Origin of the sequence: Microbispora sp. CL1-1 (genome assembly GCF_012034195.1) — a bacterium.
Classification (GTDB): domain Bacteria; phylum Actinomycetota; class Actinomycetes; order Streptosporangiales; family Streptosporangiaceae; genus Microbispora.
Map to the genome: position 1 here is coordinate 115344 of NZ_JAATEK010000015.1, position 57233 is coordinate 172576.

At 72.3% G+C, this 57233-nt stretch carries 47 protein-coding genes (2 of these 47 cut by a window edge); 16 read left to right on the forward strand and 31 right to left on the reverse strand.

Annotated features, from left to right (window positions below; translation table 11 throughout):
* Nucleotides 1-616 carry the 3' end of a DUF222 domain-containing protein gene (locus tag HCK04_RS19565; protein WP_142648806.1) on the forward strand. The gene continues 2180 nt to the left of window position 1, outside the view, so only the last 616 of its 2796 coding nucleotides appear in the window; its start codon lies beyond the left edge, outside the window; the stop codon is at nucleotides 614-616.
* On the opposite strand, the gene HCK04_RS19570 is transcribed toward HCK04_RS19565, so the two are convergent.
* Together HCK04_RS19570 and HCK04_RS19575 are read right to left on the reverse strand one after the other, a co-directional pair.
* Nucleotides 613-912, reverse strand: a complete 300-nt coding sequence (locus HCK04_RS19570; protein ID WP_142648807.1) for a helix-turn-helix transcriptional regulator — start codon at nucleotides 910-912, stop codon at nucleotides 613-615. The two genes, HCK04_RS19565 and HCK04_RS19570, sit on opposite strands and share 4 nt — an antisense overlap.
* Nucleotides 913-1240: 328 nt before the next feature.
* The gene (locus HCK04_RS19575; protein ID WP_142648808.1) at nucleotides 1241-2086 is read right to left on the reverse strand and encodes an SDR family NAD(P)-dependent oxidoreductase; all 846 of its coding nucleotides are present in this window, start codon (nucleotides 2084-2086) and stop codon (nucleotides 1241-1243) included.
* A gap of 124 nt (nucleotides 2087-2210) precedes the next feature.
* Between HCK04_RS19575 and HCK04_RS19580 the strand changes: the two genes are divergently transcribed.
* Entirely contained in the window at nucleotides 2211-3146 is a 936-nt protein-coding gene (locus HCK04_RS19580; protein ID WP_205830453.1) for an RNA polymerase sigma-70 factor, read from the forward strand.
* Nucleotides 3147-3304: 158 nt separating this feature from the next.
* On the opposite strand, the gene HCK04_RS19585 is transcribed toward HCK04_RS19580, so the two are convergent.
* Entirely contained in the window at nucleotides 3305-4261 is a 957-nt protein-coding gene (locus HCK04_RS19585) for an SDR family NAD(P)-dependent oxidoreductase (protein WP_142648809.1), read from the reverse strand.
* On the opposite strand from HCK04_RS19585, the gene HCK04_RS19590 reads away from it, so the two are divergent.
* Nucleotides 4260-4706, forward strand: a complete 447-nt coding sequence (locus tag HCK04_RS19590; RefSeq protein ID WP_205830454.1) for a hypothetical protein — start codon at nucleotides 4260-4262, stop codon at nucleotides 4704-4706. The two genes, HCK04_RS19585 and HCK04_RS19590, sit on opposite strands and share 2 nt — an antisense overlap.
* A gap of 18 nt (nucleotides 4707-4724) precedes the next feature.
* On the opposite strand, the gene HCK04_RS19595 is transcribed toward HCK04_RS19590, so the two are convergent.
* From HCK04_RS19595 to murQ, 3 genes are all read right to left on the reverse strand, one after another.
* Nucleotides 4725-5537: a DUF1206 domain-containing protein gene (locus HCK04_RS19595; protein ID WP_142648810.1), complete on the reverse strand. Its 813-nt coding sequence runs from the start codon at nucleotides 5535-5537 to the stop codon at nucleotides 4725-4727.
* A gap of 78 nt (nucleotides 5538-5615) precedes the next feature.
* Complete coding sequence (locus HCK04_RS19600; protein WP_142648811.1) at nucleotides 5616-6644, reverse strand: serine hydrolase domain-containing protein; 1029 nt, start codon at nucleotides 6642-6644, stop codon at nucleotides 5616-5618.
* A 61-nt stretch (nucleotides 6645-6705) separates the two neighbouring features.
* Nucleotides 6706-7611 (reverse strand): N-acetylmuramic acid 6-phosphate etherase, encoded by a 906-nt coding sequence (murQ, locus tag HCK04_RS19605; RefSeq protein WP_142648812.1) that lies wholly within the window; start codon nucleotides 7609-7611, stop codon nucleotides 6706-6708.
* Nucleotides 7612-7640: 29 nt separating this feature from the next.
* On the opposite strand from murQ, the gene HCK04_RS19610 reads away from it, so the two are divergent.
* Entirely contained in the window at nucleotides 7641-8747 is a 1107-nt protein-coding gene (locus HCK04_RS19610) for a DUF1343 domain-containing protein (protein WP_142648813.1), read from the forward strand.
* A 2-nt stretch (nucleotides 8748-8749) separates the two neighbouring features.
* Here HCK04_RS19610 and HCK04_RS19615 read toward each other — a convergent pair whose 3' ends face one another.
* The 10 genes from HCK04_RS19615 to HCK04_RS19660 form a co-directional block, all read right to left on the reverse strand.
* On the reverse strand, nucleotides 8750-9631 hold the full coding sequence (locus HCK04_RS19615; protein WP_142648814.1) for a GNAT family N-acetyltransferase: 882 nt from the start codon (nucleotides 9629-9631) through the stop codon (nucleotides 8750-8752).
* On the reverse strand, nucleotides 9628-10635 hold the full coding sequence (locus HCK04_RS19620) for an ABC transporter ATP-binding protein (protein ID WP_142648815.1): 1008 nt from the start codon (nucleotides 10633-10635) through the stop codon (nucleotides 9628-9630). The genes HCK04_RS19615 and HCK04_RS19620 overlap by 4 nt, the downstream gene beginning before the upstream one ends.
* Entirely contained in the window at nucleotides 10632-11645 is a 1014-nt protein-coding gene (locus tag HCK04_RS19625; RefSeq protein ID WP_142648816.1) for an ABC transporter ATP-binding protein, read from the reverse strand. Before HCK04_RS19625 ends, HCK04_RS19620 begins: the two co-directional genes overlap by 4 nt.
* Before the next feature lie 5 nt (nucleotides 11646-11650).
* Entirely contained in the window at nucleotides 11651-12583 is a 933-nt protein-coding gene (locus HCK04_RS19630) for an ABC transporter permease (protein WP_142648817.1), read from the reverse strand.
* Entirely contained in the window at nucleotides 12580-13614 is a 1035-nt protein-coding gene (locus HCK04_RS19635; RefSeq protein WP_142648818.1) for an ABC transporter permease, read from the reverse strand. Before HCK04_RS19635 ends, HCK04_RS19630 begins: the two co-directional genes overlap by 4 nt.
* On the reverse strand, nucleotides 13611-15431 hold the full coding sequence (locus tag HCK04_RS19640; RefSeq protein ID WP_142648819.1) for an ABC transporter substrate-binding protein: 1821 nt from the start codon (nucleotides 15429-15431) through the stop codon (nucleotides 13611-13613). The genes HCK04_RS19635 and HCK04_RS19640 overlap by 4 nt, the downstream gene beginning before the upstream one ends.
* Nucleotides 15432-15569: 138 nt before the next feature.
* Nucleotides 15570-17126, reverse strand: coding sequence for a glycoside hydrolase family 3 N-terminal domain-containing protein (locus HCK04_RS19645; RefSeq protein WP_142648820.1), 1557 nt, complete (start codon nucleotides 17124-17126; stop codon nucleotides 15570-15572).
* Nucleotides 17123-18142, reverse strand: coding sequence for a BadF/BadG/BcrA/BcrD ATPase family protein (locus HCK04_RS19650; RefSeq protein WP_142648821.1), 1020 nt, complete (start codon nucleotides 18140-18142; stop codon nucleotides 17123-17125). The genes HCK04_RS19645 and HCK04_RS19650 overlap by 4 nt, the downstream gene beginning before the upstream one ends.
* 74 nt (nucleotides 18143-18216) lie before the next feature.
* On the reverse strand, nucleotides 18217-18441 hold the full coding sequence (locus HCK04_RS19655) for a hypothetical protein (RefSeq protein ID WP_142648822.1): 225 nt from the start codon (nucleotides 18439-18441) through the stop codon (nucleotides 18217-18219).
* A 59-nt stretch (nucleotides 18442-18500) separates the two neighbouring features.
* Complete coding sequence (locus HCK04_RS19660; protein ID WP_142648823.1) at nucleotides 18501-19457, reverse strand: SDR family NAD(P)-dependent oxidoreductase; 957 nt, start codon at nucleotides 19455-19457, stop codon at nucleotides 18501-18503.
* Between the two features lie 99 nt (nucleotides 19458-19556).
* Between HCK04_RS19660 and HCK04_RS19665 the strand changes: the two genes are divergently transcribed.
* The 4 genes from HCK04_RS19665 (at nucleotide 19557) to HCK04_RS19680 (ending at nucleotide 23383) form a co-directional block, all read left to right on the forward strand.
* Nucleotides 19557-20516 carry an AraC family transcriptional regulator gene (locus HCK04_RS19665; protein WP_142648824.1) on the forward strand — a complete coding sequence of 320 codons (960 nt, stop codon included), beginning with the start codon at nucleotides 19557-19559 and terminating at the stop codon, nucleotides 20514-20516.
* Nucleotides 20517-20670: 154 nt separating this feature from the next.
* Nucleotides 20671-21255: an MFS transporter gene (locus HCK04_RS19670; protein ID WP_142648825.1), complete on the forward strand. Its 585-nt coding sequence runs from the start codon at nucleotides 20671-20673 to the stop codon at nucleotides 21253-21255.
* A 315-nt stretch (nucleotides 21256-21570) separates the two neighbouring features.
* Nucleotides 21571-22173 (forward strand): copper chaperone PCu(A)C, encoded by a 603-nt coding sequence (locus HCK04_RS19675; protein ID WP_142648826.1) that lies wholly within the window; start codon nucleotides 21571-21573, stop codon nucleotides 22171-22173.
* Nucleotides 22166-23383, forward strand: a complete 1218-nt coding sequence (locus HCK04_RS19680) for a Dyp-type peroxidase (RefSeq protein WP_142648827.1) — start codon at nucleotides 22166-22168, stop codon at nucleotides 23381-23383. Before HCK04_RS19675 ends, HCK04_RS19680 begins: the two co-directional genes overlap by 8 nt.
* 339 nt (nucleotides 23384-23722) lie before the next feature.
* Here HCK04_RS19680 and HCK04_RS19685 read toward each other — a convergent pair whose 3' ends face one another.
* Nucleotides 23723-24448: a YcnI family protein gene (locus HCK04_RS19685; RefSeq protein ID WP_142648828.1), complete on the reverse strand. Its 726-nt coding sequence runs from the start codon at nucleotides 24446-24448 to the stop codon at nucleotides 23723-23725.
* Between the two features lie 102 nt (nucleotides 24449-24550).
* Nucleotides 24551-25141, reverse strand: a complete 591-nt coding sequence (locus HCK04_RS19690; RefSeq protein WP_142648829.1) for an MFS transporter — start codon at nucleotides 25139-25141, stop codon at nucleotides 24551-24553.
* A 478-nt stretch (nucleotides 25142-25619) separates the two neighbouring features.
* Between HCK04_RS19690 and HCK04_RS19695 the strand changes: the two genes are divergently transcribed.
* Nucleotides 25620-27482 carry a cytochrome c oxidase assembly protein gene (locus HCK04_RS19695; RefSeq protein ID WP_142648830.1) on the forward strand — a complete coding sequence of 621 codons (1863 nt, stop codon included), beginning with the start codon at nucleotides 25620-25622 and terminating at the stop codon, nucleotides 27480-27482.
* 67 nt (nucleotides 27483-27549) lie between these two features.
* On the opposite strand, the gene HCK04_RS19700 is transcribed toward HCK04_RS19695, so the two are convergent.
* From HCK04_RS19700 to HCK04_RS42565, 3 genes are all read right to left on the reverse strand, one after another.
* Nucleotides 27550-29271 (reverse strand): DEAD/DEAH box helicase, encoded by a 1722-nt coding sequence (locus tag HCK04_RS19700; protein ID WP_142648860.1) that lies wholly within the window; start codon nucleotides 29269-29271, stop codon nucleotides 27550-27552.
* 183 nt (nucleotides 29272-29454) lie between these two features.
* Nucleotides 29455-30126 carry a YfbK domain-containing protein gene (locus HCK04_RS42560; RefSeq protein ID WP_260617334.1) on the reverse strand — a complete coding sequence of 224 codons (672 nt, stop codon included), beginning with the start codon at nucleotides 30124-30126 and terminating at the stop codon, nucleotides 29455-29457.
* 117 nt (nucleotides 30127-30243) lie between these two features.
* Entirely contained in the window at nucleotides 30244-30954 is a 711-nt protein-coding gene (locus HCK04_RS42565) for a von Willebrand factor type A domain-containing protein (RefSeq protein ID WP_260617335.1), read from the reverse strand.
* A 174-nt stretch (nucleotides 30955-31128) separates the two neighbouring features.
* On the opposite strand from HCK04_RS42565, the gene HCK04_RS19710 reads away from it, so the two are divergent.
* On the forward strand, nucleotides 31129-32292 hold the full coding sequence (locus HCK04_RS19710; protein ID WP_260617336.1) for an MFS transporter: 1164 nt from the start codon (nucleotides 31129-31131) through the stop codon (nucleotides 32290-32292).
* Here the strand turns inward: HCK04_RS19710 and HCK04_RS19715 are convergent.
* Together HCK04_RS19715 and HCK04_RS19720 are read right to left on the reverse strand one after the other, a co-directional pair.
* Entirely contained in the window at nucleotides 32213-33679 is a 1467-nt protein-coding gene (locus tag HCK04_RS19715) for an acyltransferase (RefSeq protein ID WP_142648831.1), read from the reverse strand. The two genes, HCK04_RS19710 and HCK04_RS19715, sit on opposite strands and share 80 nt — an antisense overlap.
* A gap of 174 nt (nucleotides 33680-33853) precedes the next feature.
* Nucleotides 33854-34531, reverse strand: coding sequence for a helix-turn-helix domain-containing protein (locus HCK04_RS19720; RefSeq protein WP_142648832.1), 678 nt, complete (start codon nucleotides 34529-34531; stop codon nucleotides 33854-33856).
* A gap of 289 nt (nucleotides 34532-34820) precedes the next feature.
* On the opposite strand from HCK04_RS19720, the gene HCK04_RS19725 reads away from it, so the two are divergent.
* Nucleotides 34821-36488, forward strand: a complete 1668-nt coding sequence (locus HCK04_RS19725; protein ID WP_142648833.1) for an MBL fold metallo-hydrolase — start codon at nucleotides 34821-34823, stop codon at nucleotides 36486-36488.
* A 254-nt stretch (nucleotides 36489-36742) separates the two neighbouring features.
* The gene (locus HCK04_RS42570; protein WP_142648834.1) at nucleotides 36743-38137 is read left to right on the forward strand and encodes a lectin; all 1395 of its coding nucleotides are present in this window, start codon (nucleotides 36743-36745) and stop codon (nucleotides 38135-38137) included.
* 128 nt (nucleotides 38138-38265) lie between these two features.
* On the opposite strand, the gene HCK04_RS19735 is transcribed toward HCK04_RS42570, so the two are convergent.
* The 5 genes from HCK04_RS19735 to HCK04_RS19755 are packed head-to-tail and all read right to left on the reverse strand — an operon-like array spanning nucleotide 38266 to nucleotide 43696.
* Nucleotides 38266-39084 (reverse strand): sugar phosphate isomerase/epimerase family protein, encoded by an 819-nt coding sequence (locus HCK04_RS19735; RefSeq protein ID WP_260617337.1) that lies wholly within the window; start codon nucleotides 39082-39084, stop codon nucleotides 38266-38268.
* Between the two features lie 17 nt (nucleotides 39085-39101).
* A complete protein-coding gene (locus tag HCK04_RS19740; RefSeq protein ID WP_142648836.1) occupies nucleotides 39102-40331 on the reverse strand; it encodes an ABC transporter substrate-binding protein in 1230 nt (409 codons plus the stop codon).
* On the reverse strand, nucleotides 40318-41259 hold the full coding sequence (locus HCK04_RS19745; protein WP_142648837.1) for an ABC transporter permease: 942 nt from the start codon (nucleotides 41257-41259) through the stop codon (nucleotides 40318-40320). The genes HCK04_RS19740 and HCK04_RS19745 overlap by 14 nt, the downstream gene beginning before the upstream one ends.
* The gene (locus HCK04_RS19750) at nucleotides 41256-42254 is read right to left on the reverse strand and encodes an ABC transporter permease (protein WP_142648838.1); all 999 of its coding nucleotides are present in this window, start codon (nucleotides 42252-42254) and stop codon (nucleotides 41256-41258) included. The genes HCK04_RS19745 and HCK04_RS19750 overlap by 4 nt, the downstream gene beginning before the upstream one ends.
* Entirely contained in the window at nucleotides 42251-43696 is a 1446-nt protein-coding gene (locus HCK04_RS19755) for a sugar ABC transporter ATP-binding protein (RefSeq protein WP_142648839.1), read from the reverse strand. Before HCK04_RS19755 ends, HCK04_RS19750 begins: the two co-directional genes overlap by 4 nt.
* Nucleotides 43697-44122: 426 nt before the next feature.
* Between HCK04_RS19755 and HCK04_RS19760 the strand changes: the two genes are divergently transcribed.
* The gene (locus tag HCK04_RS19760; RefSeq protein ID WP_260617338.1) at nucleotides 44123-45181 is read left to right on the forward strand and encodes an ROK family protein; all 1059 of its coding nucleotides are present in this window, start codon (nucleotides 44123-44125) and stop codon (nucleotides 45179-45181) included.
* 116 nt (nucleotides 45182-45297) lie between these two features.
* Here the strand turns inward: HCK04_RS19760 and HCK04_RS19765 are convergent, their stop codons facing one another.
* Nucleotides 45298-45939: a hypothetical protein gene (locus HCK04_RS19765; RefSeq protein WP_142648840.1), complete on the reverse strand. Its 642-nt coding sequence runs from the start codon at nucleotides 45937-45939 to the stop codon at nucleotides 45298-45300.
* A gap of 131 nt (nucleotides 45940-46070) precedes the next feature.
* On the reverse strand, nucleotides 46071-50099 hold the full coding sequence (locus HCK04_RS19770) for a ThuA domain-containing protein (protein WP_142648841.1): 4029 nt from the start codon (nucleotides 50097-50099) through the stop codon (nucleotides 46071-46073).
* Nucleotides 50100-50319: 220 nt separating this feature from the next.
* On the opposite strand from HCK04_RS19770, the gene HCK04_RS19775 reads away from it, so the two are divergent.
* Both HCK04_RS19775 and HCK04_RS19780 read left to right on the forward strand, forming a co-directional pair.
* Nucleotides 50320-50724 carry a hypothetical protein gene (locus HCK04_RS19775; protein ID WP_142648842.1) on the forward strand — a complete coding sequence of 135 codons (405 nt, stop codon included), beginning with the start codon at nucleotides 50320-50322 and terminating at the stop codon, nucleotides 50722-50724.
* On the forward strand, nucleotides 50714-53008 hold the full coding sequence (locus HCK04_RS19780) for an MMPL family transporter (protein ID WP_142648843.1): 2295 nt from the start codon (nucleotides 50714-50716) through the stop codon (nucleotides 53006-53008). Before HCK04_RS19775 ends, HCK04_RS19780 begins: the two co-directional genes overlap by 11 nt.
* Before the next feature lie 57 nt (nucleotides 53009-53065).
* Here the strand turns inward: HCK04_RS19780 and HCK04_RS19785 are convergent, their stop codons facing one another.
* Entirely contained in the window at nucleotides 53066-54496 is a 1431-nt protein-coding gene (locus HCK04_RS19785) for a carboxyl transferase domain-containing protein (protein WP_142648844.1), read from the reverse strand.
* A gap of 487 nt (nucleotides 54497-54983) precedes the next feature.
* Between HCK04_RS19785 and HCK04_RS19790 the strand changes: the two genes are divergently transcribed.
* The coding region annotated (locus HCK04_RS19790) for a type I polyketide synthase (protein WP_205830455.1) crosses the window boundary (this coding region is incomplete at its 3' end): on the forward strand, nucleotides 54984-57233 show 2250 of its 4543 nt. The annotated region continues 2293 nt past the right edge of the window.

Consider the following 57233-nt stretch of genomic DNA (forward strand, 5'->3'; position numbering starts at 1 on the left):
GACGGCGCAAGCAGCGGCGCAGGGGGCGTCATCGGGAGCAGCTCCGGGAGGGGCGGCAGGCACGCTCCCCGGGACGGCGCAGGAGGCTGCGCAGGGAGCGGCTCCGAGTGCGTCGGCGGGCACGATGCCCGGGGCGATCCTGGGGTCGGCGCTGGGAGCGTCGGCAGGCGCGCTGCTGGGGGCGTCGTTGGGAATGGCACCGGGGACAGCGCCGGGGTTGCTGCTGGCGACCGGGCAGGTGCTGCCCGTCTCCAGCGTGCACCGCCTCGCCCGCACCTCGACTCTGGTGCGGATCGTCATGAACGCCGACGGGCAGGTGCTCGACATGGGCCGAAAAGTCCGCCTGGCCACCCCCGCCCAACGCAGGGCCATCTACGCCCGCTACGCCACCTGCTGGATCGACGGCTGCCCGCTCCCAGCGACCATGTGCCAGATCGACCACGCCGACAACTGGAGCACCGGCGGGCTCACCGACCTGAAGCTGCTGGGCCCGGCCTGCCAGTTCCACAACCGCGACCGCTACCAGCACCCCGACCGCTACACCCGCCGCAACGTAGGCGAAGACCGCTGGGCCTTCACCTACCACCGGATCGGGAGCAGACGGCCGCGCGTCTAACTCGCTTGGTGAAGGGGCTGGAACTGGACACTGAGCCGGACCTCAAGGGCTTCGGCGAGACGCTCCAGCATGGGAAGGATGGGCATGGTGCCGCCGGCCTCGAAGCGGGCGACAGCAGGTTGCTTGAGACCCGCGCGCTCGGCCAGCTCCGTCTGCGTCAGGCCGAGCTCCTCCCGACGTCGCCGCACCGCGTCACCGAGTTCGAAGCGGAGGCGAGCGGCCTCATAAGCGGCTCCGGTGCCTGGACGACTCATGATCTCGGCGCGTTTGTCCGACCATGCCTTGCGCTCGCCCATGTCGATCACTCCCCGTCCGCCGTGTGCGCCTCCGCGATACATCGCCGCATCGCCCGCACAGCTCGCTCGATCTCGGCCATCTCCCGCATCCGCTGTTTGTACAGTCCCTTTGCGGAAGGCCGTAAGCAGAATGATGCGTCTTCCCGGCGCGATCCAGTAGCTGATGGGAACCGCGTCCCGGAAGAGATGGAACCAAAGGTTCGAGCAGCGGGCAGCCCACGCCGCTTCTAAGACGTGGGCTGCTGCGATCTTGTCTCAGTCGAGCAGCATGGTGCCGGTCCGGCCTGCGACGGTGATCGGGCTCTGGGGCTGCGGCCTTCCGCCTGTGTCAGCGGGCTTCGAGGTTGCCGTGCGCCTCGATGGAGAGGTCCTGCCAGTCGGACCAGGTCTTGAGGCGGGCGGCGTATGCCTGCTCGATCAGCGGGTGGAAGCCCTTGCCGAACAGCACCCGCAGCGGCGGGTTGTCGGAGTCCACGAGCTTCAGCAGTGCCTGCGCCGCGGCGGCCGGGTCGCCCGCGGGCAACTTCCCGGTCAGCGCCCCGAGGCGCTGACGGAGACCGTCGTACGCCGGGTCGGGCGTGGCCATGTGGCCGTTGGCCAGCGGGTCGGGGTTGTTGCCGTTCCGGGTGGCGAAGCCGCCGGGCTCGATGATGGTCAGCTTGACGCCGAACTCGGCGACCTCGCCGGCGAGCGCCTCGTTGAGGCCCTCCAGGGCCCATTTGGAGGCGTGGTACGCGCCGCCGAGCGGCATCGCGATCACCCCGGCGGCCGAGGACAGCTGGATGATGTGCGCCGAGCGCTGCTCGCGCAGGTGGGGCAGCGCGGCCTGGACCACCCAAACCGCGCCGAACAGGTTGGTTTCGAGCTGGTCGCGCAGTTCCTGTTCGGTGAGCTCCTCGATCGCGCCGACCTGGGCGTAGCCCGCGTTGTTGACGATGACGTCGAGCCGCCCGAAGTGCTCCTTGGCGCGCCGCACGCTCTCGAAGACGGCGGCCCTGTCGGTCACGTCCATCTCCAGGAGGAGCACCGCGTCCCCATAGGTGTCGGCCAGCGCCTTCAGGCTCGCGGTGTCGCGGGCGGTGGCGGCGACCTTGTCGCCGCGCGACAGGGCGGCCTCCACGAAGTTGCGGCCCAGGCCGCGGGACGAGCCGGTGACGAACCAGACCTTCTGCATGGCGTGCTCCTTGTTGCTGCGTTCAGCCGTTACAACCCCCTGGACGAGACGGCCGGCGCAGACATGAGATCGCCCGAGTGTGACCTGCGGCACAATGTCACCTTTGTCCGGCATGGTGATATCAATGGTCGGCGTGACCCGCGTCGAGGAGTTCCAGGAACTGAGGCCGCTGCTGTTCGCGATCGCCTATCGCATCCTGGGCAGCGTGAGCGAGGCCGAGGACGCGGTGCAGGAGGCCTGGCTGCGCTACGAAGGCTCCGCGACCCAGGCCGAGTCGCCCAAGGCGTTCCTGTCGGCGACGGTGACGCGGATCTCGATCGACGTGCTGCGCTCGGCCCGCGTGCGGCGCGAGGCGTACGTCGGGCCGTGGTTCCCCGAGCCACTGCTGACCGACCCCTACCAGGACCCTGAGCGGTCGGCGGAGCTGTCCGACTCGTTGTCGATGGCGGCGCTGATCCTGCTGGAGCGGCTCAGCCCGCTCGAACGCGCCGTCTTCGTGCTCCGTGAGGTGTTCGCCTTCAGCTACCGGGAGATCGCCGACGCGGTGGAGCGGTCGGAGGCGGCCTGCCGCCAGCTCGCGCTGCAGGCGCGCCGTCACATGGACGCGGGCAGGCCCCGCTTCGAGGCGGATCGCCAGGCGCGCGACCGGCTCGCCGGGCGGTTCCTCCACGCGATGCGGGAGGGGGACGTCGCGGGGCTGCGGGAACTGCTGGCCGCCGACGTCCAGCTCGTCAACGACGGCGCCGGCAAGATCGGGAGCACGATCCCCCTCTTCGGCGCCGCGAGGGTCGCCCGGGTGCTGTCGGTCACCATCCCGCCGTTCGCCCGGATCGGCGCGGTGCTGGAGGCGCACGAGGTGAACGGCCAGCCTGGCTTGATCATCCGCGACCGCGAGGGCCGCGTCTTCAACGTCTGGACGTTCGACATCCTCGACGGACGCATCCAGACCATCCGCTCGATCGTCAATCCCGACAAGCTCGCCCACCTCGGCCCCGTCGCCGACGCCCACGCGGTCATCCGCGAGAAGAAGCAGACCCGGCGCGACCAGCGGACCTCTTGATCGGCGGGCGACCACAGCGGCGATCCTGGCGTTGTCGGCCGCGCTGCGGCACCGCCGTCCGACGCGGCCCCCGCACGCGCCGGACGGCGAGAGGCGCTCCGGCCGGCGCGGTGACGCGGGCGCCGGAAACGGCGAGCCCGGCCGGAGTGCTCAAGGATCTACAGGTCGAGCAGGTCCGCCGACACCTGCCAGAGGAGGGTGGCGGCCTCCGGGTCGACCGCGTACGCCGCGACGCCCCGGCCCTCGCCCGACTCGACGACCTCCGCCTCCTGGTTGTCCTCGAAGTAGCGTCCGCTGACGCCCTCGACCAGCGGCGAGGCGGCGAGCAGCACGGAGGTGGCCGCGCCCTGCTCGGTGTTCTTCCACGTCACGCCGGTCGAGCTGCCCAGCGCGCGGCGACGCTCGATGTAGTCGGGCTCCAGGTGCCGCTGCAGGCCGGTGGGGATGCCGCCGGGCATGAGCGCGTTGACCGCGATGCCGTCGCCGGCCCACCGCCGGGCGGCCTCGACCGCGAACAGCACGTTGGCCGTCTTCGACTGCCCGTACGCGAGCCACGGGTCGTACGGGCGCTCGTTGAAGTGGATGTCGTCGAAAACGACCGGCGAGCGCAGGTGGGCGCTGGAGCTGACCGACACGACGCGGGCGCCGCCGGCCGCGGCGAGCGCCGGGCGCAGGCCCGTGGCCAGCGCGAAGTGACCGAGGTGGTTGGTCGCGAACTGCAGCTCCCAGCCCTCCGGCGTCCGCGTCTCCGGGCAGGCCATCACGCCGGCGTTGTTGACCAGGATGTGCAGCGGCCCTTCCCACGCCGCGACGAACGCCGCGACGGAGGCCCGGTCGGCGAGGTCCAGCGGCGCGACGACGACGGACGCTCCTGAGGTCGTGGCGGCGATGTCGTCGGCGGTCCGCTTGCCCGCGTCGAGGTCGCGGACCGCGATCGTCACCTCCGCGCCCGCCGCGGCAAGCGCCCGCGCGGTCTCGACGCCGATGCCCGACGCGCCGCCGGTCACGATCGCCCGCCGCCCGCGCAGGTCGATCCCCTCCATGACCTCGGCCGCGGTGGACTGCCCATTGAACGGCGTGGTGAACGGCGTGGTGATGCGGGTGGTCTGAGTCATGTTCGTCCCCGTCCCCTACGGCGGCGGCCCTTCTGGGGCGCCGGCCGCGGCCTACCGCAACGAGCTGGCGAAGCTGTGCGACGCGGCGGCCGAGCTCGTGGCCGAGATGCCGCCCGACGAGGCGATGCGCACCTGGATGGACCGTTTCATCGACTACCTGGCGACCAAGCGGGGCATGGCCGACGCCCTGCGGGCAGTGATCGCCTCCGGCTCGAACCCGTACGCGCAGAGCCGCGACCGGCTGCTCGGCGCGATCGGCACGCTGCTCGACGCGGGCGCGGCGACCGGGGTCCTGCGGCGGGACGTGCCACCCGAGGACGTGCTCACCGGCGTGAACGGCATCTGCCTCGCCGCCGGGGAGGCCGCCCAGCGCGAGCAGGCCGGGCGCCTGCTCGACCTGCTGATGGACGGCCTGCGCCGCGGGGCGCCGGGCGCGCCGGCCTGAGCAGAGGGCCTGCGGCACTCACACCCGGTGCCAGCGGGCCTCCGCGAAGCAGTAGACGGCGAACAGCACCAGGCCCACGGCGACCACGACGAGCAGCCAGGGACCGGCCGGGGTGTCGGCGAGCGCCTTCACCGCGCCGTCGACGCCGGCCGCCTTGCCGGGGTCGTACGTGAGGGCGGCCCGGCCGATCAGGACGCCGGCGGCCAGCGCGATGACGCCGCGGGCGATGTAACCGGCCTTGCCGAGCTTGACGACGACACCACGGGCCCGGGGCTCGGTCACGTTCATGTCCTTCATGAACTTCGCGGTCCAGCCCGCGTAGATCCAGAAGGCACCGAGGGCGAGCACGCCGAGCGCCATCAGGCCGACCAGGAACTGCCCGCCCGGCAACTCGAACAGCGTCTTGGTGACGTCCTGCGACTTGCTGTCGGACGAGGAGGCCGGCTGGTTGCGCGTGAGCAGCGCCACGATCGAGAACACCAGGGCGGCGTAGACGACGGCCTTGGCCGCGGCCTGCACGCGTTCCTTGACCCCGGGAGTGCCCCAGACGGCCTCGGAGACCTGCCAGATCGTCAAAGCGGCCAGGCCGGCCGCCATGACCCACAGCAGGGGGTCGCCCAGGGGCGCGTCGCGGACGATCTGCAGCGCGCTGCTCTTGTCGGCCTGCCCGCCGCCGCCGAAGGCGATGTGCAGCGCGACCAGGCCGATGATCGCGTAAAGGACGCCCCGGGCGGCGAACCCGGCCTTGGCGAGCCTCTCCAGCACGGGGTGATCGGCCGCTCTGCGGGCCGCCCCCTCGAGACGGCGGCCGGCCTGATGCGCGGTCGTCATCGCGGCTCCTCTCCTCACGATCGGTCCGGGTGACCGGTCACCCACTGGGCGGTCACCTACTGACCAGGGAGAGGAGGATCAAACATCGGCCAGACGCAGGGCCTCCGCCGCGACGGCGTGCCGGAGGTCGCGGATGCCGGGGCGGCCCCGCAGCGGGTGGACGTTGTTGGTGAGCAGCACGACGGTCAGCCGGCGGACGGGATCGACGACCAGCGACGTGCCGGTGAAGCCCGAGTGGCCGAACGCGCCCGCGAGGGGCCCCACGGTGGCCGGGTCGTCGATGCGCACGCCGAGCCCCTGCCGGAAGGCGGCGCCGGGCACGCCCTGGTCGCGCAGCATCTCGGCGGTCCAGGAGGGCGACAGGACCGGCCCGCCGCCGGTGCGCAGCGCCTCGCCGAAGCGGGCGAGGTCGGCGGCGGTGGAGAACAGCCCGGCGTGCCCGGCCACGCCGCCCAGCGCGTGGGCCGTCTCGTCGTGCACCTCACCCCGCACGCACGTGCCACGTTTGAACTCGGTGGCGACGGCCAGGCCCGGCTCGACCGGCCCGTACGTCGTGGTGCCGAGCCCGAGCGGCCCGGTGACCCGTTCGCGCACGAGCACGTCCAGCGGCGCGCCGCCGGCGGCCTCCGCCACCCGCCCGGCCGTGATCATGCCGACGTCGGAGTACCGGTGCGTCCCCGGCGGCCCCTGCACGGGCGTGGACAGCACCAGATCCCAGCGGGCGTCCTCCGGCTCCTTCTCCACCCGGCGGCTCGCGGGCAGGCCCGCCGAATGCGTCAGCAGGTGCCGCACGGTGATCTCGGGGCGGTGCCCGTAGAACCGGGGCAGCCGTACGGCCACCGGCTCGTCGAGGTCGAGCACGCCCTCCTGGGCCAGCGAGACCAGCACCGTGGCCGTGAACAGCTTGGTCACGGAGGCGAGGTCGAACAGCGCGTCCATGGTCACGGCCGGTCGTTCTGGCAGCAGTTCCCCGGACGGGTCGGCGTATCGCACGGCCTCGCCCACGGCGGCCTCGGCGACCGTGCGCCCGTCAAGGGCGATCACGGCGACCGCCGCCGAGGCGACCTCGGGCACGGCCGCCCGCAGGACGTCTTCGAGCGCGGACATCCCGTCAAGAGCTGCGTTATCGGGCACTGTGTTATCAGGCACTGTGTTATCAGGCACTGTGTTATCGGGCACTGCGCAGCGCCGGGCCGAGCCGGTTGCCGTGCGCCGCGAGCAGCTTCCGCGCCTCGTCGGCGCCCACCCCACGCTCGATCATCACGACGGCCGTCTTCACGTCGCGTCCGGCGCTCTCCAGGACCTCCCGGGCCCGCAGCACCTGCGCGCCGGTGATCTCGGAGACGATGCGGGCCGCCCGGTCGACGAGCTTGGAGTTGCTGGCCACGACGTCGACCATGAAGTTCCCGTACGTGCGGCCCGACCTGATCATGGTGATCGTGGAGATCATGTTGAGGACCAGCTTCTGGGCGGTGCCGGCCTTCAGCCGGGTCGAGCCGGTGACCACCTCGGGCCCCACGATGACCTCGATGCCGTGATCGGCGGCCAGCGTGAGCGGGGTGCCGGTGTTGCAGGCCAGGCCCACGGTCAGCGCGCCGAGCCGCCGGGCCTGCTCGACCGCCGCGACGACGTACGGCGCGCGCCCGCTGGCGGAGATGCCGACGACGGAGTCGAGCGGGCCGACGTGCTTGTCGCGGATCACGGCGGCGCCCGCCTCGGCGTCGTCCTCGGCGCCCTCGACGGAGCGCACGAGCGCGGCCTCGCCGCCCGCGATGATGCCCTGCACCAGGTCGGGGTGTGTGCCGAAGGTCGGCGGGCACTCGGACGCGTCGAGCACCGCGAGCCGCCCGGAGGTGCCCGCGCCCACGTAGAGGAGCCTGCCCCCGTCGCCCATCCGCGCGGCGATCGCGTCGATGGCCGCGGAGATCGCCGGGATTGCCCGGCCCACCGCGGCCGGGACGGCGGCGTCGGCCGTGTTCATGAGCCGCGCGATCTCCTCCGTCGGGAGCGTGTCGATCCCGCTGTAGCGGGGATCGCTCTGTTCGGTGGCGAGAGCGGCGAGTGAGTGCGTCATGGTCGTGGTTCCTCGGCTTCGGAGACTTCATGGATCGCGTGCGTACGGGTCTTGAGCTGCTGGTGAGCGCGCCGAAGGCCGGGCGGCGACGGGTGGGCCTCGTCACCAACCCCACCGGAGTCCTGCCCGATCTGACCGCCGCCGCACCGGCACTGCTGGCCGCCGGAGTGCCCGTGACCACGGTGTTCGGCCCCGAGCACGGCCTGCGCGGCACGGCCCAGGCAGGCGGTGGCGAGGGCGACACCGTCGACCCGGTCACCGGCCTGCCCGTGCTGGACACCTACCAGAGGACCGGCGGCGAGCTCGACGCGCTGGTCGCCTCGTCCGGGGTGGACGCGCTCGTCTTCGACGTGTGCGATGTGGGCGCGCGCTTCTACACCTACGTCTGGACGATGTACGACCTCATGGGCTCGGCGGCCCGGCTCGGCCTGCCGTTCACCGTGCTCGACCGGCCCAATCCGATCGGCGGCGCGGTGGCCGAGGGCCCGGTGCTCGACCCGGCGTTCGCGAGCTTCGTCGGCCGTGCCCCCCTGCCCGTACGGCACGGCCTGACGCCGGGCGAGATCGCGTTGTCGGTCAACCGGTCGCTCGGGTGCGAGCTGGAGGTCGTGCCGATGGAGGGCTGGCGCAGGGAGTGGCACTTCGACCGCACCGGGCTGCCCTGGGTGATGCCGTCGGCCAACATGCCGACCCCCGACACCGCCCTGGTCTATCCCGGCACCGGGCTGCTGGAGGGCGTGAACGCCGCCGAGGGCCGGGGCACGACCCGGCCGTTCGAGCTGGTCGGCGCGCCGTACGCGAACGGGCGGTTCGCCGCCGCGCTGAACGACCTCGGCCTGCCCGGCGTGCGCTTCCGCGACACGTGGTTCACGCCGACGTTCGGCAGGCACGCGGGCGTCGTGGTGCGCGGCGCGCAGCTCCACGTGACCGACAGGGCTGCCTTCCTGCCGGTGCTCACGGGCGTGTCCGTCCTGCACGTGCTGCGCGCCCTCTATCCGGACGACTTCGCCTGCGAGCCGTTCCTCGACCTGCTGTGGGGCTCGGCGTCGCTGCGCGAGCACCTTGAAGCGGGCCGCGACCCCCGGGGGCTGTGTCCTCCGCCGGGCCCGCCCCGAGGCGAACTGCTGTACGACTGACATCAGCCCAGCGCGCGGCGGTAGAGCCAGAACACCCGCTCGGCGCGGGCGCCCACCGCCCGGGAGTAGAAGCGGAGCGGGCCCACCCAGCCGATCTGCGCGGACGTCTGCCCGGCGGCGGCCTGCTCGTCGAGGCAGCGGCGCAGCAGCACCCGGCCCACGCCGAGACCGCGGGCGGCAGGCGCCGTGCCCATCGGCCCGAACCACAGCGGCCTGGCGCCCCAGGCGGCGAAGCCGAGGATCTCCCCGTCGCGATAGGCCCGGTCGCGGTAGGCATAGTGGAGGCCGGTGGCGTTCTCGGCCTCCCAGGCCCACTTGTCGTTCCACTGCTCGCGGACGAACGCCGCGACCGCCGCGCGCTCCCCCACGGGGGCCGCGGTGACGGTGACCCCGGCGGCGGCGAGCTTCGCCAGGTCGGCCTCGTGCTCGGCCTCGTCGTAGCGGGCGGGCAGGTCGGCCGTCATGTTCCAGGCCACGCGATACTGCTCGTATCCCAGGCGCTCGGCCAGGCAGGCGGCCGGGGTGTAGCGCACGTCGATGCCGGGCCAGGCGTAGCAGGGCGGATTGCCGGCGAACCTCGCCTCGGCCGCGCCGTGCCCCCGCATCCACTCCTCGGCCGCGCCGACGAGCGCCCGCCCGATGCCCCGGCCCCGGGCGGCGGGGTCCACGGCGATCAGGTCGATGTGACCGGCGCCGTCCGCGCCGATCGACGCGAACACGGCGCCGTCCCGGTCGCGGGTGGCCAGGACGGTCCACACCCGGTCCTCCGGCGGGCCCGCCAGGTGCCGTACGACCAGGGGGGCCTCCTCGGCGTCGGCCCACAGCGCGGCAGCGGCCAGGCGCTCCAGCGACTCGTCGGCCTCGGCCGGGAGGATGTCCGTCACTCGCCCACCCCCACCGGGATCACGCTGCGCCGCCTCGGGTGGAAGCAGGCGTACTCCTGCTCGATGTCCTGGTCGCGGGCCAGCACGGGCATCTCGTTCGCGCAGCGTTCGGTGCTGAACGGGCAGCGCCGGGCGAACAGGCAGCCGGCGTCGGGCTCGCCCTCCCGCTGCATCTCCTTCGGCACGACCCGCTCGGCGCCCGGCCGTTCGAGGCCGTGCAGCACCGGGATGGCCGACAGCAGCGACTGCGTGTACGGATGGACCGGGTCCGCGATGATCTTCTCGGTGGCGCCCCGCTCGACGACCTGGCCGCGGTAGAGCACGTACAGCTCGCCGTCGTCGCCGATGTAGCGGGCGGTGGCGATGTCGTGGGTGATGAACAGCACGCCGACGTTCAGCCGCTCGCGCAGGTCCTTCAGCAGGGCGAGGATGCCCAGGCGCAGCGACACGTCGATCATCGAGACGGCCTCGTCGGCGACGAGCACCTCGGGGTCCATGGTGAGCGCGCGGGCGATCACGACACGCTGCCGCATGCCGCCCGAGAGCTGGTGGGGATAGCGCGGGAGCACGTAGCCGGGGTCGATGCCGACCATCGCCAGCAGCTCCGCGGCCCGCCCGTCGACCCACGACCTCGGGCGGCCCGTCTGCTTGGCGCGCAGTTTCAGCGGCGCCTCCAGCGTCTGGTGGATCGTCCGGGTGGGGTTGAGCGCCGAGTAGGGGTCCTGGTGGATGAGCTGGACGCGGCGGAAGTACGGCTGCCGCCTGCGGTGGCTGAGCGACGACATCGGCACGTCGTCGATGACGATCTCGCCGGCGTCGTGGCTCTCCAGCCCGGCGATGATGCGGCCGAGGGTGGTCTTGCCGCTGCCGGACTCGCCGATGAACGAGACCGCGCCGCCCTTGGCGATGGCGAAGTCCACGCCGCGCAGCGCGGGCACCTCGCGGGCGCCGAGCACGCCGCCGCGCTGCTTGAAGACCTTGGTGATCCCGGTTCCCGTGATCACACGAACTCCTTCCGCTTGATCAGCGTGAGGTGGCGGTCGGCGGCGTGGCAGGCGACGGTGCGGCCGTCCCGGTTGACGGCCACGGGCTCGTCGGTCTCGCACACCTCCATGCGCCGCTCGCAGCGGGCGCGGAACACGCAGCCCTGCGTGGGCAGCGTCCCGAGCGTCGGTGGGCGGCCGGGCAGCGCCCGGGCCAGCGACAGGTCGCCCGTCAGGCGCGGGATTGCCCTGATCAGGCCCTGCGTGTACGGGTGCCGGGCCTCGCCGAGCACCTCGGTCACCGGGCCGTGCTCGACCACCCGGCCGCCGTACATGACGGCGAGGCTGTCGGCGACCTCGGCGACCGCGCCGACGTCGTGGGTGATGACGAGCGTGGTGAGCGCCCGCTCCTCGTGGACCTCGCGGATGATCCGCAGGATCGTGGCCTGGGTGATCATGTCGAGGGCGGTGGTCGGCTCGTCCAGAACGACGACCTTGGCGTTCAGGACGAGCGCGAGCATGATGCCGACCCGCTGGCGCATGCCGCCGGACAGCTCGTGCTGGTAGGAGTCGAGCACCCGGGCGCCGTCCATGCCCATGCGGGCCAGCAGGTCCTTGGCGTCGCGCACCAGCCCCCGCAGGTCCTCCACCTCGTGGGACCGGCCGAGGTCGAGCAGCTGCTTGCCGATGGTCTTCAGCGGGTTCAGCGAGTTCTGCGCGGCCTGGAAGACGTATCCGACCTGGCGACCGCGGGCGCGGCGCAGGTCCTCGCCGCGCAGCGTCAGGACGTCGCCGAGGCCGTCGATCTCGACACTGCCGGCCGCGATCCTGCCGGGCGGCTGGACGGCGTTGAGCAGGGAGAGCGCGAGGGTCGACTTGCCCGAGCCCGACTCGCCGACGACGCCGGTGATCGTGCCGGGGGCGAGGGTGAGGTCGACGCCGCGTACGGCGGGCAGCTCGCCCGCGGGCGTCTTGTAGACGACCGTGAGGTCCCGGATCCGGACCCCGGGGGCGGCCGTTTCATTAGACATCAGGGCTACTCCTCCCGCAGGCGGGGATTGAAGATCTCGTCCATCGCGTCCACGATCAGCACGATGCCCAGCGTGAGCAACAGGATCGCGATCAGCGGGGCCAGCAGGTACGGCAGCGCGGCGGGGGTGGTGAGCGCCCCGCCGTTGAACACGGCGAGGTTCAGCATCACGCCCCAGTTGTTCGACTCGAACGGCAGCACGCCGAGGAAGAACAGGCCCACCTGGGCGTACACCGCGCCGGTGACGGCGATGAGCATGTTCATCGCGATGTACGGCGCCATGCTCGGCAGCAGTTCGCGGCCGATGATGTGCCGGGTGGGCAGGCCGAGCCCGCGGGCGGCCTCGATGAAGCCGCGCTCGCGCAGCGACAGCGTCTGGGACCGCACGGCGCGGGCGATGCCGCCCCAGCCGAGCACGCCGAGCACCAGGCCCATCTCCAGAGGGCTCTCGAACTTCCACACCGTGGACAGCACGAGCAGCAGCGGCAGGCCGGGGATCGCGAGGTTCATGTCGGTCAGCCGCATCAGCAGCGAGTCCCACCGGCCGCGGTGGAAGCCCGCGACCAGGCCGATGAGCGTGCCGAGGGCGACCGTGATGACGGCCGTGGCCAGGCCGGTGAGCAGCACGTAGCGCGCGCCGGTGACGACCAGCGCGAGCACGTCGGTGCCCTCGAAGTCGGTGCCGAAGGGGTGGGCCAGGCTCGGCGGCGCGTACAGCGCGTTGTCGTCGCGCGGCAGCTGGGCGGGGTAGAGCAGCGGCCCGGCCACGCCCATGAGCGCGAACAGGGCCACGATGACCACCCCGGCCATGCGGCTGGGCTTGCGCCGCAGCACCCGCCACACCCCGCGCCAGAAGTTGCGCCGCAGCGTCGCCCGGGTGGTGCCGGCGGGCAGGGCGCCGGGGCTGATCGTCCCTTCCGGGTTGACGATGACGGTCATGCCGCGCCTCCGCTCCTGACCCGGGGGTCGATCACCGTGTACAGCAGGTCGGCGACGATGTTGGCGACGACGATGCCGACCGTGATCACCAGGAACGTGCCGCCCATGAGCGCGTAGTCGCGGCTGCTGATGCTGTTGACGAGCAGCAGGCCGAGGCCCGGGTAGTTGAAGATCTCCTCGATGAAGATCGAGCCGCCGAACAGCATGCCGATCGACAGGGCGAGGATCGTGAACAGCGGCAGGATCGCGTTGCGCGCGAGGTACCGGAACACGAAGCCCCGCTTCAGGCCGCGCAGCTCGGCCGCGAGGATGAAGTCGTCGCCGAGCACGGCGACCACGTTCGACTTCATCGCGAGGATCCACCCGCCATAGCTGGCCAGCGTGTACGTGACGACCGGCAGCACCGCGTGATGGATCAGCGAGCCGATGTATCCGGCGTTGAAGCCGGGGACGAACTCGACGTCCACCGGGCCGCCGGACGGCATGATCGGCCACAGCGTGGCGAAGATCGCGGTGAGCAGCAGGCCGATGACGTACACCGGCACGCCGTGCAGCAGCGAGCCGGACAGCGCGAGCATGTCGCCGAGCTTGCCCGACCGCTTGATCGCGGCGTAGACGCCCATGGTGACGCCGAGCAGGAAGCTCAGCAGCGTGCCGGCGAGGACCGGCAGCACGGTCCACCGGGCGGCGTGCCCGATGAGCGTGGTGACCTCCACGCCGGGCGTGCTGAGCGAACGCCCGAGGTCGAGGTGGAGCAGCGAGCCCATGTAGCCGACGTACTGCTGCCACAGGTTGCCGGTGGGCAGGAAGCCGTACAGGACGGCGGTGGCCCGCTCGGCCTGCTCGGGCGACATGCCCTTCTGGATCAGGCTCTCGTACTGCCCGAGCACGGGGTTGCCGGGGATCTCCCGGATGATGACGAAGCTGATCGTGGCGACAACCCAGATCATGGCCAGGCCGCGGACCATGTGGCCGCCGATCTTCCTGGCGATGGCGCCCAGCCGGGGACGCCCCGGAACGGCGTGCGTCATGCCTGCCCCTTCTCCGCTTTCCTGATCATCCCGAGCTGCATCCACACGCCGGACGACAGCCGCAGGGACTGGTCGTCGTCGGGCGGGAACGCGGTGTAGCGGGAGGTGTTCACGAACTGGGTGTTCACGTAGTCCCAGAGCTGGACGACCGGAAGCTGCTCGTTGGCGACCTTGGCCAGGACGCCGACGATGCGCTTCTGCTCGTCGTGGGACGCGTAGTTGAGCCTGCTGGTCAGCTCGCCGGGGTCGACCATGCCGGCGGTGCCCGCGTCGACCTTCTCCGGGCCGCCCATCCAGTTGCCCTCGGTGCCCGGCGCGACGTGGCGCAGCCTGCCGCCGAACATCTGCCAGCCGTTCGCCTGGCCGAACAGCCGCTGGAAGATGTTGTACGGCGAGGGGCCGAGGCCGATCAGCCAGAACCCCAGGTCGTACTTGCCGTCGGCGAGCTCGCCCAGATAGAGCGTGTAGTCGGCGGCGGTGACCACGCTCGCGTCGATGCCGTGGTCCTCGAGCTGGCTGGTGATCGACTTGGCCGCGGCGACCCAGTCGGAGAACGACGCGGGCACGTGGATGCGGACCTGCCACGGCCTGCCGTCCGGCAGGGTCCAGTGGCCGCCCCGCTTGGTCATGCCGGCCGCCTTCAGCTCGGCGTCGGCCTTGGCGGGGTTCACGCGGTACTGCTCGAGCGAGTCGAACGCGTCGCCCAGCCAGGCCCGGGCCGCCTCGGCGTGGATGCCCGAGGTGGTGACGGCGGGGGTGCCGCCCTCCGGAGAGGCGATCTTCGTGACCTGGGCGCGGTCGATCAGGTAGGCCATCGCCCGCCGCACGTGCACGTTGTCGTACGGCTTGCGCGCCTCGTTGAACGCGAGGGAGACGGCCACCGGCGAGTAACCCTTGACGATCTTGCTGCCCTTCGCCTGGCGGATGCGCTCCATGACGGCGGTGGGCACGGAGGTGAAGGGGGCGTTGTCGAGCCGGCCGGCGATCAGGTAGTTCCAGATCTGCTCGTTGCCGGTGTAGTTGAGGATCTTCACCTTGTCCGGCACGATGTTCTGCCGCGCGTAGAAGTAGGGGTTGCGCGTCAGCAGCGCCGCGCCGGGGTTCACCCGTTCGAGCACGAACGGCCCGGCGGACACGTCGTGACCGGGGTCGAACGCGATGACCGTCTCCGCGAGCCCGGTGATCTTGTTCTTCGCCTTCTCGGCCGCCGCGCCCTTGCCGTGCTGGGCGACCTTGAGCGTCTGCCAGAAGTCGGCGGGCAGCAGCTTCCCGAAGACGTGCGCGGGCACGACCACGGTCGACAGCAGGTTGGCGAGGAACGTCGAGCTGCGGTTGGCGCCCTGGGTCACCCGGATCGTCTTGGGATCGACGACCTGGATGTCGGCGGCGGCGCCGGCCGCCTTCGGGTCCAGCGCGTACGCCGTGCCGCCCTGGGTGTAGGCGAGACCGATCGAGACCCGCACGTCATCGCTGGTCACCGGCTTGCCGTCGGACCACCTGGCGTCCGGCTGCAGGCGGATGACGACCTCCGACCGGTCCGGGGACACGCTCCAGCTCTTGGCGATTGCCGGGTAGAACTGGTTGGGATCGGTGGGGTCGTTCTTGGGCCACGCCAGCGCCATGCCGTTGTATCCCGAGAAGACCGACCCGACGGGGTTGAACGGGTTGATCGGCGCGCTCGCGTTGATCTGCTTGCTGCCGTCGATCGTGGTGTACACGCCGCCGCCCTGCTGGGCGGTGTCCGTCGTCCCGGTAGTGCCGCAGGCGGTCACGGTGACGATGGACGCCACCGCCATGATCGCTGCGAGTCGCTTCATGGGCTGCTCCTGGTTCCCGATTGCCTGGACAATACGGGCGCTCTCGGGATGGAGTCAATTTTTTCCACGAGCAGACAAGGCTATGGAGATAATTTTTACCCGAGGCCACCACCTGCGAAGACATCGTCATGAGGAGGGTCAGACGCCCCCGGTGAGCCACCGCGCCGCCGCCCGCGCACAGGCCGTCGAGTTGCCGTGCGTGGCGAGGTAGAGCCGGCCGGCGGGCGGTCCCGGGACCCCGGTCTCGACCACGACCGCGTCCGGGCGGGCCCGCAGCGCGTCGTCGAGGAGCCGCCGCATCCAGGCGTGCCGTACGGCGTCGTGGACGGCGATCACGAGGGGGCGCCCGGTCTCGCTCAGGTCGGGCAGGCGCCCGTCCTCGTGCACCTCGGCCGTCACCGTCCCGGGGAGGATCTCCTCGATCGCCTGGCCCAGTTTCAGCGGGGTCGCGCGGCCGACGGCCTGGCTGGGCCGCGCCGCCAGGTGCACCACCAGCGGCGCCTTCGTCAGCGGCGTCACCGCCTGGTCGGCCGGGGTGGCGCGCAGGGCGGCCGTCGCCGCCGCCAGGCCGAGGCCCTCGTCGGCGTCGCGGGCCACGGCGGCTCTGGCCTCGGCCTGCGCGTCGTACCACGCGGCCAGGTCGCGCACCCGGCCCGCCGCCTCGGCCAGGCGTTCCTCCGCCAGCCGTCCCTCGCGGACCGCTCGGGTGATCGCGTCGCGCAGCGCGTACACGCTCTCTCCCCCGGCCGAGGACACCCCGACGCAGATCGCGTCGGCCCCGGCGGCCAGCGCGCGGACCGCGATCTCGCCCGGCTCGTGCAGGGCGGCGACCGCGCGCATCTCGATCGCGTCGGTCACCGCGAGCCCGTCGAACCCCAGCTCCTCGCGCAGCAGGCCGGTGAGCACCTCCCGGCTCAGCGTCGCGGGGAGCGTGTCGACGGCGGGGACCAGCAGGTGACCGCACATCACGGCGCGCACCCCCGCCGCGATGGCGGCCCGGAACGGCGGCAGGTCGCGCCGTTCGATCACCTCGCGGGAGGCCCGTACGGCGGGCAGCGCGAGGTGGGAGTCGGTCACGGTGTCGCCGTGGCCGGGGAAGTGCTTGGCGCAGGCGGCGACCCCCGCGCTCTGCAGTCCCTCGATCCACGCGGCGCCGTGGCGGCCGACCTCCTCCGGGTCGCAGCCGAAGGACCGCACGCCGATGACGGGGTTGCGGGGGTCGGCGTTGACGTCCACCACGGGGGCGTAGTCGAGGGTGACGCCCGCGGCGGCGACCATCCGGCCGATCTGCCGCGCCACCCGCCGGGTCAGCGACACGTCTCCGGCGACGCCCAGTGCCATGTTGCCCGGCCAGGAGCTGCCGGTGGCGGCCTCCAGCCGGGTGACGGCGCCTCCCTCCTCGTCAACGGCGACGACCACGTCCGGCCGCTCCCGGCGCAGCTCGGCGACCAGGGCGGCCGTCCCGGCGACCGCGTCTCCGTTCGCGGGGCCGGCAGAGGCGCCTTCTCCGGTGCTGTCAGCGGCGCCGTGACGGACGCCGTCACGGACGCCGTCACGGTCGACGTTGCGGGCGAACAGGACCACGCCGCCCAGCCCGTCCGCGAGCGCCCGCCGCAGCCACCCGGGCGGCTCGGTGCCCTCGAAACCGGGCTGGAGCACGGCCATCGCCATCCGGTCCAGCTCGCCGCCGATCATGCGACCTCCTGCCCGATCAGCACGCGGTGCGCCTCGGCGGCACGGGGGTCGCCGGGGAGGGCGGCCCGCACCGCGAGCGCGGCGGCGCCCGCCGCGTTGTCCCGGGCGCGCACCAGCACGGCCCACCTGCCCAGCTCGGCCCGGACCAGGTGGGCGAGCTCGGTCGGCTCGGTCAGCAGCGACCCGGCGAGCACCAGCGGCCCGCCGCCCGCCTGGTCCGGGCCGCCCTCCGCCCGCGCTCCCCTCCCGCGGTCGCACTCCCCCGCCACGACCCGTGCCGTACGGCACAGCCTGCGGGCCGCCTCCGCGACGATGCCGCGCGCCACCTCGTCGCCCTCGCGGGCGGCGGCGTCCAGCACGGGCGCGAGCGTGCCCAGCCAGGCGGGCCCCGACTCGGCCACCCGCGCGTACACGGCCGCCACCAGGGCCTGGGTGAGCGCGGGCCCGCCGTCGTCGCCGGCCACCCCTGGCCCGAGGACGGCCTCGGCCACCCGGGCGACCAGCACGGTGGGCGCGCCCCGGCCGTCGACCGCGTTCAGCGCCGCGGCGGCGGCCCGGCGGCCCAGCCACACGCCCGACCCCTCGTCGCCCAGGAGCCAGCCGAGACCGTCGGCCCGCCGCACGATCCGGCGGTCGCGGACGCGGGCGCCGATCGCGCCGGTGCCGGCCACCAGGACCACGCCGTCCGGCTGGTCGGTGGCGCCGGTGAAGGCGACGAGCACGTCGGCGACCACCCCCGGACGCCCGGCGAGCCCCGCCTCCCGCCAGGCCCGCTCCGCGACCTCCGCCGCGCGGGCGGCTCCGGCCAGGCCGAACACGCCGCCCGCGACCCGCGCGGGGTCGAGGCCCTCCAGCGCGCCGAGCAGCGCGGCGCGCAGGTTGGCGGCGGGGTCGGGGACCGAGATCGCGTTGGCGCCGCCGGCCCGTCCCCGCCCGGCGATCTCGCCCGACTCGGTGACAACGACGCAGCGCGTGCTGGTGCCTCCCCCGTCCACCCCGACGAACAGAGCCCCCACGGCCGCTCCTTTGTAGATACCCTCCATCAACCTACAAGGCGATGGAAATCTTCTACAACGGCCGGGATGCCAGCTTATTTCTTGCTGTCGGTGAGATCGACGAGTGCGGTGGCCGCCCGGAAGAACTTGTTGCGGCCCAGGTCTCCCACGGTCTTGACGTGGAAGGCCTTCTTCAGCAGCTCCGCGTCCTCCGCGCTCACTCCGGCCAGCGCCTCCACGGGCGCCTTGACGATCTCGTCAAGGGTCTTGTCCTCGTATTCGCGGTCGAGCAGCTTCGCCAGGTCTGCCGATACAGCCATGGTTCCCCCTATCGAACACGCCCCCCGATATCTCTTGAAGTGCCCAAACGGCACATTTCCTAAGCCGCCGCGATCACGGAGCTCCCGTAGTCCCACAGGCGATCCGCCGCGTCGGGGTCGAGCGCGTGGGCCGCCACTCCGCCGGGGATCCCGGGGGCGGCGGGCGGGGCCTCCTGGTTGTCCTCGAAGTAGCGGCCGGTCACGCCCTCCACCAGGGGCGAGGCCGCCAGCAGCACCGACGCCGCCGCGCCCGCGGCGACCGACTTGAGGTAGGGCTGAGGGATGATCTCGCCGTTCTCGTCGATCGCGCCCATCTCGCGCATCATCGCTTCGTCCATGTGGCGCGTGAGGTTGGTGAGGATCCAGCCGGGGTTGAGGGCGTTCGCCGTGATTCCGTCGGCCGCCCACCGGCGCGCCCCCACCGCGAGCAGGACGTCCGCCGTCTTGGACTGCGCATAGGCCGTCCACGCATCGTAGGGCCGGCGCTCGAACTGCGGGTCGTCGAAGTCGAACGGCGCGGCGAGATGGGCCCCGGAGCTGACGACGACGATCCGCGCCCGGCCCGCCGCCCGCAGGCTGTCGTACAGGCCCAGGGTGAGGGCGAAGTGTCCGAGATAGTTCGTCGCGAGCTGCAGCTCCCAGCCCTGCGCGCTGACCTGGCGCACCGGGAGCGCCATGATTCCGGCGTTGGCGACCAGCACGTCGAGCGGGCCGCTCCAGTCGCGTACGAACGCCGCGACCGACGACAGGTCGGCCAGGTCGAGCGCGGCCGACCGTACGGTTCCGGGCGTGTCGGCGAAGGTCGCCGCGATCCGCGCCCCCGCGGCGGGATCGCGGGTGGCGATGGTGACCTCCGCGCCGGCCTCGGCCAGGACCCGGACGGTTTCGGTGCCGATGCCGGAGGAGCCGCCGGTGACGACGACGCGCCGCCCGGACAGATCCACCCCCTTGATGACCTCTTCGGCCGTGGCGTGCGAGTGGAACGGAGTGGTGATGCGAGTCGTTTCGCTGTGCATGAGGCCACGCTAGAAGTCCTGCTTCGGACTATCTATGCTGGAAAGTCCGTAGAACTTTATCGGTCGTCCATTCGTCTCGAGTCGCCCCGGGGGAAGCAGATGGATCCGCTCGAAGACGTGCTCGCGCTGCTGGGCACCAGAGCGCACCTGTCCACGGGAATGACGGCGGGCGGCAGCTGGGCGGTGCGCTTCGAGCCGCCGGACGGCGTGAAGTTCAACACCGTCCGGCGCGGCCGGTGCTTCCTGAGCGTCGAGGGCCTCACCGCCCCGATCGCTCTGGAGGAGGGCGACTGCTTCCTGCTGACGCACCCCCTCGCCTTCACGCTCTTCAGCGATCCTCACGCCGTCCCGGTCGACGCCGGACCCCTCTGGACGGCCGCGGGAGACGGCCTCCCCCATGTCGGCGACGGCGTGGACACGTTCCTCCTCGGCGGCCGCTTCTCGTTCGGCGACCGCGCGCGGGTGCTCCTGCTCGACGGGCTGCCGCCGGTCATCCACGCGCCCGCGGGCACCGGCGAGGCGAGCGCGGTGCGGTGGGCCCTCGAGCAGATCGACGCCGAGTTGCAGGGGCGTCCGATCGGCTCGACGCTCGTGGCCGAACATCTCGCCGTGGTCATGCTCATCCACATCCTGCGCCTGCATCTGGCCCGCGAGCCCCGCGCGGGGTCGGGGTTGCTCGCCGGTCTCGCCGACCCCGTGGTCGCGGCGGCCCTGCGGTCCATGCACGCCCGGCCCGCCTACCCGTGGACCGTCGCGGAGCTGGCACGGGCCGGTGCGGTGTCCCGGTCCACCCTCGCCGCGCGGTTCAAGGAGACGGCCGGCCTCGGTCCCCTGGACTACCTCACCCGCTGGCGGATCGAGCTCGCCGCCCAGCGCCTGCGCGTCAGCGACGACACGCTCGCGACGATCGCCCTCGCCGTCGGCTACGGCTCGGAAAGCGCCCTCAGCACCGCGTTCAAGCGGATCACCGGCACCTCTCCGCGCGAGTATCGCCGTCGCTGCGCGGGCGCCGCGGCCGCCGAGGCCGCCCCGGGCCCCGCATCCCAGGCCGCCGGCTGACCCCCCGCATGCGGCGGCCTCGACAGGCCGAGGAGCAGGACGTCCGCGAGCGGCACGGCCTGCCCTGCCCAGTGCGGGCGCCCGGCCCGCCACCGCGGGAGACGCGCCTGCCGGAACGGGGACCGGGCACCCGGCGTGCGATATTGGCTGTGTCATGCCGGTGACATCGCCTCTCCGCCTTGCCCGAGCCGCCGCCTTCACCGCGGTGTGCCTCGGCCTTGGCGTGCTGGCGCACCTGTTCAACGGCGGCATGGTCGCCCCCGGCGCGCTGGCGCTGGGCCTGCCGGCGGTCTTCGCCGCCGCGCTGCCCCTCTCGGGCGGGGAACGGACGCTGCGCTCGATCCTGCCGCTGCTCGCGGCCCTCCAGGCCGTGCTGCACGTGCTGTTCGCCCTCTCGTCGCCCATGGCGTCCAGCGCACACGTCCTGTCCGGGCACGTACTCACGGGGCAGGCCATGGCCGGTCACGCGCACCTCGCGCCGGGCATCGGAATGCTGCTCGGTCACGGCTGGGCGGTGGTGCTGACGGCGGTGTGGCTGGCCAGGGGCGAGGCCGCCCTGTGGGCGCTGCTGCGACGGCTCGCCGTACGGCTCACGCGGATCGCGGCCGATCCGGCGCCGCCGGTGTTCGCACCGCCCGCGTCGCCGCGTCCGGACGAGCCGAGCCTGCCGCGCTCCCTCGCGCCGCGTCACTGCGTCACCCGGCGCGGCCCGCCGGGCCTTCTCCAGCCGTCCGCCTGAGACGGCCCTCCTCACCCCGCTCCCGGCCGCGTACGGCCCGGGAGCGTCGTCAGCGATCTTTACCGGCGGAGCATGCCCGCGCATGCCCCTTCGGCGTCGGCGACCGGTCATGCCGGGCCGCCCGGCATCGCCGGGGACGGCCCGCACGGTCCGCCGCGCACGGCCTGCCTCGCATGGCTTCCGACGCCTGGTCTGCCTAGCACGGCCTGCCACGCCTGGCGTGCCGTGCACGACCTGCTTGCGGGCTCCTGCCTTCGCACGCATGGGGACGACGCCGCCCGCATGCCCGCCGGACGACCGAGAGAAGGCTTCCGCATGACCATCACGACCATCAACCGCATGCTTCCGGCGGCGCTGGCCGCCCTCCTCGCCGCAGCGGCCTGTGCCGCGCCGTCCGGCACGCCAAACGGCGCTCCCTCCGGCACCCGACCCGACACCCTGTCCGGCGCCCTGTCCGGCGCCCTGCCCGACACTGGGGCCGCCACCGCCGCGCCGGCCGCGGCGCAAGACCCGGCCGCGGCGGCTGCCCCACTGTCGATCATCGACCCGTGGGTGAAGACGGCCCGCTCCGGGATGAGCGCCGCCTTCGCCACGCTCGTCAACACCACCGGCGCAGCGGTGACCGTCGTCGCGGCGAGCACTCCCGTCTCCCCGTCCGTGGAGCTGCACGAGGTCGTCGGAGACGGCGGCACGACGACCATGCGCCGCAAGGAGGGCGGGATCGTGATCCCGGCCGGTGGCCGGCACGTGCTCCAGCCCGGCGGCGACCACATCATGCTGATGAACGTCCGCACGGCCATCGAGCCCGGCACGGAGGTGCCCTTCACGCTCACCCTGAAGGGCGGCAAGACCGTGTCCTTCACCGCGGTGGCCAAGGACTTCGCCGGCGCCAACGAGTCCTACGCCCCTCATGAGTGAGAGCGGACTTCCGGCGGGACGGCGGCTGACCCGGCGCGGCCTGCTCGCGGGCGGGGCCGTCGCCGCCGCGGCGGCGGCCTGCGCCCCGGTCTCGGCCGTACAGGAGGCGGCAGGGCGGGCGTCTGCCGGGCGGCAGACGCCCCTCCCCGGCGGTGCGGCCGTCGAGCCCTTCCACGGCGTCCACCAGGCGGGCATCGCGACGTCTCCGCAGACCTTCGCGGTGTTCGCCGGGTTCGACCTGCGGCCTGGGACCGACCGCGCGGCGCTCGCGCGCCTGATGCGGCTGCTCACCGACGACGCGCGGCGGCTGACGCGGGGCGAGCCCGCCCTCGCGGACACCGATGCCGAGCTGGCGCTGCTGCCCGCGCGGCTCACCGTCACGTTCGGGTTCGGCCCCGGGCTGTTCGAGGCGGCCGGGGCCGGGCATCTCGCGCCACGGCCGCTTCCGGCGTTCAAGGTCGACGCCCTTCAGCCCCGCTGGAGCGGCGGCGACCTGCTGGTCCAGGTCTGCGCTGACGACCGCGTCACGCTGGCGCACGCGCTGCGCGTGCTCGTCAGGGACGCCCGCTCGTTCGCGACCGTACGGTGGACGCAGCAAGGCTTCCGGCAGAGCCCGCAGGTGCGCGCGCCGGGGACGACCCAGCGCAACCTGATGGGCCAGCTCGACGGCACGGTCAACCCCCGGCCGGGATCGCCGGACTTCGACCGGGCCGTGTGGGTGCGCGACGGGTGGCTGCGGGGCGGCACCACGCTGGTGCTCCGTCGCATCCGGATGGACCTGGAGAAATGGGATGCCGCGGACCGGGCGGCCAAGGAGTTCAGTGTCGGACGGCGGCTGGACACCGGCGCGCCACTGACCGGCCGGGCCGAGGCCGACGAGCCCGACTTCGCCGCAGTCGGCCCGTCGGGCCTGCCGGTGATCTCCGAGTACGCGCACATCCGCCGGGCCCGGGTAACCGACCCGGGCATGCGAATCCTGCGCCGGGCCTACAACTACGAGGACGGCCTCAGCCCGGAGGGGCGGCCGGACGCCGGTCTGCTGTTCGCGTCCTACCAGGCCGACGTGGAGCGGCAGTTCGTCCCGATCCAGCGGCGGCTCGCGGAGGTCGATCTGTTGAACCAGTGGATCACCCCCATCGGGTCGGCCGTCTTCGCCGTACCGCCTGGGTGTGCCCCTGACGGCTGGATCGGCGAGACTCTTCTGTCCTGACCGCCCCGCGTCCTGATCGCCAGCCCTGACCACCCAGTCCTGGCCGCCCAGTCCTGACCGCCCAGCCCTGACCGCCGCGCCTGCGGCGGGCACGGCCGGGATCACGGGGCGGGATCACGGGGCGGGATCACGGGGCGGGATCACGGGGCGGGATCACTGGCAGGGTCCGGGCTGGGCCCGGCCGCGGGGCTCGCTCGGAAGGAAGGGCCCCTCCCGGCCGCCGGGTCCGCCCCGGATCTGCTCAGGAGAAGGGAGCCCCTTGTCGGCCGCGCGGCCGACAAGGGGCTCCCGTGTAGTGGCCGCCGACCCGGAAGAGGCCCCGGGCGGCGGCAGGGCGGATCAGCCGCGTGAGCGGCGCAGCGCGGTGACGCCCGCCCCGGCTCCGACCAGTCCGGCGACGAGGCCCAGGCCGCCGAGCACCAGGGCCGGGGTGTTGTTCCCGCCCTGGTCCTCACTCGCCACAGCCGCGACGACGGGGGCCGCGGCCGGCGAGGCGGGGGCCTCGCCGTCCTCGTCGCCCTCCCCCTCCTCGGCAGCGACCAGCTTGAGCGTCGGCGCGGGGTGGTCGGGCTCGGACCCGTCGGCCTTCGGCGCGTCCGCCCACTTGACGACCTCACCGTTCGAGTAGGTCTGGACCGTGGGGAACGCCAGCGTGTCGACACTCTTCGGCAGCGGGCCGACCGACACCTCGAACTCCTGGAACTGGCCCGACCCGACCTTCCCACCGGACCAGGTGATCTTCAGCACCGACTCGGTGATCGTGTCGCCCGCGTCCGAGACGACGGGCTTGGGCAGCTTGCCGCGGGTGAGCTTGACGTCCCATCCGGGCACCGGGCGAACCGAGACGAACGGCAGCGGGTTGTCGGTGGGGAAGTCGACCTCCACCTTGGTGGTCGAGGCGTTGTCACGCTCGTTGGGCACCCGGAAGGCGAGCTTCGTCCAGGAGCCCTTTACGGCGGTGCCGGGGTTGACGGTGACATGGGCGAGGGCGGGCACGGCGAGACCGATGGTGAGCGCGAGGGCACCGGCCGTGACGGTGGCCGCACGACGGACGTACGAGGTCATGGGGGTTCTCCAGTCGTCTGCGAGATTACGGAGGCGCGCGAGCATGGCCCTCTGGGAACTCGCGGGTCCCGTGGGGAGATACGCGTCGCTCGCGCGTGAAGCTCAGGAGACGAGGAGAAGCGGCGGCCCGCGGCGAACGACCGCGTGCCGCAGCACGACCGCGGCGCGGGGTGCGCGCATGGAGCCCGGCGCCGCGGGCGGACGGGGACGTCCGGTGCCGGCGAGATCGGCCCCCCGCAGCGCCAGCAGCGCGCGTGCCAGCACGGCCACCGCCCGCAGGCAGCGGACCGCCCTGGCGCCGGCCGCGCGCAGCACGGACCACAGGGTCTCCTCGCCGCGCGACAGCCACAATCCGGTGAGCAGCGCCGCGGTGAGGTGGGCGGTGAACATCCCGGTCTGCGCGGTCAGGCCGCCGTGCCAGGTGGGGTACGACGCCGCGCCGGATCCCGTCAGGTCGAGGAGGACGTGCAGGAACGCCTGGGCGCCGACGAGCAGGCCGATGATCGCCTGGGGTGACCGTTCCCGGCCCGCCGCGACGGCCGCACCGGCCGTCACCGTGAGCATCCCCGTGAGGAGCGCGGCGGGCGTCGGCCCGCCTCCCCCGGCGAACCGGTGCGCGCCGACCGCGAGGAGCACGCAGACGGCGGAGAAGGAGGCCGACCGCAGGAGCCGGAAGGAGAGCGTGGCGCGCATGACGCGGGGATTGTCTCACACCCCGGCGATCTCGGCCGGTCCACCGCCGATCTTGCGACCCAGCACGGCGAGGCGTGCCACACGATCTCGAACGGCCCGCGGTGGTGCGGGATGGGACGCGGCGCGGCGTTGGCGTGCGTCGCCGCGCTCCATCGCGCGGCGACCCGCCGATCGTGCCGCTCGCCACAAGGGACGGACCCCGCCGGCAGCGGCCTGCGTCTCGTGTCCGGCCCTGTGAGACATGCGCGAACGGATCGGCTCGCCCCCGGCGCCCCTGAGAGACCCCCGGCATCCTGCGAGACCGGCACCCCTGAGAGAGCTCCGACACCGGCCCCGAAGGGTGTTGAACATTTCAGCCCGACATAACGGCTAACTCCTGACATCGAGCGGTTTCGGACGTTCCTGCCGTTTGGGGGCTCCCCAGAAGACGACCTTTCGGCCATACTCGCAAGTGATCAACGAGCCGAGGACGCCGACGATGACACCTCCCCCGCGCCACCGCGGCGTAGTCGTCCCCGCCGTCGCCGCGACGGCGTTCGCCCTGCTGGGGCTCGCCCTGTGGTTCGGCGGCGGCAGACCGCAACCGGCGATCCAGGGGCTCCCCTCCCCCGGCGCCCTGACCACCTGGGGCCTGCCTGTCATACGCCTCGTCCACGACGCCTGCGCCGTCGCCACGGTCGGGACCCTGCTGGCGGCCGTCGTGCTGGCCCCCTCCAGCGGCCGGACCGTCATGCGGGCGGCCGGGGACTGGGCGCTCGGCTGGGCGGCGAGCGCGGCGGTCACCGAGGTCCTGACGCTGTCGGACTTCCTCGGGCTGCCTCCGGGCGACGCGCTGCGCTCCGGCGCGCTGCCCGCCTTCCTCCTCCACATCCCGCAGGGCCAGGCGTTCCTCACGGTGACGCTCGCGGCCCTGGCGGTCGCCGGAGGGACGCTCCTGCCGGATGGTCCCGTGCTGCGGCTCACGCTGCTCGCGGTGGCGCTCTTCGCGGTGCTGCCCCCGGCGTACGTGGGCCACTCCGCCTCGGCGGCCGACCACAACCTCGCCGTCCTGAGCCTGATGGCGCACGTCGCGGCCGTCGCGCTGTGGATCGGCGGCCTGTACGCCCTCGTGGCACACCTGCGCGCCGCGCCCGGGCTCACGGTCGCCGTGCGCCGTTTCAGCACGCTCGCGCTGGGCTGCTTCGCCGCCGTCGGGGCGTCCGGCGCCCTCAACGCCTGGGTGCGGCTCGGCTCGCTGCCCCTGCTGTGGCAGTCGCGCTATGGCCTGCTCGTGCTTGCGAAGATCGCCGCACTGGTGGTGCTCGGCTGGTTCGGGTGGCGGCACCGGCGCAGGACCATCGAGGCGATGGACTCCGGCGGCGCCCGTGCGCCGTTCCTGCGCCTCGCCTGCGGCGAGATCGCGGTGATGGCCGGCACGCTGGGCCTTGCCGTCGCGCTGGGACGCACGCCCCCGCCGCCCACCGAGACGGCCGTGCACCAGCACGACGCCCTGGGCTACGCCCTGCCTCCCCTCACCCCGGGCTCGCTCGTCACCGAGGCGCGGCCCGACCCGATCGCGCTGCTCCTGCTGGCCGCCGCCCTCGCGGCGTACCTGTCCGGCGTACGGCGGCTGTCGCGCGCCGCCGGAGAGGACGGGCGGTGGCCGGCCGGGCGGACCGTCTCCTGGGTGGCCGGTCTGGCCGTGATCGCTTATGCCACCTCGGGAGGCGTGGCGGCGTACGCGCCCGCGCTGTTCTCCGCGCACGCGGCGCAGTATGCGCTGCTCGGCGCCGTGGGCCCCGTGCTGCTCGTGTTCGGCGCCCCGGTGACGCTGTGGCGGCGGGTGCGTCCGGACGCGGACCCCGGCCACGGTCCCGTCGGCCGTGCGCTGTCCCACCCGGTGACGGCGCTGGCCCTGTACGCGCTGCCCTATCCGGCGCTGTATCTGACCGGCCTGTTCGGGGACGCCCAGCCGAGCCTCGCCCTGCGGCTGGCCGCGCAGACGGTGGTGACCATCACCGCGGTGCTGTTCCTCGCGGTGGCCGTCGGCGTGGACCCGCTCCCCCACGCGATCCGGCCGCAGGTGCGGGCCTGGATGCTCGCCGGGGCTATCGCCGTACGCGCGTGGACGGGCCTGGTGGTGCTGGCCGGGCCGGCGCAGGCGCCGGAGTGGTACGCGGCGCTCGGGCTGCCGTGGGCGCCGGAGCGGGCGGCCGACCAGCGGCTGGGGGCGCAGCTCGGCACCGGTGTGACCGCCGCCGTCCTCGCGGGCCTGCTCGTGCTGCTGCTGGTCCGCTGGCGGGCGGCGCGGCACAGGACCGCCGCCGCCACCCGCTCAGGCAGGTCCGTGGGCGCCCGCTGACGGGCATCCCGGGAAGGCCCTCCTGGGAAGGCCCTCCTGGGAAGGCCGGGGCGGCCTCCCGGGAAGGTCAGCGGCGGCCGCGGGGGGCGCCGTCGCGGTCCCTGCGCACGATCGGCTTCCTGCCCTTGATCGTCGTGCGGCGCAGCGCCGTGACCACCTCGTCCACCGCGCCGTCCGGGATCTCGACCAGGGTGAACCGGTCGGCGATCTCGATCGCCCCGATCTCGCGCCCGCTGACCCGGGTCTCCCCGGTGATCGCGCCGACGATGTCCTGGGGACGCACGCCCGCGCTGCGGCCCGCGCCGACGAAGACGCGGCTCATCGCGCCGCCCCCGCGCCGTCCGCGCCGGTCGTCGCGGCCGGACCTGTCGTCGCGCGGTCCGCCGCGTTCGGCCCGCTGCGGGCGCGGCGTGACCTCGGGGATCTCCTCCTCGTCCGCGGCGGCGCCGGTCGACTCGTGGGCGAGCTTGACCGCCGCGAGCGCGATGTCGACCAGGTCGAACTCGTCGGCGAGCGTCTCGACCACCACGCGGAAGCGGTCGAGGTCGCCGTCCTCCATGAGGCTCTCCTGCAGGGCGGCCCTGGTCAGCTCCAGCCGCCGGGCGCGCAGGTCGGCCACCGTCGGCACCTTCTCGACCGTGATCTTGCTGCGGGTGACGCGCTCGATGGTCTTGAGCATGCGGTGTTCGCGCGGCTCTGCGAGCGTGATCGCGACGCCCTCGCGCCCGGCCCGGCCCACCCGGCCGATGCGGTGCACGTACGACTCGGGCGCGGACGGCACGTCGTAGTTGATGACGTGGGTGAGCTGCTCGATGTCGAGGCCGCGCGCGGCCACGTCGGTCGCGACGAGCAGGTCGGCCGTCCCGCTGCGCAGCCGGCCCATGACGCGGTCGCGCTGCTCCTGGCCCATGCCGCCGTGCAGAGCCTCGGCGCGGTAGCCGCGGCCGTTCATGGTCTCGGTGAGGCTGTCGACCTCCTCACGGGTGCGGCAGAAGACGATCGCCGCGGTGGGGGCCTCCACGTCGAGCACGCGGCCGAGCGCGGCCGGCTTGTACGCCCGCGTCACGATGTAGGCGCTCTGCCGGATCAGCGGGGCCTCACCGGCGGCGGGCTGCTCCCGCTCGATCCTGATCCGCACCGGCTCGCGCAGGTGACGGCGGGCGATGCCGTCGATGCGCGGCGGCATGGTCGCGGAGAACAGCACGGTCTGCCGGTCCTCCGGGGTGTCCTGGAGGATCGCCTCGATGTCGTCGGCGAAGCCCATGTCGAGCATCTCGTCGGCCTCGTCGAGGACGACCATGCGCAGGCCCTTGAGCGGCAGGGTGCCCCTGCCGATGTGGTCGAGCGCCCGGCCCGGGGTGGCGACGACGACGTCCACGCCGCGCTCCAGCGCCCGCAGCTGCCGCCCGATCGGCTGGCCGCCGTAGATGGGCAGCACCCGCGTGCCGAGGTCGCGGCCGTAGCGGTGCATGGCCTCCGACACCTGTACGGCCAGCTCGCGGGTGGGCACCAGCACCAGCCCCGCGGGCTCGCCGCCGCCGTTCTCCATGGCCGCCGGGTGGAGGCCGGCGTGCAGCCGCTGGAGCATGGGCAGGGCGAACGCGGCGGTCTTGCCCGTGCCGGTCGCGGCCTGCCCGAGGAGGTCGCGGCCCTCCAGAAGCGGCGGGATGGCCTCCCGCTGGATGGGCGTGGGCTCCTCGTAACCGAGACCGGTCAAGGCCTTCAGGAGCTCGGGGCCCAGCGCCAGATCGGCGAATCCGGGTCCTTCGTCGGTCTCGTTCTCGACCATGTCCTGCTCCTGGTCCTGCTCTTGGTCCTGCTCCTGGTCCCGGCCTGTGGCGGGGCGAATGTGCACGGGACGACCCTATGGTCTTTCCGCCCTTACCCCGAACGCCGCCCCCGGCACGCGGCCCGGCGCACCGGTGTGTGCCACGGTGGGCCGGGCCGCGTGCCGCCGCCCGTCTGAAGGCCGTCAGCCCAGGTCGCGGGCGCTGCGCAGCAACGTGGCCAGTTCGGTCACGGCGGGGTCGTCGGTCCGCGCCGCCAGGCGGTCGGCCTGGTCGATCAGCTCGCCGAAGCTCCACGTCCCGCTCTTCCCGGACCACCGGCCGCGCAGGTGCTCGGCGAAGTCGGCGGCCACGGCGTCCACCTGGAGACGGACGGAGGCGCTCCCCCACAGGGCCGGGGCCAGCGCGAACACGTCGACGCTCCGGTCGGCCTCGGACGGCCGCCGGGTGTCGGGGTCGAGCCAGCGCACGGTGGCGGTGGCGAGCCGGCCGTCGGCACCCGGGCGCAGGTGCACCCGATAGAGCGCGGTGACCGAGTGGCCGGGGCCGATCTCCCCGCCGTCCTTGCTGTCGTCGCGGAAGTCCTCCGAGGTCAGCGCGCGGTTCTCATATCCGAGGAGCGCGTACGACTCGACCGCCGAGGGATTGAAGGTCACCTGCGCCTTGGCGTCCCGGGCACGCACCTCCAGGGTGGTGGTGAGCCGTTCGGTGAACGCCTTGCGCACGTCGTCTTCGGTGGAGACGTAGACGGCCGCGCCGTCGCCCCGGTCGGCGAGCTGCTCCATGAGCTCGTCGCCGTACTCGCGGCCGACGCCCACGCACAGCAGGGTGATCTTCTTGCCGGCGTGCTCGCTCACCCGGCCGAGGATGGTCTGCCAGGCGGTGTCGCCGGTGTTGGCCAGGCCGTCGGAGAGCAGGACGACGCGGTTGGTGGCGTCCTGCCTGAAGGAGCCGGCCGCGAGGCGGTATCCGGTCTAGAGGCCGTCCGCCAGGTTGGTCGATCCCCCGGCGTTCAGCCTGTCGATGGCCTCATGCAGCTCGGACCGTCGGGTGACCGCCGTCGTCTCCGCGATCACCTGGGCCTCTTCGCGGAAGGACACGATGGACACCTGGTCGCCGGGCACGAGCTGGTCGACGAGCGTGTGCAGCGCCCGGCGCACGAGGTCGAGCCTGCCGGGCTCGGCCATCGACCCGGAGACGTCCACCACGAAGGTGAGGCTGACGGGCCGCCGCTCCGACGGGTCCGGCTCGCGGGTCTGCAGGCCGACGCGCAGCAGCGCCGTCCTCCTGTCGGGCATCCTGGCCCCGTCGATGTGGACGGCGAAGCCGTCGTCCTCCGGCTCCGCGTAGTCCTGGCGGAAGGCGTTGACGAACTCCTCCGTACGCACCTGCCCGGGGTCCGGCAGGCGTCCCTCCTCCAGGGCACGGCGGGCGTAGCCGTAGGAGGCCGTGTCGACGTCGAGGGCGAAGGTCGACGGCTCCTCCGCGCTGTGCGCTCCCTCGTCCCGGTCGAGAGCGGACGGCTCGTCACCGGTGTCGTCGTGCCGGGCGGAGTCGGGGACGCCCGGCGGGGCGACCGGTGCCCGGGCCCCGGCGTCCGAGGCGGACGGCACGCCGGAGCAGGCGGCGACGAACAGCAGGGCGATCATGGTCAGGGCCGCGAGGATCGGGCCGGATTTCTTCACATGCGCCTCCAAGGTCGGTCCACTCCCTAGGACGGACCCCGGACATCCGCACGCCGCCTCGGACATCCAAGTGAGGGCGAACCGTGCCCGCCTCGTGATCATCGACGCCCGGCGCGTCACGGCTGTCCCAGAAGTCGCTTTCCGCACCGGCCCGGGAACGCATACCGTGTCATAGTGGATCTTCGGGAGCTGAGACGGGCCAGGTTCGCGGTGTCGGTCATGTTCGCCCTGCACGGGGCGGTGACCGGCGGCTTCGCCTCCCGCATCCCCTGGGTCCAGGACCATGTCGGTGTGGGGCCGGGCGGGCTCGGGCTCGCCCTGCTCGCGCCCGCGGCCGGGTCCATCCTCGCGATGTCGACCGCGGGCCGCCTCACGCACCGGTTCGGCGTGCGGGCCGTCACCCGTGCCGGGATCGGCCTGTGGTGCCTGTTCCTCGCCCTGCCCCCGATGGCGCCGGACCTGCCCCTGCTGTGCGTGGCGCTCCTGCTGTTCGGCGCGGTGGCCGGCATCGCCGACGTCGCGATGAACGCCCAGGGGGTGGAGGTCGAGCAGCGGCTCGGCCGTTCGATTATGTCCGGGCTGCACGGCATGTGGAGTGTGGGGACGCTCGTGGGCGGCGGCGTGGGCACGCTGGCGGCGAGCGCCGGCCTCGACGCCCGGCTCCATCTGGGCGGCATGGCGGTCGTGCTGTTCCTCGTGTCCCTGGCCGCCGGACCGCCGCTGCTCGACCTGCGGGCGGGTGAGGACGTGCCGGCCCCGCCCCATGTCGTGCTCCCGCAGCGCGGAGTGCTCGTCATCGGGCTGGTGGGCTTCTGCGCGGTGTTCGCCGAGGGCGCCGCCCAGGACTGGTGCGCCGTCTACCTCCGCCAGGTCGCGGGCGCGTCGCAGGCGGTGGGCGCCGCGGCGTACACGGCCTTCGCGTGCATGATGGCCGCGGGCCGGCTGTGCGGCGACGCCGTGGTGCGGCGGCTGGGGCCGGTGGCGACCGTGCGCGGCAGCGCGGCGCTGGCGGCGCTCGGCGGGCTGCTCGTCGTGGTCTCCCGGACCCCGGTGCCGGCGGTCGCCGGGTTCATGCTGATCGGCGTGGGGATCGCCGTGGTCGTCCCGCTGGTGTTCGCGGCGGCGGGCAACGTCGGGTCGTCGCCGAGCGAGGGCGTCGCGGGCGCGGCCACGGTGAGCTACGCGTCGGGGTTCGTCGCGCCGAGCGCCATCGGCGGGATCGCCACGCTGACCGAGCTTCCCGCCTCGTTCGCGCTGGTCACCGTGCTGCTCCTGGCGGTCCTGCTGGGCGCGGGCAGGCTCGCGCCCCCGGCCCGGGAGGCCGTCCAGGCGGCCTGACACCGGCCGGGCCCGCCGTACGCGTTTCCGCCGTACGGGCGTCTGCCGGAAGTGTCCGGGAGCGTACGCTGCGGGCCAGGTGACGGCCCAGGGACTGGGCGGGGCGCTCGACGGCGCGGTAGGTCAGCGCGGAGCAGGCGAGCACCACCCCGAGCAGCAGGACGCCCATGACCAGGCGTTCGGTGAGGGAGAAGCGGGCCGGGTCCGTCGTCAGCCGCCGGAGCACCTGCACGGCGAGGGGATGCAGCAGATAGACCGAGTAGCTGATCAGGCCGAGCCCCACGAGCGCGCGCGGCATCCGCCGGCGCCGCAGAAAACGGGCGGCGAAGAAGGTGGCCCAGGCCGCCGCGACCGCCGTGGACCAGCCCCAGGTGAACGCCAGCGCCTCGTCGTCGGGCATGCCCCAGCCGGGGCCGAAGGCCCACGCGGCGGCGATGGACGCCACCGGCACGCACGCCAGCGCCCATCCGCTCCTCTTCCAGCGCAGTTGTCCCTGGTCGAGCCGGTAGAGCACGGTGCCGGCGAACATGGTCGCGAGGATGGCGAGGCTCTCCCAGGCCCCGACCCGGCTGTTGGCGCCGAGCAGCACGAGAGCCAGCACGGCGGCGGCCGCGGTGCCGCACACGCGCAGCCGTCCGCGGAAGGCCAGCGACGCGGTCGCCACGAGCAGCACGACCGCCGTGATCACCACGACCTGGGCGGTGCCCGCGCCTCTCGACAGCGCGCCCGCCGGAAGCAGCCCGCCCACGGTGACGGCCGCCGCCGCGAAGGCGAGCATGCCGATGGCGCCGACCCGGTGCATGCCGGCGCGGCGCCCGCCGGCACGGGGCGCCCCCGCGTGGTGCGCGCCCAGCACGAACAGCGCGGTCACGAGCAGGTAGAAGACCATCTCGTACGACAGCGTCCAGAACACGTTGACGACGCTGACCACCTGGAGGAGGTCCTGCAGCATGGTCAGGTGCGCCAGGGCCGAGATGCCCGGGTTGTCGGCCAGCTGGTCCGGCAGCGTCGCGTACACGCCCACCGCCCCGAACACCGTCCCGGCCGCGGCGGCGACGAGCCACAGGGGATAGAGGCGGAAGACCCGGGTGATCCAGAACCCGCCGACGCTGCCGCGCCGTTCCAGCGAGACCGGCACCACGTAGCCGCTGACGAGGAAGAACACGAGCACGCCATATTGGCCGAAGTTGAACCACTGGCTCGCGCCCGCGCGCACCTCGGGAAACAGGCCGTCGAGGCAGTGCTCGAACACCACGACGAGCGCGGCCACGCCGCGTAACGCGTCCAGCCATCCCTGTCGCGGCGCCGACGACGACGGCTGCGACCGCGCGGGTGACGCCTCCTCCCTGAGACGGGTCCGGTTCCTTTCCACGGCATCGACGAACATCCGGTCAGGGTAGAGGGTCAACCTGGGTGAAACGTAAACACTCCCTGAACGCCGCCGCGCTCAGGGAGCGTTCACCTGCCTCTATGCCAGATCCGCCCTCTATGCCAGATCCGCCCTCTATGTCAGGTCCGCGCGATCGCGCGCGCCGGCGGCCGCTCTCCAGTCCCCGCCCGGCTACGAGGCGGCCCTCTCGGCAGGCGCGGAGTCATTGGCGGCGGTTCCGGCGCGGGGCAGGACCCGCAGGACGGCCTCACGTGACCCCGTGACCCGCAGGCCCCGCTCCTCGGCTTCGGCGAGGCCGAGGCCGCCGCTGAGCAGGGCCAGGACGCGGGGCGGCGGGCCGGTGACGGTGGCGTCGGCGTCCGGGTCGGCGCCCAGGCGCATCGAGACCCGGCCGGCGTCGGCGTCGATCACCACGGACTGGTCCCCGGCGCGGATCTGGATCGACGACGCCGGCCGGTCGGGCTCGTGGTCGGCGAGGAACATCCGGACGGGCAGCCGCAGCCAGTGGCCGCGGAAGGCGTCCTCGGGCCGGTGGTCGCGCATCAGAGGCACGCCCCAGCGGCCGAGCGCGTCGATCACCGGCTCCAGGCCGGCGCCGCGATCGGTGAGCCGGAACAGGGTGGCGGCGATCGGCGGCGGAGCGTCCTCGCGTTCCACGAGACCGGCGGCCTCCAGCTCGCGCAGGCGGTCGGCCAGCAGGTTGGTGGCGATCCCCGGCAGCCCCGAACGCAGGTCGGTGTAGCGGCACGGGCCACGCGACAGGAGCTCGCGCACGATCAGCAACGTCCACCGGTCGCCGACGACGTCGAGCGCTCTCGCCACGGAGCAGTACTGACCATAGGAACGCATGACCACAGCCTACCAAGCGACTTGAAACAATCACGCTGTCGCTTGACTTTCTTTTCTAAGAACTTTAGAAGTGCGTCATGACCAATCGTGAACGGCGGTCGGCCGCGAGCACGTCTCTCGGCCCGCCGCCCGTGGCTCCGGTCCCCTTCGCTCCCCCGCAAGCGCGCCGTTCGCCGGCAGGCTCGCGCAGCGCGTCGGACCCGGGCTTGTCGGCGGCGCGGGCGCCGCGACCCTCCGCCCTCGCATTCATCCGGCGCCCCGGCGGGGCGGGTTTCCTCGGAGGTTCCCGATGAACGAAGAGATCGCGGCGCTGTCCCGGGCCGCCACGTGGCCGAACGCCGACCGGCGCGTCAGGATCGTGCTGGCCGCCCAGTTCACGGCGGCCGGCCTCGACGCGGAGGGGTTCCGGTTCTTCGCGGAGCTGTCGTCGCGGACGCCGGGCGACGGGCTGCTGCTGGCGCTCGCCGGCGCCTTCCAGTCCCGGCTGGACGGCCAGGCCGAGGAGGCGATCGCCAAGCTCGACGCCGCCACCGAGCTGGACCTCGGGCTCCCCCACTACTACCGCGGGATCTCCCTGGCCGGCCTGCCCGGGTGCGCGGGACGCGCGGAGACCGTCGTCGCGGACCTGGAGTTCGTCCTCATGGTCAGGGACCAGTTCCCGCCGGGCTTCATGCGGCCCGTCCACGCGGCGCTGTCACACGCGTACGAGCTGCTCGGACGCGCCGAGGACGCCGCGCGAGCCCGGGCCCGGGGTGGTCATCTGATCACCGGCTACTGGGCGAATCCCGGGGACGGGTTCCGTTTCGTCCCCCCGCGCCTGGTCGAGCACGCTCCGGGCGTCCACGTGGCGCAGGGCTACGACTTCGCCGACGTCGGCTTCGTCGTCACCGGCACGGGTGTGGTCGCCGTCGACGCGGCGAGCACGCCGGGGCACGCGGCCGCGGCGCTCCGCGCGCTCCGCGAGGTCACCGAGCTGCCCGTCACCCACGTGATCCTCACGCATGCCCATCTGGACCATGTCGGCGGCCTCGACGCCCTCACTGCCGACGGCGCGATGGTGATCGCCCAGGCGAACTTCCCCCGCGAGCTCGCGCTGCAGAACTCCGGCCCGCCGCCGCTGGGCTACTACCTGCCCCAAGGCCACGGCCGCCAGGCCCACGTCGCCCCCGGCCTGCTGGTGGACGCCGTGGAGAAGCTGACCATCGGCGGCGTGGACTTCACGCTCGTCCCGATCGCGGGAGGGGAGACCGACGACGGGCTGGTCGTCCACCTCCCCGGCCTGGACGTGGCCTTCGTCGGCGACATGTGCATGCCCTATCTCGGCTCGCCGACCCTCGCGGAGGGCTCGCCGCAGGGGCTGTTCGACGCCATGCGGACGGTCATGGACCTGCGGCCGCGCACGCTCGTCCACGGGCATCCGGCGCTGACCGAGAACTTCCCCGTCGAGGCGTTCCCCGGCCTGCTGGCCGCACTGCGCGACCTGGAGCGGATCACCATCGCTGCGATCTCGGACGGTCTGACGCTCGCCGAGATCCTGCGGCTCGGCCACCTGCCCGACGTCCTCCGGGACCATCCCGCGGCGGTCATGCCGTACCTGGTCAGCCGTGACACCTTCGTCCAGCGGGTGCATCGCCTGCGTACCGGCTACTGGCATCACAGCGGCGAGGGCGTCGAGCAGTTCACCTCCGCCGAGCTGTCGGCCGCGCTCGACCTGCTGGGCGGCCGGAGCGCCGCGGCCTTCGCCACGGCGGGGCGGGAGCTCGCGCGGCGCGGCGAGCATCCGCTGGCCCTGCACCTCGTCGACCTGGGACTGCTCAGCCATCCCGGCACTCCCGAGCTCGCCGGCCTGCGGCAGAGCCTGCTGGAGTCGATGGTCGCGCGCAACCAGCTGCTCGACCCGTTCAAGTTCATGCACTACGCCGCACGCGCCGGCCTCGAACTGGACCCGGCCGGGTGACGGGCCGTAGCGACACCGCCTCGTGAAAGTTTCGGCTCGTCCGGCCCCGGCGGGCGGCCGGGGCCGAGGTCATCGCGCACGGGCCGGCAGGCGGGCGGGCCGGGTCTTGATCGCGTTGCCGGACCGTGTCTAAGGTCCGGGGAGCCCCGAAGCCGAAGATCGGCACTCCGTCCCCGTGACCACGTGACGCCCGACGCTTCGCCCGGCTCTGCCCATGGCCACGCCCGACCGTCCATCCCCCAGGTGAGGCACCCATGAGACGCATCCGCGCGTGGTTCACGGCCCTCGGCACGACCATCCTGCTGATCGCCGGGCTGTTCGCGCCCGCCACGGGGTCCGCCGCCGCCGTGACGCTCCATCCCGGCGTCATGTGGTACGACACGGCGGGCAACCGGCTGCAGGCGCACGGCGCCGGGTTCTTCAAGGTCGGCTCGACCTACTACATGGTGGGCGAGGACAAGAGCGCCGGCGCCACGTTCACGGCGGTCGCCTGCTACTCCTCCACGGACCTGGCCACCTGGACCCGGGTGGGCAACGCGCTGAGCCGGCAGGGCAGCGGCGACCTCGCCGCCGGGCGGATCGTGGAACGGCCGAAGGTGATCTACAATTCGGCGACCGGCCAGTACGTCATGTGGGTGCACATCGACAACTCCTCCTACAGCGACGCGCGGGCGGGCGTGGCCACCAGCCCGACGCCGTGCGGGCCGTACACCTACCGCGGCTCCTCGCGTCCGCTGGGATTCGAGAGCCGGGATCTGGGCCTGTTCAAGGACGACGACGGCACGGCCTATCTGCTGACCGAGGACCGCAGCCACGGCCTGCGCATCGACCGGCTCTCCGCGGACTACACCCAGGCGGTGAGCACGACGGCGGTGCTCGCCGACCTGGAGTCTCCGGCGATGGTCAAGGTGAACGGACGATACTTCCTGTTCGCCTCGCACCTGACCGGCTGGTCCACCAACGACAACGCGTACGCCACCGCGACCTCCCTGTCCGGGCCGTGGAGCGGATTCACCACGTTCGCCCCTCCCGGCAGCCGCACGTTCGACTCCCAGACCTCCTCCGTCGTGCCGGTGACGGGTTCGTCGGGCACCACGTACCTCTACGTCGGCGACCGGTGGAACCCGAACGACCTCAACAGCTCGACGCCCGTGTGGCTGCCGCTCACGATCAGCGGCTCCACCGCCTCGATGAACGCGTTCTACGACTCCTGGACCATCGACGCGGAGACCGGCACCTGGGCGGCCCCGCAGGCCCCGCAGAGCTTCACGCTCGTCGGCGCCCAGTCGGGGCGCTGCCTCGACGTCGCCGGCGGCGCCGCGACCAACGGCTCGACCGTGCAGATCTACGACTGCCACGGCGGCGCCAACCAGAAGTGGTCCCTCACCTCCTCCGGGGAGTTGCGCACGTTCGGCGGGACGAAGTGCCTGGACGTGTTCGACCAGCGGACCACGGCCGGCGGGACGGTGGGCATCTGGGACTGCAACGGCGGCGCCAACCAGAAGTGGACGGTCAACTCCACCGGCACCATCGTCGGAGTCCAGTCCGGCCTGTGCCTGGACGTGAACGGCAACCAGACGGCCAACGGCACCAAGGTGCAGACGTGGACCTGCAACGGCGGCGCGAACCAGCGCTGGACCCGCGGCTGACGCTCCCCGGCCGCTGCCGGCGACCAGCGCGGTCCCGGTGACGTACGTGCTCGGCTCCCGTGGTTCCCCGCCGTCGGCGGGGAACCACGGGGCCGGCTACAGCGACCTCCGGCTACAGGGACCTCCGGCTACAGCGACCTGAGGAAGGCCAGGCCGTCCGTGGCGAGGGAGTCCTGGGTCGGCGCGAGCGGCCGCCAGATGGAGGCCGCGGTGGCGATCGTCTGGTTGTGGGCGGTGAAGGACTCGATGACGAGGGGGCCCGTATAGCCCACGTCACGCAGGGCCTGGGTGAAGGCGGGCCAGTCGAAGCGGTCGGCGCCTGGTGTGCCCCGATCCGTTCCGCAGACCTGCACGTGCGCGATCCGGCCGGCCGCGGCGAGTACGGCCTGCGCCGGATCCTTCTCCTCGATGTTCATGTGATAGACGTCGAGCGCCAGGCCGCATCCGCCGGGCAGTGCTTCGAGTGCCTGCTCGACGGTGTTGAGCAGACTGGTCTCGTAACGGTTGAGCGGCTCCACCGCGATCGTCACACCTCGCTCGCCCGCGTAGCCGGCCACGGGCTCCAGGTTGTTCCGGAGCTCGGCGTAGACCGTCCGGCGCTCGTCGTCCGACATCCGCCAGGTCCTGCCGACGGAGGCGTAGGCGGGCCCGCCGATCACCGGGGAGCCCACGACGGCCGCCACGTCCACGCAGTGCCGCAGGTAGTCCTGGGTCTCCTCGACGACCCCGGCCGTGGCCGCCACGAGCTCCCGCCCCGGCGGCATGACCAGCACCACCGACGCCTTCAGCCCGTGCTCGGCCAGCAGCGCCGCGGCCTTCTGGGGATCCCAGTCGCCGGGCCGCTCCACCGGCAGCTCGATGACGTCGAACCCCCAGGCCGCGATCCGGGGAACGAGGGACGCGAGATCGTCGTCCGTCAGCGGCGACACCCACACCCACGTGTTCACTCCGAGAGGGAAAGCGCTCACCCCTTCTTACCGCCCCACTGCTCGGGGAATCCCGGCATCCCCTCACAGCCGCACAGCGCGTAGTGCAGCGGCGGCATGTTCGGCTGCAGGTAGCGGTCGAGGGTCTCCTGCGTGATCTTGGGCTGCGGCAGGTTCCACACCTTCGGCACCTCCTCACCCTTGAGGATCTTCAGGGCGGCGATGATCGGTGTGCGCCACTGGTAGGTGGGGTACGTGGGAGCGACGGCGGTGAGACCGTCGTCCTTCCACTTGCGCAGGAAGTCCTGCTGGTCTTCCCCGGTCATCGGCGGGACGGGCATGCCGGCGTCCTCGAACGCCTCGGCGACGGCCACGGAGGTGGCTCCCGAGTCCATCCAGACGCCGTCGAGCTTGCCGTGCCGCTGGATGTAGTCGTTGACGATGCCCTTGGCCTTGGCCGCGTCGCCGTCGGTGAACTCCACGCCGACGACCTGGAGGCCGCTCGCGTCGAAGGCGACCTTCGCCGCCGACCAGCGGGTCTCCAGCACGTCCACCCCGGGGCTGATGCGCAGCGCCAGGATCTTCCCGCCCGCCGGGACCTTCTCCACGAGGAACTCGGCCGCGTCGGCGCCGAACGCGTAGCCGCCGATCGGCTTGATGAACGTCACCGGGCAGTCGGTCTCGACGCCCCGGTCGAAGACGATGACCGGGACCTTCTCGCAGGCGGCCTTGACGGCCGGAGTGAGCGTCGCCGTGGTGTTGGGCGAGACGATCAGCGCGTCGCAGCCCTTGGCCTGCAGCTCGGAGATGTCGGAGATCTGCTTGTCGTCCTTGCCCTCGGCGTCGAGAGCGGTGAGCTTGGAGATCTCCTTGTGCAACGCCACCTCGGCCTGCATGGTCTTCCAGCCGACCTGCCGCCAGGGATTGTCGACCGCCGCGTTGGAGAAGCACAGGTTGTAAGGCCCGTCCTTCTTGTAGTCGGCGGTGGAGACCATCTCCGGCGCGATGGCCTGCTCCCAGGGCTTGTCCGCCGGCCCCTCCGGCGTCTGCGAGCGCATCGCGAGCTGAGCGTCGTAGTCGGCCTGGACGAAGAACTTGGACTGCTCACCGGTTCCCGAGGCCGGCGCCGCCGAAGCGGCCGCGGTCTGCGCCGTGTCCGCGCCCGTGTCGGCGGCCGTGGTGGTGCTCGGCTTGTCGCTGGTGCAGCCGCCGACGGCCAACACCGTCAGAGCCGAAGCGGCGAGGATGAGCGGTCTACGAAACCGCATGGGCGTCTCCTTTAACTTTCGGGGCATCGAGGAAGGGAAGACGGATGGCTCCTGCCGCGACGGCGGCGATGAGGATGACGCCCTGCACGGTGAACTTCAGCGCCCCGGAGACGCCGTACAGGTTCAGCAGGGTGAACAGTGCCTCCAGGGTGAACGCCCCGGCTATCGCGGCGATGACCGTGCCGCGGCCACCGCCGAGGACGACGCCGCCCAGGACGACCGCGGTGATCGCCTGGAACTCCAGCCCCTGGCCGACCTGAGCGGACACTCCGGCGAACCCGCCGAGCAGGATTCCGGCCACCGCGGCGGACAGGCCTGAGAGGATGAAGGCGATGATCCTCACCCTGGTGACCCGTACGCCGGACAGGGCGGCCGCGCGCTCGTTGTCGCCGATGGCGATGAGCGTCCTGCCGAAGTTGGCCCGCATCAGCAGCACGGCCGCGACGGCGACGACCACGAGGATGAGCACGGCCCATCCGGTCTGCCTGCCGAACATGCGGAAGGCTTCCGAGAGCGCGCCGCGCGGCGCGCCGCCCGTCCACAGGAAGACCGCGCCGGACAGCACGAGCATCATGCCGAGCGTGGTGATGAACGAGGGCACGCGCAGGAGTGTCGTCACCGCGCCGTTGACCAGACCGACGACCAGGCCGAGAACGATCAGCAGGGCCAGCACCGGCCAGGTCGCCGCCTCGTCCCCGTCGATCAGGCGGGCGGCGACGACAACCTCGACGGTGACCAGCGATCCGACCGACAGGTCGAACTCGCCGGCGACGATCACCAGGTACTGCCCGGCGGCGAGGATGACCAGGGGCGCGGCGCGCCTGACGAAGGACAGGAACCCGGCAGGCTCGATGAAGAACGGGTTGACGATCGCGATGGCGGCCAGCAGCACCGCCAGCACCGCGAGAATCGGCAGCGCACGCTTCACGTCCGCCTCCTTCCGACCAGGCCCGTACGCCGGGCGTAAACGGCGACGGCGACGACGATCACCACGCCTCGTACGACGTCCTTGAAGAAGGAGTTCACTTCCAGCTGGTTGAACACGCTGTCCAGGACGGCGAGCAGCAGCACGCCGCCCACGGTGCCCGCGACCCCGCCTCTGCCCCCGGCCAGCGCGGTGCCGCCGAGGACGACGGCGGCGATCGACTCGAGGTCGTATCCACCGTCGGTTCCCACGGTCGGGGCTCCGGCGCCGAGCCTGCTGGCCAGCAGCAGTCCCGCGATGCCGGCACAGAGCGAGCACAGCACGTGCGTGACGACGATCACCCGGTCGGTGCGGATGCCGGACAACCTGGCGACCTCGACGTCACCGCCGACGGCGTACACCCGGTAGCCGTACTTGGTCCGTCTGAGCAGGAACCAGGCGACGAAGGCGACCGCGGCCCAGAGCAACGCCGAGACGGGCACGGGGCCGAGCCGGTCGTAGCCGAGGTGCTGGAAGGACTCCGGCACCCGGCCGGCCGGGCCGTCGTAGAGGTCGCTCAGGATTCCCTTGATGATCAGCGAGACGCCGAGGGTGGCGATGAACGCGTGCACGCGCAACTTGCTGATCATCAGGCCGTTGACCAGCCCGACCAGTGCGCTCACTCCCATGACGGCGACGACCGCGAGCACGATGTTGGAGTCCTGGCCCGCCATGGTCACCGCCGCGACCAGCGAGGTGAGGCTGATCAGATAGGCGACCGACAGGTCGAGCGATCCCGCCATGATGGCCAGCGTCTGGCCCACCGCGACGATCCCGAGCGCCGCCGAGCGCTGCTGGATCCCGACGATGGTCTCCAATGTGAGGAACTGGCCGCCGTCCACGGCCACCAGCGCCCAGCCCACGAGGATCACGCCGGCCAGTGCCAGGAAGACGACACTCGTGGGGTTCGCCAGCGCGGCGAACCTGGCCCTGCGGCCGGCGAGCACGTTCGGGGTCATGCGGACACCTCGCCCGCGGCCAGGCTCATGATGGCCTCCTCTGAGGAGCCCGCGGGGAGGGTGCCCGCGATGCGGCCCTCCCGGAGCACGACGATGCGGTCGCTCATGCCGATCAGTTCGGGCAGCTCGGAGGAGATCATCATGATCGCCATGCCGTCCTCGGCCAGCTCGCGCATCAGGTCGTGGATGGCCGCCTTGGCGCCCACGTCGACCCCGCGGGTGGGCTCGTCGAACAGGAGCACCTTCGGGGCGACGGTCATCCACTTGGCGAGCACGACCTTCTGCTGGTTGCCGCCGGACAGGTAGCGAACCTCCTGCTCCTCGCGGGGCGGCTTGAGCCGTACACGTTCCAGCAGGTCCCGCACCCCGCTGCGGCGAGCGCCACGGCCCATCGCGCGGGTCACGAGCAGGGCGTTGTCGCGCACCGACTGACGCAGGGCCAGGCCCTCGCTCTTGCGGTCCTCGGTCACCAGACCGATTCCGGCCCGGATCCCCTCGCGGACCGAGCGCGGGCGCACCGGCGTCATCTCGCCCCGGGTGAACGGCTCGGCGCCGAACAGGGCCTTCGCCAGCTCCGATCGGCCGGATCCCTGAAGCCCTGCGATGCCGACGATCTCTCCCGCGTGCAGCTCCAGGTCGATGTCGTGCAGCCGGTCGTTGCCGCCGCCGGTGACCCGGAGCCGTGTCTCCCCGGCCGAGGTGGAGCGTGGCGGGAAGTAACCGTTCAGATCGCGCCCGACCATGAGGCGGACCAGATCCTCGGACGTGACGTCCCCGGTGGCGACCGTCGTGACCAGCTTGCCGTCCTTGATGACCGTCACGTGATCGCTGAGGTCGAACACCTCGCGAAGCCGGTGAGAGATGTAGAGCACGGCGATGCCTCGCTCCTGCAGGCGCCGCACCAGCCGGTAGAGCAGTTCGACCTCGTGCTCGGCGAGCGCGGCGGTGGGCTCGTCCATCACGACGATCCGGGCGTCGAGCGACAGCGCCTTGACGATCTCCACGACCTGCTGCTGAGCGACCGACAGGCGCTTGACCGGTTGCCGGGGACCGAAGGAGTCCTCACCCAGTTCGGCGAGCAGCCGGGCGGTCGCGGTGTCCATCGCGGTCCGGTCGACCAGGCCGCGCCGCATCGGTTCCCTGCCGAGGAAGACGTTCTCGGACACGGTCCGCTCGGGCAGCAGGTTGAACTCCTGATAGATGATCGCGACGCCGGCGCGCTGGGCGTCCAGCGGATGGCCGAACGACACGCGCCTGCCGTCGATCTCGATCGTCCCCTCGTCGTGTGCGTGCACTCCGGCGAGGATCTTCATGAGCGTGGACTTGCCCGCCCCGTTCTCCCCCACGATCGCGTGGACCTCGCCCGGCACGACCGCGAGGTCGACTCCGGACAACACCCGGACGCCGAAGAAGCTCTTGCCGATGCCCGTCATGGTCAGCATCGGGTCTACTCCGCCGCGGGAACGGAAGGGAGAAAAGCCTCACGGATTCGCGTGGCGTGGCCACCCGCGGAGGCGAAGTGAGCAAGGGCCCGGCTATTGCCGTACCGCTGGGTCTGGATTCCCGGCTCGGGCACGCCGTTAACACAGGTCATAAAACTCGCTCCCGGCCCGGCACCTTGTCTGAGAGTGTCAGAACTTTAGGTGCGCCGCCTACATAGTGCCGCGAGCGTATACACGACTTATGACTTTGGTCAAGCAAAAGGGGAGTAGGGTAAAACATAAGGAAACGTCGAGCAGTAAGGAGTGCCAGTGGCTCAGGGCATGCCCGGTGGGACCGGAGCGGGAGCACTACTCTCGATCCTCCGTGACGGGCGAGCGCGTACCCGCGCTGAGCTGGTCCAGCTCACTGGTCTGTCAAGAAGCGCGGTGTCCCAGCGGATCGACGCTCTGCTGCACCAGCGCCTGATCCTGCCCTCCGAGGACACGACTCCATCGGGCGGCAGGCCCGCCACCGCCTTCTCCTTCCACCGTGAGGCCCGCATCGTGCTGGCCGCCGACCTCGGTGTCACCCACGCCAGAATCGCCGCCAGCGACCTCGGCGGGGCCGTCCTGGCGGAACGTGCCGCCGACCTGCGCATCGACCGCGGACCCGTGCCGACCTTGAGCTGGGTTCTCGACACCTTCCGGGAACTGCTCGCCGAGTGCGGCCGCCCGCTGTCGGACGTGTGCGGCGTCGGCGTCGGCCTCCCCGGCCCCGTGGACCACGCGAGCGGCACGGCGGTCAGCCCGCCGATCATGCCGGGCTGGGACGGCTTCCCCGTGCCCGGCTGGCTCGGCGAGCGGCTCGGCGTCCCGGTGCTCGTCGACAACGACGTGAACATCATGACGCTGGGCGAGCACTGGGCCGTCCACCCCGAGGTCGAGCATCTGATCTTCGTCAAGGTGGGCACCGGCATCGGCTGTGGCATCATCGCCGGACGCCGGCTGCATCGCGGGGCCCGAGGCGCCGCAGGGGACATCGGCCACATCCGCATACCCACCATCGACCAGGTGCAGTGCCGCTGCGGCTACGTCGGCTGCCTGGAGGCCGTGGCAGGCGGCGCGGCTCTGGCCGCCCGCCTCCGCGACGCGGGGCTCGACGTCGCCGATGGCCGGGATGTCGTCCGTCTGACAAAGGAGGGCAACTCTCTTGCCATCCGCTTTGTCAGACAGGGTGGCAGAGAGGTCGGCAGCGCGCTCGCCTCGATCGTCAACTTCTTCAACCCCACGCTGATCGTGATCGGGGGCGACCTGGTCGAAGCGGGCGATCACCTTTTGGCGGGCGTACGCGAAATGGTTTACGGCCGCTCGCTGCCACTGGCGACCCAGAGTCTCGGCATTCGCGCGAGCGAGCTCGGTGACCGGGCGGGCGTCACCGGCGCCGCCGTCATGGTTATCGAGCGCATCCTGGATCCCGAAACGGTCGATCGGTCATTTACTACGTGACTTCTGTCAAATACCGCCTTACCGTCTGACCTATAAATCGGACGTACGCCTCGGAATATCCGGGCCACCCCTCCGGCGGAGGGGTGGCCCTTTCCTTTTCCGCTCCCGCCGCCGGTTCAGGACTGGTTGAACAGCGACAGCGTGATGGTGGAGTGGTATTCGCCGGCGGCGACGTCGACCGGGGTGCGCAGGGCGAGGTCGGCGTTGACCTGGGAGGTGCCGATCTCGTCGGCGGAGTTGGCGGTGGAGACCAGCAGCTCCTGGCCCTCCAGACCCACCGTGGGAGCTCCGGAGCCGTCGGAGATGACGCTGGAGACCGGCTCACCGGCCGCCACCGCACCGGTGGAGGAGTCGCTCAGCAGGCGCGGCTTCCAGCCCAGGTACTCCGGGCCGATCTTCTTGCTCGGGTCGTCGGCCGCGACGAACTCGCTGGCCTGGCCCACGACCGCCCAGTACTCGCCCGCGGGGATCTCCTCGGGGGTGCGGGTGTCGGTCACGGTGACCGTCGGCAGGGTGCCGGTGAACTGGCGGGCGGTGGCGTCCGACCCGTTCTCCTGCAGCGACACCCCCGTGTTGTCGGCCACCGTCATCGAAAGCTGACCGGGCGTGCTGGTGGACTGGATGTTCACCGACACGTCGACGCCGCCGGTGCCGGCGGGGTCGTCGTCGGCCGCCGCGGGACCGGCCAGGCCGGCACCCGCGAGGGCCAGACCGAGCACGGACGCGGCGAGCACCTGCGTCGCTCTGTTGATTTTCATGTTCGCTCCATCCATGGGGGGCGGGGCCGGCCTGCCGGGCGGCCGGCCCCGGGTTGAGCTACGGCGGTGACCCCGTCGTGGTGGCGTCGTCGTGGTGACCCCGTCGTCCGAGGTCACCGCCGGTGGCGTGGTCAGGCGCAGCTGATCGCGTTGTAGGCGGCGTCGTAGGTCGCGGTGACCTGCTTGCCGTCGATCGTCGCGGTCCCCTTGACCGTCGCCTTGCCCGCGCCGATCTGCCCGGCACGCGCGTTGAAGGACTGGTAGGCCTGCTTGCCCGGGGCCACGTCGGCCACGGTCTTCGAGCCGTACGGGGTGGTCAGCTCCACCGTCGCCGGCACGTCACCGTCGTTGACCGCCGTCACCGCCACGTACGCCGACGTGCCCACACAGCGGGACGAGGCGGTCACGGTCAGCGGAACGCCGGGAGACGAGGACACCGGAGTGAAGGCGAACCGCTGGTTGTCGTCGTTGCTGCAGGTCCACTGGATCAACGCGGCGCCGTTGGCCGTCGACCTGCCGTTGATGTCGAGGCACAGCCCGCTCACCGCCGAAGTGATCTGGTAGGCGTCTCCGGATGGGACGAGATAGAACCTCTGGTTGACCTGGTCCTGGTGCCCGTCGGGATGGCAGGCGTACTGGACGAGCTGGGTGCCCGTCGCCGTCGAGCCCCTCGGCACGTCAAGGCACTTGCCGCTCTTGACGTTCTTGAGCTGGTAGGCCCCCGCGGTGAAGGGAACGGCCTCCCACTGCTGCTCGCCGCCCTCCGTCGCACTCATCTGCACGATCGGGGCGTCATCTGCGGTGGAGGCGTTCTGCGGCGCGACGAACTTGCCGCTGTGCTTGGCGGAGATGGTGTACACCCCCGCGGCCCCTCCTCCGACCGTGATCGTCGTGACCATGCCGATCCACTTCGTGCCGTCGTAGCCCGAGTGGAACCTGCAGATGACCGTCCAGGTCCCTTCCTTGTCCAAGGTGTACGAGACCGGCGGGCCTCCCGGCGAGACGGCGCCCTTGGTGACCTCGAAGATGTCGCCGGCGTTCGGGTCCGGGTTGCCGCCTGGCGGCACGAGCCAGACATCGTGCGGCATCGCCGCGTCGGGCGCGTTGAAGTGCCAGGTGATGGTGCCACCGCGGGCGATCTCGCAGTTGCCGGGACTCCACGTCGTGCCCATCGCGTAGATGTCGCACGTCGTGGGGAGCGTCTTGCCGCCGTCGGCCACAGTGAAGACGACGCTCTGCGAGGTGGAGGTGTTACCGGAGTAGTCGGTGGCCCGGTAGTCGACGGTGTACTTCCCCGGAGTCTTGAACGGGACCGGCGCGTCGTAGGCGGTCCACTCTCCGCCGTTGACGCGGTATTCGACCTTCTCCACGCCGGCACAGCCGACGTCGTTGGCGGTGAGCTTGAGCGTGGCCGAGTCGATGTAGGTGTTCTGCTGGCCGGGGTGGGCCCGGCCCTCGATCTGGTTCGACACCGTCGGCGCCTGGGTGTCCTCGGCGCACGTGGTCTGGGGCTTGAACTCGATCTTGACCAGCTCCATCTTCATCGTGGAGTTGATCTGGCTGCGGCAGCAGCCGAAGGTCCAGCGCCCCATGTAGAGGGCGCCGTCGGGCCCGAACCTGGTCGGGATCACGAAGCTGTTGTTCGGCGTGCCGAAGTGGTTGACCGGCAGCCAGTCGTTGACCCGGAGCATCTGGTTGTTGTCCTGCCGCAGGCGGACCTCCTTCCAGAACCCGTTGTCGTCCCCACGGTTGGTGATCAGCCACGAGCCGTCGTAGTAGGGCGGGAAGGCGCCGGGACCGTAGCTGTCCTTGTATCGGTAGACCGGGCCGGTGACCGGCTGCATGCCGCCGGAGCCCAGGTCGCCGAAGGCCAGCGGATCCTGACTGCCCGGGTTGCCGGGGTACTTGCGCCAGATCGTCGCCGGCTTGGCGGGGCCGGGGATCTCATCCAGGCCCTGGAACGTGGGCTGCGAGCCCGTGCCCCCCGGCGGAGCCCAGGTGAGGTCGGACGGGATCTTGTCGAGCGAGCAGTCGTACTGCTGGCCGGTCGAGGAGTTGGTCGCGTAGTTCCAGCGCCACGTGGTGTTGGTCTTCGAGTTGTCGCCGACGCAGAACGGCCAGCCCTGGAAGCTCGGCTTGTCGACCAGATCCCACTCACAGGTGCCGGCCGGGGCACGATCGGCCTGGTCCACCGAGTTGTCGTGGCAGTACTCGCCGACGACGACCGTACCCGGATGCGCGGGGTCGACGTGCACCGTGAAGGGCTGCCGGAAGCCCATGGCGTAGATCTCCGGCCGGGTCTTCGCGGTCCCCGGCGGGAACATGTTGCCCTCGGGAACCGTGTAGGTCTTGTCCAGGCCGGGGTCCTCGCCGCTCGGGATGTCGTCGATCGGCTTGATGCGCAGGATCTTGCCGCGCAGGTCGGCGGTGTTCGCCGCCGTCTTGCGCGCGTCCCAGCGCTCCGAGGCACGGTGGTCCATCGGCGGGTAGCGGTTGTGGCCGGGCGCGTTCGGCGAGGTGTCGTCGCCGACGCCGAGGTAGAGGTTGCCCTCGGAGTCGAACACCAGGCCCGCGCCCCCGACATGGCCGGGGCCGTTGTCGGTGGGGCCGCCCGGGAAGCCTGACGGGTTGCCCGAGATCTTCGCCTTGGGCACGCGCAGGATCTCCCGCTCGTCGTACGGATGCGCCGGGTCACCTCCCGCCTGTGCGGGCAGGAACGCGGTGCCGTCCTCGTTCAGCGTGAAGCGGCTGATCACGTTGTAGCCGACCGTCTGCTGGTTGCCCGTGGTCGGCCAGTCGGGGTTGCGCGGGGAGTAGTAGACATAGATGTCGCGCTTGTCCGGCTTCGACAGATCGAAGCCCGGCTCCAGGCTCATCCCCAGCACGCCGTCTTCGGAGTTGCCGTGGTCGGCGCGCGTCGGGATCGTCGCGACCGTGGTCGAGTTGTTCGGCGGGCCGTTCGGGTCGTGCATCTTCACGTAACCCTGGGTCTGGTAGCCCGTCGCGGGACCGATCTCGGTCCAGTAGAGCTTGCCGTCCCGCGCCACGTCGAGAGCCATCGGGCCGTTCGCGTTGTCGACCAGGGTCGTACGGGTGAAGTTCGACCAGACGGTGCCCGAGCAGTCGGTCTTGTCCCCCTCGCCCGCGACCCAGCGCACCCCGCCGACGATCTGCTTGACCAGCGGGTTGTCGCCGCCGTTTTCGGTGTAACGCACGCCGAAGTGACCCTGCGAGGTCACCCAGGTCCGTCCGTCGTTGTAGGGCCGCTGGGTGGCGGTGCCGTCCTTGACCCTGTCGCCGTCGTAGAGCTTGCACCACGTCGTGGGGTGGTCCGCGCCCATCTTCTGGCTGCCGGTGTTGTAGGTGCGCTCGTCGAAGGTCGCGAGCACATGGTGGGTGCCCCGGACGCTGCGGACGAAGTTGTAGTGCTCGTCGGCGATCTGGTAGGTGTCGGGCAGGTCTTTGGTGGAGAGGTGGTTGTGGTCGGCGACCTGGACGGTCGCGGCGTTGCCGGTCGCCGACCCGTTCGAGTGGGCGGTCATCGTCGTGCCGATGAGGCTGTCCGGCCCGCCGTCCCACCAGTCCCACACGGAGGTGCCGGCGCCGGCGTCGGTCATGTTGTGCACGGCCGCGATTCCGCCGCTGTTCTGGGTGAAGCGGATCAACGCGTCGCGCTGGGCCTGGTCGAGGAGCGGTCCGGGCCGGCCGCCGCCTGCCCATGACCAGGATGAGTTCAGGAACAGGATCGCGTCGTATCGGGACAGGTTCTCGTCGGTGAAGATCCGGGGATTCTTGTTCGGGTTGTCGCAGTTGTTCGCGCCGCCGCCGTTGTTGTCGCAGTCCTCCCAATCGACCTCGTAGCCTGCGTCCTCGAGAGCGGCCTGCACCACAGGGCGCCCGTTGTCGATCCCATCGGCGTGCCGGTATCCGGTCGTACCGGTATAGATGAGGATTCTCTTGCTGTCCTCCGCCTTGGCAGGAGCCGCAAGGAAACCTTTGTCGGCCGTCCCGGTGCTCGTCGCAGGGGCGGCAGCAGCCTGGGGGGTGCTCTTCGCTTGGGCAGTGGTCGCCGGGGTGAGCATCTGAGCCCCTAAAGCGACCGTAGTCAGCGCGATCAGAGAACGCCTCACACTCCGCGCGGGCAGCGCGGCGTTCCGCATACCACTCACTTCCTCTCCCTATGCGGCGGCGACCAGCCCCGCGGCCGGAGCGATGTGGTTCGACCGCCCGAGGTTCAGACGTAGCGTCCGCATCTTTTATCCATGTGTCAAGAACTTTCGTCTTGGAAAATGGAAAGTCAGTCTCAATCTGACGTTGATTCCCTCATTGCGGACGTTAGTTGTCTTGATCCAGGCGGTTTCGTCGGTTAGCGTCCCCGCTATGAGCGGGCAGAGAGTTCACCGGCGACTTCTCAGCGTCGCTGCGGCCACAGTGTCGATCACCATCGGAGCGCTGACCCTGACGGGATGCAGCGACGACTCCGGCGAGGCGAAGGCGAAGGGGCGCGACCTGACCGCGCTGCAATGCCCGATGGTGGAGACCGGGCAGAACGGGGGTGCCGACCAGTACAAGCCCGCGGAGAACGCCTTCGACACGGCGGAGCTGCTCGGTCTGGATCTGGCCGAGGCCCGTGAGAAGGCGGCCCGCCACAACTGCGAGATCGTCGTCTCGCGCGAGGACGACAGGAGCCTGCCCGTGCCGATAGAGATCGACCTGGCGAGGATCTACGTCTACACCGCGCACGGCGTCGTCACCCAGATAGAGGGTGTCGGTGGTGGTCTCTGAGGGCGGCGGCCCGATGCGGCTTCTCACCAGGGTTTCGATGATCGCCGCAGGCCGGCGGTCACGGTGGGTCGTGATCGCGGCGTGGCTCGCGTTCGCGATGCTCGCGGTGCCGCTGCAAGCCGACCTCAACGAGCGGGCCGCCGACGAGAGCGAGACCTTTCTCGTCCGGGGATCCGAGTCCGCGGCGGTCAAGAAGATCGTCGACGAGCGGTTCCGGCTCGGCAGCGAGACGGCGGCGGTGATCGTCTACTTCCGCGAGAGCGGGATCACCCCGGACGACGGACGGCGCGCCGACACCGACGCCCTCGCGCTGTGCCGCTCCGCCGCGATCCCGAACCTGAGGATGGTCGCCACCCCATACCAGCGCGCGTGCGGCGAGGCCGACCCGCTCGACATGAGCCCGGGCGCCTCGCTGCTCACCTCACCCGACGAAACCGTCATCTTGAGCACGGTCCTGATGGCCGACGACTCGACGCCCGACATCGAGCAGGCGGTCGCGGCGATCCGCGAGGTCGTCCCGCCGGCCACCGGCGACGAGAGCGGGCTGAGGGCCTTCGTGACCGGCCGCGCCGGATTCGAGGCCGATCGGAACGCCGCGCTCGGAGGGGTCAACGGAACCCTCCTGGCGGTCACCGTCGCCGTACTGCTGCTCCTGCTGCTCGTGACCTACCGCTCGCCGCTGGTCGCTCTGGTGCCGCTGGCCGTCGTCGCCCTCGCCTACCTGGTCACCTCCGGCCTCGCCTACGGCCTCGTCGCCGCCGGGGCCACCGACATCAGCGGGCAGACGACCTCGATCCTGGTCGTGCTGATGTTCGGCGCGGGCACCGACTACTGCCTGCTGATCGTGGCGCGGTTCCGCGACGAGCTGCGCCGGACGCGGGACGTCAGAGAGGCGATGGTCGCCGCCGCCCGGCGCACCGGCCCGGCGATCGTCTCCGCCGGAGCGATCGTCATCGGCACGATGACGATCCTCGCCCTCGCCGACTTCAACGCCACGCGCGAGATGGGCCCGATCCTCGCCCTCGGCGTCGCGGTCATGGTCTGTGCCGGCCTGACGCTCCTGCCCGCGGTGCTCACCGCGCTCGGCCGGCGGGCGTTCTGGCCGGCGGTCCCCCGCCTCGATCCCGGGTCCGCACCCGCGATCACGTTCTGGGAGCGCGTCGCGGGCCTCGTCCACGCACGCCCGGGGGTGATCGCCGCGGCGGTCGCCGCCGTCCTCGCCGCGGGCGCGCTGGCCGGCCTCGGCGGGCGTCCGGCGCTCGACTTCTCCGAGTCCTTTCGTGAGGCGCCGGACTCGGTCCTCGGCCAGCAGGTGATCCGCGACCACTTCATCCCCGGCCGGGCGGCGCCGCTTCGCATCGTCGTGGCCGACGATGTGGCCGGGAAGGTCCAGAGCGCTCTCACCGAAGGCACGCACACGCCGGTCGCCGACATGCACGCGGTGGCGAGGTCGGTCGGGGCGGACGGCTCCTCCCCGGGGGCGGAGGCGCAAGGCCGGCCGGGTTCCGCGAACGACCTGATCACCTTCGACGCGGACCTGCGGATGGATCCGTTCTCGGAGCAGGCCACCGACGCCGTCCCCGCGCTGCGCGAGGTCGCCGAGCGCGCGGCCGGCGGCCGGACGGTCATGATCGGCGGGACCGTGGCAGAGAACTACGATGCCCGCCAGGCACTCGGCCGTGACACCGGGCTGATCGTCCCGGTCAGCCTCGCCCTGATCCTCGTCGTCCTCGCCGTGCTCCTGCGTGCGGTGGTGATGCCGCTCTACGTGATCGCGACCGTGATCCTCTCCTTCGGCTTCGCCCTCGGCGTCAGCTCCCTCGTCTTCACCCACCTCATGGGCCAGCCGGCCTCGGACCCGAATCTGCCGATATACGCGTTCATCTTCCTCGTCGCCCTGGGCGTCGATTACAACGTGTTCCTCCTCGGCCGGATCCGCGAGCAGCGCCGCAAGCACGAAACCCGCCGTGCGGTGACGGAGGCCCTCGCGCGGACCGGTGGCGTGATCACCTCCGCGGGCCTCGTGCTCGCCGCCACCTTCGCCACGTTGATGGTGATCCAGATGGAGTCGCTGTTCCAGATCGGCTTCGTGGTGACCCTGGGCCTGCTCGCCGACACCTTCCTCGTGCGGGCCCTGCTCGTCCCCGCTCTCGCGATAATGCTCGGCGAGCGGAACTGGTGGCCGTTCAACGCGACAGCGCTCCCGCCGGAAGCGCCCGCCCACGGTGAGAGCCGCCGTCAGCCTGGGAGAATCGTGAGCGCTTCCAGAACACTGCCGCGCTGAGGGGCGCTCACGCGCCTCCGTGCCACCCCGGTTCCGTACCGGAAAGAGCCGGGCGGGTCAGAGCGGGATGTTGTTGTGCGCTCCCCGCGTGGCCGGCGCCGCGGCGAGGGCCTCGGCGAGCCGCCGCCGGGTCGTCCGCGGGTCGATCACCTCGTCCACGACCTGGAGGTCGAGCGCCCGGCGGACGCCGCCCGACAGCTCCTCGTGTTCCCGCACCAGGTCGGCGCGCAGCCGCTCCCTGTCCTCCGCGGAGGCGGCCGCGGCGAGGCGCCGGCGGTGCAGGATCTCCACTGCCGCCTCGGCCCCCATGACCGCCACCTCCGCGCCCGGCCAGGCGAAGACGGCGGTCGCCCCGAGCGAGCGGGAGTTCATGGCGATGTAGGCGCCGCCGTAGGACTTGCGGACGACCACCGTCGCCCGCGGCACGGTCGCCTCGGCGAAGGCGTGCAGCAGCTTCGCCCCCCGGCGGACCACGCCGCCCCACTCCTGGTCGACTCCCGGGAGGTAGCCGGGAACGTCCGCCAGCACGACCAGTGGAACGCCGTGGGCATCGCACATACGGACGAACCGGGCGGCCTTCTCCGCCGACAGGGCGTCGAGGCAGCCGCCCTTGCGGAGCGGGTTGTTCGCCACGACGCCGACCGTGTGCCCGGCGAGGCGGCCGAGCCCGACGACGATGTTCGGCGCCCAGCGGGCCTGGATCTCCACGAACGCGGCACCGTCCTCGCCGTGGTCGAGCAGCGCGCGGATCACCGGGCGGATGTCGTACGCGCGGCGGGCCGACTCGGGGAGCAGGGCGGCCGGGTCGCGGTCGTCGGTCAGGCCGTCCAGGGCGTACCCGCCGATGTCGGCCAGCAGGCCGGTGAGGGTGCGGGTGCGGCGGTAGGCGTCGTCCTCGTCCCCGGCGACCACGTGCACCACGCCGGAGCGGCGGCCGTGCGCGTCGGCGCCGCCGAGCCCCTCCATGTCGATCTCCTCGCCCGTCACGCTGCGGACCACGTCGGGGCCGGTGACGAACACCCGGCCCAGGTCGGACATGACGATCAGGTCGGTGAGGGCCGGTCCGTACGCCGCCGCGCCCGCCGCCGGGCCCACGATGACGGAAATCTGCGGCACCCGGCCCGAGGCGCGGATGTTCGCCTCGAAGACCAGTCCGGCGCCGTGCATCGACTCCACGCCGTCGGCGAGACGGGCCCCGCCGCAGTGCCACACGCCGATCACCGGCACCCGGCGCCGCAGCGCCTCGTCCACGGCGGCGACGATGTGCCGGGCCCCGGCCAGCCCCAGCGCCCCGCCCATGACCGTCGCGTCGGTGCAGAAGGCGACCACCGGGGAGCCGTGGACGCGCCCGGTGACCGCGAGCACGCCGCTGCCGTCCTCCGCGTGCAGCGGCGTCATCGAGTCCCCGTCGAGCAGGCGGCCGAGCCGGGCCACGGGTTTGCGGACGTCGCGGCTCTCCTGCGCCGCCACCGCCTCGGCAACGGTCATGGATCTACCCCCATCGATGTGCGTGCGCTCGCGTTTCCCCGGAAACGGTAGGCGGGCCGCACCATCGGGGTCCAATTACGATTTCCGATGGAAATATATAAAGAAATCATTATGAATGAGCCGATATGCCGTGATGGGCGTCACAGTTGACTATCGCACGAAATTCGTGCAAATGTCGATCAGGTTGGCTGGGCCGGAGCCACGAGCTCCGGACGGGAAGCGCGGGTACGGCGAAAACCGCGCCGCCGCTGCTCAGCGCTCTCCGGAAAGGCCTCCCGCGGGCGGACCGGGCTGTTTCCTTTTCCGTTTCGGCCGTGGAATAGGGACAGCCCGGGCCGTACCACCTTCCACGGTGAGGGAAAGCGGCGAATGCGGCCGGACCGGTCGCGCGTTCACGCGAGCGAGCAGGCGCGAGACCTGAAGCGGCGAAAACGACGACAGGCACGACGAGAAGCACGGGCACGACGCGAGGGGACGGATGTTCACCATGGACGAGGCGGTCGGCTACGGCGAGAACGCGGTCGCGGTGGTCGGGCTCGCCTGCCGGCTGCCGGGAGCGCCGCACCCGCGAGACCTGTGGGACCTGCTGCGCGCCGGGCGCGACGCGGTCGGCCCGCCCCCGGAGAGCCGCGTGGCGGGCGAGCCCCGGCTCGCCGGCCTGCGAGGCGGGTTCCTGGACCGGGTCGACGAGTTCGACGCGGGGTTCTTCGGCGTCTCGCCGAAGGAGGCGGCGGCGATGGACCCCCAGCAGCGGCTGACGCTGGAGCTCGCCTGGGAGGCGCTAGAGGACGCCGGCATCCGGCCCGGCGATCTCGGGGGCATGCCGGCGAGCGTGGTCATCGGGGCGATGGCCGCCGACTACGCCACGCTCGTCTACCAGCGGGGAGAGGCGGCCATCACCCGCCACACGCTCGCCGGGCTCACCCGCGGCATCCTGGCCAACCGCGTCTCGTACGCGCTGGACCTGCGCGGGCCGAGCTTGACCGTCGACACCGCGCAGTCGTCCGCCCTGGTGGCGGTCCATCTGGCCTGTGAGAGCCTGCGCTCGGGTGAGGCGGCCGTCGCGCTCGCGGGCGGGGTGAACCTCAACCTCGTCCCGGAGAGCACGGCGACCGCCGGGCGGTTCGGCGGCCTGTCCCCCGACGGGCGGTGCTTCACCTTCGACGCCCGGGCCAACGGCTACGCGCGCGGGGAGGGCGGCGGGATCGTCGTGCTGAAGCCGCTGCGGCAGGCACTGGCCGACGAGGACCACGTCTACGCCGTCATCCTGGGCAGCGCGGTCAACAACGACGGCGCGACCCCCGGCCTCACCGTCCCCGACGCCGCCGCCCAGGAGCGGGTCGTACGACTGGCCGTGGAAAGGGCGGGCGTCGATCCTGCCGCCGTACAGGTCGTCGAGCTGCACGGCACCGGCACCAGGGTCGGCGACCCGATCGAGGCGGCGGCCCTCGGCGCCGCGCTCGGCGCGGCCCGGCCCGCGACGCGGCCGCTCCTGGTCGGGTCGGCGAAGACGAACGTCGGCCACCTGGAGGGAGCTGCCGGGATCGTCGGGCTGCTCAAGGCCGTGCTCAGCATCCACCACCGGGAGGTTCCGGCCAGCCTGAACTACGAGACGCCGAACCCCGGCATCGACCTCGACGCCCTCAACCTGCGGGTCGCCACCGAGCTCTCCCCCTGGCCGCGCCCGGACGCGCCGCTGGTCGCCGGGGTCAGCTCCTTTGGAGTGGGCGGAGCGAACTGCCACGTCGTCCTCGCCGAGCCGCCGCCGCGGCCCGCGGCCTCCGGGCCGGGAGCGCCGGCTCGGGACGAGATCGCCACCGATGCCGGGCCGGCCCGGGAAGGCGAGGATGCCGGCCCCGGCGGGAGCACCCCGGAGGTCGTCCCTCTCGTTCTGTCGGCGCGCGACCCGGCGGCGCTGCGCGAGCAGGCCGCCCGGCTGAGCGGCTCGGCCGCACTCGACGCCGACCTGTCCGACGTCGCGCTGTCGCTGGCCACCGGTCGCACCGCGTTCGAACACCGGGCGGTCGCGGTGGGCACGGACCACCAGGACGTGCGGAAACGGCTGCGCGCGTTCGGCGCGGGCGACCTGGCGTCCGGGGTGGTGCAGGGCAGGGCGCGCGACCTCGGCGGCACCGTGCTGGTCTTCCCCGGTCAGGGCAGCCAGTGGGCAGGCATGAGCAGGGACCTGGCCGACGCCTCTCCTGTCTTCGCCCGGCATCTGGCCGAGGTCTCCGAGGCCCTCCAGCCCCACGTGGACTGGTCGCCCCGGGACGTGCTGTGGGATCTGCCGGGCGCGGCGTCGTTCGAGCGGGTGGACGTCGTGCAGCCCGCGTTGTTCGCCGTCATGGTGGCACTGGCCCGGCTGTGGGAGCACTTCGGCGTCCGTCCCGACGCGGTCATCGGCCACTCCCAAGGGGAGATCGCCGCCGCGCACGTCGCGGGCGCCCTGTCGCTGGAGGACGCCGCCGCGATCGTGGTCCTGCGCAGTCAGGCGCTCGCCGCGATATCGGGCCGCGGCGGGATGGCCTCGGTCCCGCTGCCGCGTCCCGTGGTCGAGGCGCGGGTGGCCGAATGGGCGGGACGCCTGGAGATCGGCGCCGTCAACGGCCCCTCGGTCACGGTCGTCTCCGGTGACGCGGACGCGCTGGACGAGCTGATCGCCCGATACCAGGCCGAGGGCGTCGCGGTGCGGCGGGTGCGGATCGACTACGCCTCCCATTCGGCGCACGCCGAGGCC

Bases quoted from the DNA above. Each gene is read 5' to 3' on its own strand.
- HCK04_RS19665 (WP_142648824.1), top strand. From the start codon at position 19,557: ATGGATCCGCTCGAAGACGTGCTCGCGCTGCTGGGCACCAGAGCGCAC.
- HCK04_RS19700 (WP_142648860.1), bottom strand. From the start codon at position 29,271: ATGGTCGAGAACGAGACCGACGAAGGACCCGGATTCGCCGATCTGGCG.
- HCK04_RS19740 (WP_142648836.1), bottom strand. From the start codon at position 40,331: ATGCGGTTTCGTAGACCGCTCATCCTCGCCGCTTCGGCTCTGACGGTG.
- HCK04_RS19725 (WP_142648833.1), top strand. From the start codon at position 34,821: ATGAACGAAGAGATCGCGGCGCTGTCCCGGGCCGCCACGTGGCCGAAC.
- HCK04_RS19775 (WP_142648842.1), top strand. From the start codon at position 50,320: ATGAGCGGGCAGAGAGTTCACCGGCGACTTCTCAGCGTCGCTGCGGCC.
- HCK04_RS19675 (WP_142648826.1), top strand. From the start codon at position 21,571: ATGACCATCACGACCATCAACCGCATGCTTCCGGCGGCGCTGGCCGCC.
- murQ (WP_142648812.1), bottom strand. From the start codon at position 7,611: ATGACGCACTCACTCGCCGCTCTCGCCACCGAACAGAGCGATCCCCGC.
- HCK04_RS19715 (WP_142648831.1), bottom strand. From the start codon at position 33,679: ATGTTCGTCGATGCCGTGGAAAGGAACCGGACCCGTCTCAGGGAGGAG.
- HCK04_RS19645 (WP_142648820.1), bottom strand. From the start codon at position 17,126: ATGATCGGCGGCGAGCTGGACCGGATGGCGATGGCCGTGCTCCAGCCC.
- HCK04_RS19570 (WP_142648807.1), bottom strand. From the start codon at position 912: ATGGGCGAGCGCAAGGCATGGTCGGACAAACGCGCCGAGATCATGAGT.
- HCK04_RS19680 (WP_142648827.1), top strand. From the start codon at position 22,166: ATGAGTGAGAGCGGACTTCCGGCGGGACGGCGGCTGACCCGGCGCGGC.
- HCK04_RS19755 (WP_142648839.1), bottom strand. From the start codon at position 43,696: ATGCTGACCATGACGGGCATCGGCAAGAGCTTCTTCGGCGTCCGGGTG.
- HCK04_RS42570 (WP_142648834.1), top strand. From the start codon at position 36,743: ATGAGACGCATCCGCGCGTGGTTCACGGCCCTCGGCACGACCATCCTG.
- HCK04_RS19690 (WP_142648829.1), bottom strand. From the start codon at position 25,141: ATGCGCGCCACGCTCTCCTTCCGGCTCCTGCGGTCGGCCTCCTTCTCC.
- HCK04_RS19580 (WP_205830453.1), top strand. From the start codon at position 2,211: ATGGTCGGCGTGACCCGCGTCGAGGAGTTCCAGGAACTGAGGCCGCTG.
- HCK04_RS19575 (WP_142648808.1), bottom strand. From the start codon at position 2,086: ATGCAGAAGGTCTGGTTCGTCACCGGCTCGTCCCGCGGCCTGGGCCGC.
- HCK04_RS19695 (WP_142648830.1), top strand. From the start codon at position 25,620: ATGACACCTCCCCCGCGCCACCGCGGCGTAGTCGTCCCCGCCGTCGCC.
- HCK04_RS19595 (WP_142648810.1), bottom strand. From the start codon at position 5,537: ATGACGACCGCGCATCAGGCCGGCCGCCGTCTCGAGGGGGCGGCCCGC.
- HCK04_RS19685 (WP_142648828.1), bottom strand. From the start codon at position 24,448: ATGACCTCGTACGTCCGTCGTGCGGCCACCGTCACGGCCGGTGCCCTC.
- HCK04_RS19655 (WP_142648822.1), bottom strand. From the start codon at position 18,441: ATGGCTGTATCGGCAGACCTGGCGAAGCTGCTCGACCGCGAATACGAG.
- HCK04_RS19590 (WP_205830454.1), top strand. From the start codon at position 4,260: ATGTTCGTCCCCGTCCCCTACGGCGGCGGCCCTTCTGGGGCGCCGGCC.
- HCK04_RS19625 (WP_142648816.1), bottom strand. From the start codon at position 11,645: ATGTCTAATGAAACGGCCGCCCCCGGGGTCCGGATCCGGGACCTCACG.
- HCK04_RS19630 (WP_142648817.1), bottom strand. From the start codon at position 12,583: ATGACCGTCATCGTCAACCCGGAAGGGACGATCAGCCCCGGCGCCCTG.
- HCK04_RS19670 (WP_142648825.1), top strand. From the start codon at position 20,671: ATGCCGGTGACATCGCCTCTCCGCCTTGCCCGAGCCGCCGCCTTCACC.
- HCK04_RS19640 (WP_142648819.1), bottom strand. From the start codon at position 15,431: ATGAAGCGACTCGCAGCGATCATGGCGGTGGCGTCCATCGTCACCGTG.
- HCK04_RS19660 (WP_142648823.1), bottom strand. From the start codon at position 19,457: ATGCACAGCGAAACGACTCGCATCACCACTCCGTTCCACTCGCACGCC.
- HCK04_RS19600 (WP_142648811.1), bottom strand. From the start codon at position 6,644: ATGTCCGCGCTCGAAGACGTCCTGCGGGCGGCCGTGCCCGAGGTCGCC.
- HCK04_RS19765 (WP_142648840.1), bottom strand. From the start codon at position 45,939: ATGAAAATCAACAGAGCGACGCAGGTGCTCGCCGCGTCCGTGCTCGGT.
- HCK04_RS19635 (WP_142648818.1), bottom strand. From the start codon at position 13,614: ATGACGCACGCCGTTCCGGGGCGTCCCCGGCTGGGCGCCATCGCCAGG.
- HCK04_RS19585 (WP_142648809.1), bottom strand. From the start codon at position 4,261: ATGACTCAGACCACCCGCATCACCACGCCGTTCACCACGCCGTTCAAT.
- HCK04_RS19610 (WP_142648813.1), top strand. From the start codon at position 7,641: ATGGATCGCGTGCGTACGGGTCTTGAGCTGCTGGTGAGCGCGCCGAAG.
- HCK04_RS19770 (WP_142648841.1), bottom strand. From the start codon at position 50,099: ATGCGGAACGCCGCGCTGCCCGCGCGGAGTGTGAGGCGTTCTCTGATC.
- HCK04_RS19750 (WP_142648838.1), bottom strand. From the start codon at position 42,254: ATGACCCCGAACGTGCTCGCCGGCCGCAGGGCCAGGTTCGCCGCGCTG.
- HCK04_RS19720 (WP_142648832.1), bottom strand. From the start codon at position 34,531: ATGCGTTCCTATGGTCAGTACTGCTCCGTGGCGAGAGCGCTCGACGTC.
- HCK04_RS19785 (WP_142648844.1), bottom strand. From the start codon at position 54,496: ATGACCGTTGCCGAGGCGGTGGCGGCGCAGGAGAGCCGCGACGTCCGC.